This window comes from Nonomuraea typhae (genome assembly GCF_009760925.1).
GTDB classification, from domain to species: Bacteria; Actinomycetota; Actinomycetes; order Streptosporangiales; family Streptosporangiaceae; genus Nonomuraea; species Nonomuraea typhae.
The window spans coordinates 210,162-266,329 of record NZ_VRLV01000016.1 but is presented as its reverse complement, the minus strand read 5'-3'; the positions used below and the strand labels follow the sequence as shown (position 1 = coordinate 266,329).

General features: G+C 70.7%; 54 protein-coding genes (2 of these 54 cut by a window edge). 12 read left to right on the top strand and 42 right to left on the bottom strand.

The window, feature by feature from the left end:
- Together FVE25_RS43450 and FVE25_RS43445 are read right to left on the bottom strand one after the other, a co-directional pair.
- A protein-coding gene (locus FVE25_RS43450) for a hypothetical protein (RefSeq protein WP_157253354.1) crosses the window boundary here: on the bottom strand, positions 1–344 show its 5' end (the start). Its footprint begins 865 nt before the window's first position; 344 of the gene's 1,209 nt are visible here — the first part of the coding sequence; the start codon lies at positions 342–344; the stop codon falls past the left edge of the window.
- A gap of 116 nt (positions 345–460) precedes the next feature.
- Positions 461–895, bottom strand: coding sequence for a hypothetical protein (locus FVE25_RS43445; RefSeq protein WP_157253353.1), 435 nt, complete (start codon positions 893–895; stop codon positions 461–463).
- 140 nt (positions 896–1,035) lie between these two features.
- Between FVE25_RS43445 and FVE25_RS43440 the strand changes: the two genes are divergently transcribed.
- The gene (locus FVE25_RS43440; RefSeq protein ID WP_157253352.1) at positions 1,036–2,196 is read left to right on the top strand and encodes a glycerophosphodiester phosphodiesterase; all 1,161 of its coding nucleotides are present in this window, start codon (positions 1,036–1,038) and stop codon (positions 2,194–2,196) included.
- Between the two features lie 46 nt (positions 2,197–2,242).
- Here the strand turns inward: FVE25_RS43440 and tyrS are convergent, their stop codons facing one another.
- Positions 2,243–3,505: a tyrosine--tRNA ligase gene (tyrS, locus tag FVE25_RS43435; protein WP_157253351.1), complete on the bottom strand. Its 1,263-nt coding sequence runs from the start codon at positions 3,503–3,505 to the stop codon at positions 2,243–2,245.
- A gap of 88 nt (positions 3,506–3,593) precedes the next feature.
- On the opposite strand from tyrS, the gene FVE25_RS43430 reads away from it, so the two are divergent.
- Positions 3,594–3,995, top strand: coding sequence for a PH domain-containing protein (locus FVE25_RS43430; protein WP_157253350.1), 402 nt, complete (start codon positions 3,594–3,596; stop codon positions 3,993–3,995).
- Here FVE25_RS43430 and FVE25_RS43425 read toward each other — a convergent pair.
- The 9 genes from FVE25_RS43425 to argC all read right to left on the bottom strand — a co-directional run bounded on the left by FVE25_RS43425 (position 3,935) and on the right by argC (position 13,025).
- Complete coding sequence (locus FVE25_RS43425) at positions 3,935–4,597, bottom strand: DNA-3-methyladenine glycosylase (RefSeq protein ID WP_157253349.1); 663 nt, start codon at positions 4,595–4,597, stop codon at positions 3,935–3,937. The two genes, FVE25_RS43430 and FVE25_RS43425, sit on opposite strands and share 61 nt — an antisense overlap.
- Positions 4,579–6,036 (bottom strand): argininosuccinate lyase, encoded by a 1,458-nt coding sequence (argH, locus tag FVE25_RS43420; protein ID WP_425489525.1) that lies wholly within the window; start codon positions 6,034–6,036, stop codon positions 4,579–4,581. The genes FVE25_RS43425 and argH overlap by 19 nt, the downstream gene beginning before the upstream one ends.
- A gap of 8 nt (positions 6,037–6,044) precedes the next feature.
- Positions 6,045–7,244 carry an argininosuccinate synthase gene (locus FVE25_RS43415; protein WP_157253348.1) on the bottom strand — a complete coding sequence of 400 codons (1,200 nt, stop codon included), beginning with the start codon at positions 7,242–7,244 and terminating at the stop codon, positions 6,045–6,047.
- 58 nt (positions 7,245–7,302) lie between these two features.
- Entirely contained in the window at positions 7,303–7,809 is a 507-nt protein-coding gene (locus FVE25_RS43410; protein ID WP_157253347.1) for an arginine repressor, read from the bottom strand.
- Position 7,810: 1 nt separating this feature from the next.
- Positions 7,811–8,728, bottom strand: a complete 918-nt coding sequence (gene argF / locus FVE25_RS43405; RefSeq protein WP_157253346.1) for an ornithine carbamoyltransferase — start codon at positions 8,726–8,728, stop codon at positions 7,811–7,813.
- Positions 8,725–9,891, bottom strand: a complete 1,167-nt coding sequence (locus FVE25_RS43400) for an acetylornithine transaminase (protein ID WP_157253345.1) — start codon at positions 9,889–9,891, stop codon at positions 8,725–8,727. The genes argF and FVE25_RS43400 overlap by 4 nt, the downstream gene beginning before the upstream one ends.
- Positions 9,891–10,763, bottom strand: coding sequence for an acetylglutamate kinase (gene argB / locus FVE25_RS43395; protein ID WP_157253344.1), 873 nt, complete (start codon positions 10,761–10,763; stop codon positions 9,891–9,893). The genes FVE25_RS43400 and argB overlap by 1 nt, the downstream gene beginning before the upstream one ends.
- Entirely contained in the window at positions 10,760–11,911 is a 1,152-nt protein-coding gene (gene argJ, locus FVE25_RS43390; protein WP_157253343.1) for a bifunctional glutamate N-acetyltransferase/amino-acid acetyltransferase ArgJ, read from the bottom strand. Before argJ ends, argB begins: the two co-directional genes overlap by 4 nt.
- Before the next feature lie 76 nt (positions 11,912–11,987).
- Positions 11,988–13,025 (bottom strand): N-acetyl-gamma-glutamyl-phosphate reductase, encoded by a 1,038-nt coding sequence (gene argC / locus FVE25_RS43385; RefSeq protein WP_246268371.1) that lies wholly within the window; start codon positions 13,023–13,025, stop codon positions 11,988–11,990.
- A gap of 215 nt (positions 13,026–13,240) precedes the next feature.
- On the opposite strand from argC, the gene FVE25_RS43380 reads away from it, so the two are divergent.
- Positions 13,241–14,902, top strand: coding sequence for a class I adenylate-forming enzyme family protein (locus tag FVE25_RS43380; protein ID WP_157253341.1), 1,662 nt, complete (start codon positions 13,241–13,243; stop codon positions 14,900–14,902).
- Here the strand turns inward: FVE25_RS43380 and FVE25_RS43375 are convergent.
- Positions 14,899–15,996: a hypothetical protein gene (locus FVE25_RS43375; RefSeq protein WP_157253340.1), complete on the bottom strand. Its 1,098-nt coding sequence runs from the start codon at positions 15,994–15,996 to the stop codon at positions 14,899–14,901. The genes FVE25_RS43380 and FVE25_RS43375 overlap by 4 nt on opposite strands.
- A 153-nt stretch (positions 15,997–16,149) precedes the next feature.
- On the opposite strand from FVE25_RS43375, the gene FVE25_RS43370 reads away from it, so the two are divergent.
- Positions 16,150–16,554, top strand: coding sequence for a hypothetical protein (locus FVE25_RS43370; protein WP_157253339.1), 405 nt, complete (start codon positions 16,150–16,152; stop codon positions 16,552–16,554).
- 18 nt (positions 16,555–16,572) lie between these two features.
- Positions 16,573–16,926, top strand: a complete 354-nt coding sequence (locus tag FVE25_RS43365; RefSeq protein ID WP_157253338.1) for a nuclear transport factor 2 family protein — start codon at positions 16,573–16,575, stop codon at positions 16,924–16,926.
- A gap of 48 nt (positions 16,927–16,974) precedes the next feature.
- Here the strand turns inward: FVE25_RS43365 and FVE25_RS43360 are convergent, their stop codons facing one another.
- The gene (locus FVE25_RS43360) at positions 16,975–17,523 is read right to left on the bottom strand and encodes a YciI family protein (RefSeq protein WP_157253337.1); all 549 of its coding nucleotides are present in this window, start codon (positions 17,521–17,523) and stop codon (positions 16,975–16,977) included.
- Positions 17,524–17,592: 69 nt separating this feature from the next.
- On the opposite strand from FVE25_RS43360, the gene FVE25_RS43355 reads away from it, so the two are divergent.
- Positions 17,593–18,879, top strand: a complete 1,287-nt coding sequence (locus tag FVE25_RS43355; RefSeq protein WP_246268361.1) for an MFS transporter — start codon at positions 17,593–17,595, stop codon at positions 18,877–18,879.
- Here FVE25_RS43355 and FVE25_RS43350 read toward each other — a convergent pair.
- A complete protein-coding gene (locus FVE25_RS43350) occupies positions 18,876–19,103 on the bottom strand; it encodes a hypothetical protein (RefSeq protein ID WP_157253336.1) in 228 nt (75 codons plus the stop codon). The two genes, FVE25_RS43355 and FVE25_RS43350, sit on opposite strands and share 4 nt — an antisense overlap.
- A gap of 55 nt (positions 19,104–19,158) precedes the next feature.
- Between FVE25_RS43350 and FVE25_RS43345 the strand changes: the two genes are divergently transcribed.
- Positions 19,159–19,770, top strand: a complete 612-nt coding sequence (locus tag FVE25_RS43345) for a Uma2 family endonuclease (protein WP_343046182.1) — start codon at positions 19,159–19,161, stop codon at positions 19,768–19,770.
- Positions 19,771–19,805: 35 nt separating this feature from the next.
- Here the strand turns inward: FVE25_RS43345 and FVE25_RS43340 are convergent, their stop codons facing one another.
- The 17 genes from FVE25_RS43340 to FVE25_RS43260 all read right to left on the bottom strand — a co-directional run bounded on the left by FVE25_RS43340 (position 19,806) and on the right by FVE25_RS43260 (position 37,174).
- A complete protein-coding gene (locus FVE25_RS43340; RefSeq protein ID WP_157253335.1) occupies positions 19,806–22,355 on the bottom strand; it encodes a phenylalanine--tRNA ligase subunit beta in 2,550 nt (849 codons plus the stop codon).
- Positions 22,355–23,395, bottom strand: a complete 1,041-nt coding sequence (pheS, locus tag FVE25_RS43335; RefSeq protein WP_246268369.1) for a phenylalanine--tRNA ligase subunit alpha — start codon at positions 23,393–23,395, stop codon at positions 22,355–22,357. The genes FVE25_RS43340 and pheS overlap by 1 nt, the downstream gene beginning before the upstream one ends.
- 123 nt (positions 23,396–23,518) lie before the next feature.
- The gene (locus FVE25_RS43330) at positions 23,519–24,601 is read right to left on the bottom strand and encodes a sensor histidine kinase (protein ID WP_157253333.1); all 1,083 of its coding nucleotides are present in this window, start codon (positions 24,599–24,601) and stop codon (positions 23,519–23,521) included.
- A gap of 49 nt (positions 24,602–24,650) precedes the next feature.
- Complete coding sequence (locus tag FVE25_RS43325; protein WP_157253332.1) at positions 24,651–25,445, bottom strand: TrmH family RNA methyltransferase; 795 nt, start codon at positions 25,443–25,445, stop codon at positions 24,651–24,653.
- A gap of 108 nt (positions 25,446–25,553) precedes the next feature.
- Positions 25,554–25,937, bottom strand: a complete 384-nt coding sequence (gene rplT, locus FVE25_RS43320; protein WP_157253331.1) for a 50S ribosomal protein L20 — start codon at positions 25,935–25,937, stop codon at positions 25,554–25,556.
- Positions 25,938–25,961: 24 nt separating this feature from the next.
- Positions 25,962–26,156 carry a 50S ribosomal protein L35 gene (gene rpmI, locus FVE25_RS43315; RefSeq protein ID WP_157253330.1) on the bottom strand — a complete coding sequence of 65 codons (195 nt, stop codon included), beginning with the start codon at positions 26,154–26,156 and terminating at the stop codon, positions 25,962–25,964.
- Positions 26,157–26,280: 124 nt separating this feature from the next.
- Positions 26,281–26,868, bottom strand: a complete 588-nt coding sequence (gene infC / locus FVE25_RS43310) for a translation initiation factor IF-3 (RefSeq protein WP_281367969.1) — start codon at positions 26,866–26,868, stop codon at positions 26,281–26,283.
- A gap of 319 nt (positions 26,869–27,187) precedes the next feature.
- Positions 27,188–28,042: a shikimate dehydrogenase gene (locus FVE25_RS43305; protein WP_157253329.1), complete on the bottom strand. Its 855-nt coding sequence runs from the start codon at positions 28,040–28,042 to the stop codon at positions 27,188–27,190.
- A 42-nt stretch (positions 28,043–28,084) separates the two neighbouring features.
- Positions 28,085–29,239 (bottom strand): endolytic transglycosylase MltG, encoded by a 1,155-nt coding sequence (gene mltG / locus FVE25_RS43300; RefSeq protein WP_157253328.1) that lies wholly within the window; start codon positions 29,237–29,239, stop codon positions 28,085–28,087.
- A gap of 211 nt (positions 29,240–29,450) precedes the next feature.
- The gene (gene mltG / locus FVE25_RS43295; protein ID WP_246268352.1) at positions 29,451–30,689 is read right to left on the bottom strand and encodes an endolytic transglycosylase MltG; all 1,239 of its coding nucleotides are present in this window, start codon (positions 30,687–30,689) and stop codon (positions 29,451–29,453) included.
- A gap of 434 nt (positions 30,690–31,123) precedes the next feature.
- Positions 31,124–31,606, bottom strand: a complete 483-nt coding sequence (gene ruvX / locus FVE25_RS43290; protein ID WP_157253327.1) for a Holliday junction resolvase RuvX — start codon at positions 31,604–31,606, stop codon at positions 31,124–31,126.
- 1 nt (position 31,607) lies between these two features.
- Complete coding sequence (gene alaS / locus FVE25_RS43285; RefSeq protein WP_157253326.1) at positions 31,608–34,280, bottom strand: alanine--tRNA ligase; 2,673 nt, start codon at positions 34,278–34,280, stop codon at positions 31,608–31,610.
- A gap of 19 nt (positions 34,281–34,299) precedes the next feature.
- On the bottom strand, positions 34,300–34,530 hold the full coding sequence (locus FVE25_RS43280) for a hypothetical protein (RefSeq protein WP_157253325.1): 231 nt from the start codon (positions 34,528–34,530) through the stop codon (positions 34,300–34,302).
- Complete coding sequence (locus tag FVE25_RS43275) at positions 34,527–34,913, bottom strand: DUF948 domain-containing protein (RefSeq protein WP_246268350.1); 387 nt, start codon at positions 34,911–34,913, stop codon at positions 34,527–34,529. The genes FVE25_RS43280 and FVE25_RS43275 overlap by 4 nt, the downstream gene beginning before the upstream one ends.
- A 108-nt stretch (positions 34,914–35,021) precedes the next feature.
- A complete protein-coding gene (locus FVE25_RS43270) occupies positions 35,022–35,408 on the bottom strand; it encodes a VOC family protein (RefSeq protein ID WP_246268345.1) in 387 nt (128 codons plus the stop codon).
- 5 nt (positions 35,409–35,413) lie between these two features.
- Positions 35,414–36,655, bottom strand: coding sequence for a replication-associated recombination protein A (locus tag FVE25_RS43265; RefSeq protein WP_246268367.1), 1,242 nt, complete (start codon positions 36,653–36,655; stop codon positions 35,414–35,416).
- Positions 36,656–36,724: 69 nt separating this feature from the next.
- On the bottom strand, positions 36,725–37,174 hold the full coding sequence (locus FVE25_RS43260) for a DUF2231 domain-containing protein (RefSeq protein WP_157253322.1): 450 nt from the start codon (positions 37,172–37,174) through the stop codon (positions 36,725–36,727).
- Positions 37,175–37,319: 145 nt separating this feature from the next.
- On the opposite strand from FVE25_RS43260, the gene FVE25_RS43255 reads away from it, so the two are divergent.
- The 3 genes from FVE25_RS43255 (at position 37,320) to FVE25_RS43245 (ending at position 40,695) form a co-directional block, all read left to right on the top strand.
- On the top strand, positions 37,320–38,219 hold the full coding sequence (locus FVE25_RS43255; protein ID WP_157253321.1) for a peptidylprolyl isomerase: 900 nt from the start codon (positions 37,320–37,322) through the stop codon (positions 38,217–38,219).
- Positions 38,220–38,291: 72 nt separating this feature from the next.
- Positions 38,292–39,488, top strand: a complete 1,197-nt coding sequence (locus FVE25_RS43250; RefSeq protein ID WP_157253320.1) for a cytochrome P450 family protein — start codon at positions 38,292–38,294, stop codon at positions 39,486–39,488.
- Between the two features lie 10 nt (positions 39,489–39,498).
- Positions 39,499–40,695, top strand: a complete 1,197-nt coding sequence (locus tag FVE25_RS43245; protein WP_246268343.1) for a cytochrome P450 family protein — start codon at positions 39,499–39,501, stop codon at positions 40,693–40,695.
- A 17-nt stretch (positions 40,696–40,712) separates the two neighbouring features.
- Here the strand turns inward: FVE25_RS43245 and FVE25_RS43240 are convergent, their stop codons facing one another.
- The 4 genes from FVE25_RS43240 to FVE25_RS43225 form a co-directional block, all read right to left on the bottom strand.
- Positions 40,713–43,472 carry a DEAD/DEAH box helicase family protein gene (locus FVE25_RS43240; protein WP_157253318.1) on the bottom strand — a complete coding sequence of 920 codons (2,760 nt, stop codon included), beginning with the start codon at positions 43,470–43,472 and terminating at the stop codon, positions 40,713–40,715.
- Between the two features lie 63 nt (positions 43,473–43,535).
- Positions 43,536–45,266, bottom strand: coding sequence for an aspartate--tRNA ligase (aspS, locus tag FVE25_RS43235; RefSeq protein WP_157253317.1), 1,731 nt, complete (start codon positions 45,264–45,266; stop codon positions 43,536–43,538).
- A complete protein-coding gene (gene hisS, locus FVE25_RS43230; RefSeq protein ID WP_157253316.1) occupies positions 45,263–46,522 on the bottom strand; it encodes a histidine--tRNA ligase in 1,260 nt (419 codons plus the stop codon). The genes aspS and hisS overlap by 4 nt, the downstream gene beginning before the upstream one ends.
- The gene (locus FVE25_RS43225) at positions 46,522–47,202 is read right to left on the bottom strand and encodes an MBL fold metallo-hydrolase (protein WP_157253315.1); all 681 of its coding nucleotides are present in this window, start codon (positions 47,200–47,202) and stop codon (positions 46,522–46,524) included. The genes hisS and FVE25_RS43225 overlap by 1 nt, the downstream gene beginning before the upstream one ends.
- 139 nt (positions 47,203–47,341) lie before the next feature.
- Between FVE25_RS43225 and FVE25_RS43220 the strand changes: the two genes are divergently transcribed.
- On the top strand, positions 47,342–48,220 hold the full coding sequence (locus FVE25_RS43220) for a peptidylprolyl isomerase (protein WP_246268341.1): 879 nt from the start codon (positions 47,342–47,344) through the stop codon (positions 48,218–48,220).
- 60 nt (positions 48,221–48,280) lie between these two features.
- Entirely contained in the window at positions 48,281–49,510 is a 1,230-nt protein-coding gene (locus tag FVE25_RS43215; protein ID WP_157253313.1) for a DUF349 domain-containing protein, read from the top strand.
- Positions 49,511–49,591: 81 nt separating this feature from the next.
- Here the strand turns inward: FVE25_RS43215 and FVE25_RS43210 are convergent, their stop codons facing one another.
- From FVE25_RS43210 to ruvB, 6 genes are all read right to left on the bottom strand, one after another.
- Positions 49,592–51,784, bottom strand: a complete 2,193-nt coding sequence (locus FVE25_RS43210; RefSeq protein ID WP_157253312.1) for a RelA/SpoT family protein — start codon at positions 51,782–51,784, stop codon at positions 49,592–49,594.
- Positions 51,785–51,911: 127 nt separating this feature from the next.
- Complete coding sequence (locus tag FVE25_RS43205) at positions 51,912–52,421, bottom strand: adenine phosphoribosyltransferase (protein ID WP_157253311.1); 510 nt, start codon at positions 52,419–52,421, stop codon at positions 51,912–51,914.
- Between the two features lie 80 nt (positions 52,422–52,501).
- Positions 52,502–53,482 carry a protein translocase subunit SecF gene (gene secF, locus FVE25_RS43200; protein WP_157253310.1) on the bottom strand — a complete coding sequence of 327 codons (981 nt, stop codon included), beginning with the start codon at positions 53,480–53,482 and terminating at the stop codon, positions 52,502–52,504.
- Between the two features lies 1 nt (position 53,483).
- Positions 53,484–55,301, bottom strand: coding sequence for a protein translocase subunit SecD (gene secD, locus FVE25_RS43195; RefSeq protein WP_246268339.1), 1,818 nt, complete (start codon positions 55,299–55,301; stop codon positions 53,484–53,486).
- Between the two features lie 44 nt (positions 55,302–55,345).
- The gene (yajC, locus tag FVE25_RS43190) at positions 55,346–55,732 is read right to left on the bottom strand and encodes a preprotein translocase subunit YajC (RefSeq protein WP_157253309.1); all 387 of its coding nucleotides are present in this window, start codon (positions 55,730–55,732) and stop codon (positions 55,346–55,348) included.
- Between the two features lie 341 nt (positions 55,733–56,073).
- Positions 56,074–56,168, bottom strand: the end of a protein-coding gene (ruvB, locus tag FVE25_RS43185) for a Holliday junction branch migration DNA helicase RuvB (protein ID WP_246268337.1). It continues 1,078 nt past the right edge of the window; the window shows 95 of its 1,173 coding nt (coding positions 1,079–1,173); its start codon lies beyond the right edge, outside the window; its stop codon occupies positions 56,074–56,076.

Sequence of the window (56,168 nt, the reverse complement as noted above, 5' to 3'; positions counted from 1 at the left end):
TGCATCGCGAGAATGTGGCCGGCGATACGCGGCCCTAGGCCGTTCGCGGCGATGTAGGCGAAGACATCGGTCAGTTCGCGTGGCGTTCTGCTCTCCGACAGCGCGGAGAGCGCCATGGTGGCGGCCTCTTCGTCGATGGGGAAGTTCAGATAGGGCGGGAAGTGCCGGCGATCGGACGAGCCGTCCCCTGATTCCAAAGCGGTCTCGACAAGCACGTGTATCGCCCGCCCCGAGCCCAGGAGTTCCAGCCCAATGGCCAGACCGGTGGTCGACGCATGACGCAGGCGGGAGAGAAGGAATTCCTCGGCAGGCGGGTACTTCAATTGACCAAGAGGGACGGCCACCCAGTCCAGCAGCCTAGGCTCCCGTTTGGCCAGAGCCAGCAGGCGTGCGCCGACTCCGGCCGTCCGGGGAGTGCCCCAGTGCCACGATCGCCCCAATCTGCCCACTCGCCCTCCGCCTATCCATGTCCGCGGCGATCTCGAACAGGACGTCGGTGGTCTCCTCCCCTCCGATGTCTACCAAGAGCTGCGCGCATTGATCCGCGATGGGAAAGTCCATGGATTGGCGCAGCACGGCCACCACATCGGCCACGATCCGCCCCCGCAGCCACGGCAGCCGGACCCTGGGCGTCCCCACCAGACACGAGGCCGCGCAGGTACGGCGGCGGCTCCTCCTCCCGGAGGCGCACCTGGACGTAGAGGTTTTCCAGGTCCAGTGGCTGCGACATGTCAAGAATCTTCAGGTGGCGCAACGCCGCCACGAGGGCCGCGCGCTCCTCCAGCGCCCGCTGCTGCCGCAGGTTGCCCCGCCATTGGAAGAAGCCCGCGATCAGCCCGGCCAGGACCCCGCCGAGCGCGATGAGCGCGGGCGCGTTCGACGTCCAGAACGTCATGCCTGGAGTATCGCGCCACCGCATCACGTCACCAGAAGTTTCCCGATTATTGGCCCATATGGGGATTTCGGTCCTTACCATAATCGCCGCGGTGATCGACCGGTGAGGGTCTCCGGCACTGGCGCCGCAGGGAGTTCCACGTGCGAAAGATCGCAGCGGCCACGCTCGCCCTCCTCACCCCTCTCGCGGGAGCGGGGACGAGCGCAGCCGCCGACCACCGCCCGGACCGCTCGCAGGTGATCGTCATCGGTCACCGCGGCTCGGCCGGGCACCGTCCCGAGCACACCCAGGGCAGCTACGAGCTGGCGGTGGCCATGGGCGCCGACTGGATCGAGCCCGACCTGGTGCCCACCAAGGACCATGCGCTCGTGGTCCGGCACGAGAACGAGATCTCCGGCACCACCGACGTCTCACTGCGGCCGGAGTTCGCCGCGCGCAGGACCACCAAGATCGTGGACGGGCGCAGTGTGAGCGGCTGGTTCACCGAGGACTTCACGCTGGCCGAGCTCAAGACGCTGCGCGCGGTGGAGCGGCTGCCGGCCGTCCGCCAGCGCAACACCGTCTACAACGGCTACTACCAGGTGATGACCTTCCAGGAGGTGCTCGACCTGGCCAAGAAGCTCTCCCAGCAGTACGGCCGGCAGGTCGGGGTCTTCCCCGAGACCAAGCACCCCACGTACTTCCGCTCGATCGGGCTGCCGCTGGAGGAGCCGTTGATCGCGACCGTCCGGCGCAACGGGCTGAACCGGCCGCGGGGTCCCGTGGTCGTGCAGTCGTTCGAGCCGTCGAGCCTGAAGCGGGTGGCCGGGGCGCTGCGCGTGCCGCTGTGGCAGGCGCTGGGGACGACGGGCCAGCCGTACGACCTGAAGGCGGCCGGAGATCCGACGACATATGCGGACATGATGAAGCCCGAGGGGCTGGCGAAGATCGCCCAGTACGCCCAGTGGATCGGACCGGACAAGTCCTCGGCCGTCCCCCTCAACCCGGACGGCAGCACCGGGCAGCCCACCACCCTGGTCGCCGACGCGCACAAGGCGGGGCTGAAGATCGGCGTCTACACCTTCCGCAGCGAGAACCAGTACCTCCCGCTGCAGCTGCGCCGGGGCGCCGTGCCGACCGAGCACGGTGACGCGCTGGCTGAGTACCGGGCCCATCTGGACCTCGGGGTGGACGCCTTCGTGACCGACTACCCGGACACGGCGGCGCTGGCCCGCGGCGAGCGCACCAGGCCCCGCGGGCAGAGCCCGGCCGGCCAGGTGACCCCGCTCAACGCCGACGAGCCGGAAGAGGGCCGCCACTGAAACGCAGCGGCCCGCCCCTCGGAAAAGGGGCGGGCCGCACGGGTGATCAGCCGACCTCGACGCCGCCGATCGACTTCTTGCCGCGCCGCAGCACCATGAACCGCCCTTGCAGCAGGTCGCCGGCGGACGGCACGAACGCCTCATCCGTGATCTTCACGTTGTTGAGGTAGGCGCCGCCCTCCTTGACCGCCCGCCGCGCCGCCGACTTGGACTCCACCAGCCCGCTCTCGGCCATCAGGTCGACGTACGGCAGGCCGACCGCGGCCACCTTGGCGAGCGGCACCTCGGCCAGCGCCGCGCCCAGCGTGGCGGCGTCCAGCTCCTCCAGCGACCCCTGCCCGAACAGCGCCTTGGAGGCCGCCACCACCTTGGCCAGCTCGTCGGCGCCGTGCAGCAGCGTGGTGAACTCCTCGGCCAGCGCCCGCTGCGCCTCGCGCGCGAACGGCCGCTCGGCCACGGCCTTCTCCAGTTCCTCGATCTCCTCGCGGCTCCGGAAGCTGTAGATCTTGAGGAACTTCACGATGTCGCGGTCGTCGGCGTTGAGCCAGAACTGGTAGAAGGCGTACGGCGAGGTCATCTCGGGGTTGAGCCATACCGCGCCGCCGGCGGTCTTGCCGAACTTGGTGCCGTCGGCCTTCGTGATCAGCGGCACCGTCAGCGCGTGCACGTGGGCGCCCTCGACGCGCCGGATGTAGTCCACCCCGGCGGTGATGTTGCCCCACTGGTCGCTGCCGCCGAGCTGCAGCGTGCAGCCGTAGCGGCGGTAGAGCTCGGCGTAGTCGTTGGACTGCAGGAGCTGGTAGCTGAACTCGGTGTAGCTGAGCCCCTCTCCCGCCAGCCGCGTCGCGACGACGTCACGGGCCAGCATGCGGTTGACCGGGAAGTGCTTGCCGACGTCGCGCAGGAAGTCGATGGCCGACAGCTCAGCGGTCCAGTCGAGGTTGCTCACCATGACGCCGCGCGCCTCGTCGGACAGGTCGAGGAAGCGCTCCACCTGGACGCGGATCTTGGCCACCCATTCGGCCACGACCTCGACCGGGTTCAGGGCCCGCTCGGTGCTGCGGCCGCCGGGGTCGCCGATGAGGCCGGTGGCGCCGCCGACCAGGCCGATGGCCCGGTTGCCCGCCTGCTGGAAGCGGGCGAGCGTGAACAGCGGCACGAGGTTGCCGACGTGCAGGGAGGGCGCGGTGGGGTCGAAGCCGCAATAGGCCGTAACCGGACCCTCGGCCAGCGACGCGCGCAGAGCGTCGAGGTCGGTGGACTGCGCGATCAGCCCGCGCCAGGCGAGGTCATCCAGGATGTCGGTCACGATCTCGGCTTTCCCGTGAGTAGGTTGCGTGGCTCTTCAGCCTGCCCGATCCATACGGATGCGCGCCACTTGGATACGCTCGGTCTCCATGTGGAAGGTCCGTCGCGAGCTGGCCGCACTGAAGATCCTAGGGGCTGTGGTGTGTGCGGCACTCACGGTCTATTGGTGGCTGCAGCACGATACGCGCGGCGTGATCCTGGCCGTTCCGGCGACGTTGCTGATCGGCGCGATGGCGCTGCGCGACGTCCTGGTCCCGGTACGGCTGCGCGCCGACGAAAGCGGCATCACGGTCGTCCACGGCTACGCGGGCCGGCGCCACGTGCCGTGGGAGCAGATCCGGGACGTCACGGTCGACGTCCGGACCAGGTTCGGCCGGCGTACCGAGATGCTGGAGATCGACACCGGCGACCACCTGCACATCTTCAGCCCTCACGAGCTGGGCGCGTCCCCCACGGAGGTGGCCGCCGCACTGCGCCGCCGGGGCACGTGAGCCTTGTAGGGCGAGACGGTCGGGTCGCCGTCGATCCAGAACCGCCACGGGGTCTCCTTGGCCACGGAGATCCCGGTGCGCGGCCCCGACCGGACACGGGCCGGATCGGCGGGCTCTCCCTCCAGTACGGCCAGCGTCCCGTTCCCGGAGAAATCCCGGATCGCGTCGAGCCCGTTGTGCTCCCGATGCAGCCCGAGAGCCACCGCCAGCCGGGCGGGCCCACGGGCCAGATCCCGGTCGCTCGCCTTCACGCGCCGTTCCCGGGCCAGGGGCAGCCCTTCGACGATCTCCCCGGCCCGCAGCAGCACCGCCGAGCCGTGTTCCTCCGGCAGGCACACCAGGTTCGCGCAGTAGTGCATCCCGTAGGTGAAGTACACGTACAGGTGCCCCGGCGGCCCGAACATCACCGCGTTCCTGGGCGTCTTGCCCCGGTAGGTGTGGGCCGCCGGGTCCTCGCCCGGCCCGCCGTACGCCTCGACCTCGGTCAGCCGCAGGGAGACGGGACCGTGCACGAGCACGCGCCCGAGCAGCTCGGGCGCGACCACGTGGGAGGGCCGGTCGAAGAAGGCGCGCGGCAGTGGTTTCAGGAGCCCGCCGCCCATGCGGCCTGGCCGTCGACGGTCTCGCGCAGCGCGGTGAGCTGGTCGCGCACCCGGTCGGGCGCGGTGCCGCCGGGCGCCTTGCGGGCGGCCAGGGCGCCGGGCACGTTGAGGACGTCGCGCACGTCCGGGGTCAGGTGCGGCGAGACCTTGAGCAGTTCCTCGTCGCCGACGTCACCGAGCTCGACGTCGTTGACCTGGCAGTACACGACCAGGTGGCCGACGGCCTCGTGCGCCTCGCGGAAGGCGACGCCCCTGCGGACCAGCAGCTCGGCCAGGTCGGTGGCCAGGGCGAAGCCGTCGGAGGCGGTGGCCTGCAGGCGGGCGGTGTTGACCCGCATGGTGGCCACGAGCCCGGCCATCGCGGGCAGGACGAGCAGGAGCGTGTCCACGGAGTCGAAGACCGGCTCCTTGTCCTCCTGCAGGTCGCGGTTGTAGGTGAGCGGCAGCCCCTTCAGCACGGTCAGGAGGGACATCAGGTTGCCGATGAGGCGGCCGGACTTGCCGCGGGCCAGCTCGGCCACGTCGGGGTTCTTCTTCTGCGGCATGATCGACGAGCCGGTGGAGTAGGCGTCGTCCATCTCGATCCAGCGGAACTCCTGCGAGGCCCACAGGACGATCTCCTCGCCCAGCCGCGACAGGTGCACGCCGATCATGGCGGCGTCGAAGAGGAACTCGGCGGCGAAGTCGCGGTCGGCCACGGCGTCCATGGAGTTGGGCGCGGCCGAGGCGAAGCCCAGCTCCTCGGCGACCGCCTCGGGGTCGAGCGGCAGCGACGAGCCGGCCAGCGCGCCGGCGCCGAGCGGGGAGACGGCGGCGCGCTTGTCCCAGTCGATGATCCGGTCGATGTCGCGGGCGAAGGCGTGCACGTGGGCCAGCAGCTGGTGGCCGAAGGAGACCGGCTGGGCGTGCTGCAGGTGCGTCATGCCGGGCGCGGCGGTCTCGGCGTGCGTAGCCGCCTGCGCCATGAGCGCGGTCTCCAGCTCCACGAGGCGGGAGACGATCGTGCGCGCGTGGTCGCGCAGGTACAGGCGCAGGTCGGTGGCGATCTGGTCGTTGCGCGAGCGTCCGGCGCGCAGCTTGCCGCCGAGCGAGCCGAGCCGCTCCAGCAGGCCGCGTTCGAGGGCGGTGTGCACGTCCTCGTCGGCGACGGTGGGCCGGAACTCACCGGCCTTGCACGCGCGCTCCAGGTCGTCGAGCGCGCCGATCATGCGCTCGAGCTCGTCTTCGGTCAGCAGCCCCGCCCGGTGCAGGACCCGCGCGTGCGCCCTGGACGCGGCCAGATCGTACGGCACCAGCCGCCAGTCGAAGTGCACGCTCACCGACAGCCGGGTGAGCGCGTCGGCCGGACCACCTTCGAAGCGCCCGCCCCACAGCCTCATCGGCTTACCATCACTCACCGTCAGCTCCTCAATCTCCACTGCGAAGTCCTCCGCGACCATAGTGCACCTCAGGTGTGCTTGGCGTCCCGAGCGGCCGCGATCTTCGCCGGAAGCGAGAACAGCTGCACGAACCCCTTGGCCAGCGACTGGTCGAACGTGTCACCGGTGTCGTAGGTGGCCAGCGAGAAGTCGTACAGCGACTCCTCGGAACGCCGGCCGGTGACCACGGCCCTGCCGGCGTGCAACGTCATCCGGATGTCGCCGCTGACGTACTTCTGGGCGTCGCCGATCAGCGCGTCGAGCGCGTCCTTGAGCGGCGAGAACCAGAGCCCGTCGTAGACCAGCTCGCTCCACCGCTGGTCCACCCCGCGCTTGAAGCGCGCCAGGTCCCGCTCGACGGTGACGTTCTCCAGCTCCATGTGCGCGGCGATGAGCGCGACGGCCCCCGGCGCCTCGTACACCTCGCGCGACTTGATGCCGACCAGCCGGTCCTCGACCATGTCGATGCGGCCCACGCCCTGCGCTCCTGCGCGCGCGTTCATCTCGGCGATGATCTGGTACGGCGTCAGCGCCCGCCCGTCCAGCTTGACCGGCACGCCGCCCGCGAAGGTGATGACCACCTCGTCGGCCGCGCGCGGCTGGGCCGGGTCGGCGGTGTAGGAGTAGACCTCTTCGGTGGGACCGTTCCAGATGTCCTCCAGGAAGCCGGTCTCGACGGCGCGGCCCCACAGGTTCTGGTCGATGGAGAACGGGTTCTTCTTGGTGGTCTCGATCGGCAGGTTCTTCGCCTCGGCGTAGTCGATGGCCTTGTCGCGGGTCCAGGCGAAGTCCCTGGCGGGCGCGACGACCTTGAGGTCGGGGGCCAGCGCGGCCAGCCCGGCCTCGAAGCGGACCTGGTCGTTGCCCTTGCCGGTGCAGCCGTGGGAGACGACGGTCCCGTTGACCTGCTTCGCCGTACTGACCAGGTGCTTGACGATGAGCGGCCGCGACAGCGAGGAGACCAGCGGGTAGCGGTCCATGTAGAGCGCGTTGGCGCGCAGCGCGGGGACGCAGAAGTCGGCGGCGAACTCCTCCTTGGCGTCCACGACGACGGACTCGACGGCGCCGCACTCGATCGCGCGCTTCTGGATGGTGTCCATGTCCTCGCCGCCCTGGCCGAGGTCGACCGCGACGGCGATCACCTCGGCGTTCATCTTCTCGGCGAGGTACGGGATGGCGACGGAGGTGTCGAGGCCCCCGGAGTAGGCGAGGACGACTCTCTCGGTCATGGGTGACTCCAAAGATCGGAAAACTGAGGTGGTACGGCGCAGCCCGCGGGTGAGCGGGCTAGCTTCGTCGGTCGGCCACCTTCAGCAGTGCCCCGGCCACGCCGGCGCCGCCCTGCGGGTCGCGGGAGATGACGAGGACGGTGTCGTCGCCGGCCACGCAGCCGAGGATCGACTCCCAGTCGGCGTGGTCGATGGCCGAGGCGAGGAACTGCGCCGCGCCCGGCGGGGTCTTCACGATGACCAGGTTGGCGCTGGCCTCGGCCGAGACGAGCAGTTCCTCGGCGATGCGGTGCAGACGGGCCGCCGGGGTCTCGCCGGTGCCGAGGCGGGCCAGCGGGATGCGCCCGCCGCCCTCGCCTGGCAGCGCGTACACCAGCGAGCCGTCCTCGGCACGCAGCTTGAGCGCGCCGAGTTCGTCGAGGTCCCGGGAGAGCGTGGCCTGGGTGACCTCGACGCCGCTTTCCGCCAGCAGCTTGGCCAGCTCCGGCTGGGAGCGCACGGCCTGCCGCTGGAGCAGCTCGGTGATCTTCGCCTGGCGCGCGGCCTTGGTCATCGGAATGGTCATGTCAGGTGTTCACCAACCAGTGGAGCAGAGCCTTCTGGGCGTGCAGCCGGTTCTCCGCCTGGTCCCAGACGGCGCTCTGCGGTCCGTCGAGCACCTCGGCGGTGATCTCGTACTCACGATAAGCGGGCAAACAGTGCAGAATGACCGCGTCGTCGGCCGCGTTCGCGACGAGCTCGGCGTTGACCTGGTAGGGCAGGAGGGCGGCGACCCGCTCGTCCTTGCCGTCCTGGCCCATGGAGACCCAGGTGTCGGTGGCGACCACGTGCGCGCCCTTCGCGGCCGCGTCCGGATCGCTCAGCGACACCACCGAGCCGCCGGTCGTGGCGGCGATCGCCGCCGCGCGGTCCAGAATGACCGCGTCGGGCTGGAATCCGGCCGGGGCGCCGATCCGCACGTGCATCCCGGCGGTCGCGCCGCCCAGCAGGTAGGAGTGGGCCATGTTGTTGGCGCCGTCGCCCAGGTAGGTGAGCGTCAGGCCCTTCAGCGCCCCGAAACGCTCCTGGACGGTCTGCAGGTCGGCGAGGATCTGGCACGGGTGGAACGCGTCGGTCAGCGCGTTGACGACCGGCACCGCGGTGCCCTCGGCCATGGCCTCGATGCGTTCCTGCCCGGCGGTGCGCCAGACGATGGCGGCGCACTGGCGCTCCAGGACCCGGGCGGTGTCCTCGATGAGCTCGCCGCGGCCCATCTGGGAACTGCCGCCGTCGATGACCAGCGGCAGGCCGCCGAGTTCGCCGATGCCGACGGCGAAGGAGATCCGGGTCCGGGTGGAGGGCTTGTCGAAGAGCACCGCGACGGTCTTCGGCCCCTCGAAGGGGCGGTAGCCGAAGCGGTCCTTCTTCATGGCCGCGGCCAGCTCCAGCACCTCAGCCTGCTCCGCGGGCGACAAATCATCATCTCTCAGGAAATGTCGCGTCATTTCGCGGCCTTCGTGAGGATGTCGGGGAATGCCGCTACGAAGGTCTGGACCTCGTCGTCGGTGACGACCAGCGGGGGCGCCAGCCGTACCGCGTCCGGCTGCAGGGCGTTGACCAGGAAGCCCGCCTCGGCGGCGGCCTGCTGCACGGCGGCGGAGGCGTCTGCCGCCAGGACGGCGGCCAGCCACAGGCCGCGCCCGCGCACCCCCTTCAGCAGCGGGTGCTCGATCGCCTCGAGCCCGGTGCGGAGCTGGACGGCGACCTTCTGCACGTGCTCGAGGTCCACGTTGTCCAGCACGGCCAGGGCGGCCGCGCAGGAGACCGGGTTGCCGCCGAAGGTCGAGCCGTGGTCGCCCTTGGCGAACAGGCGCCCGGCGTCGCCGAAGCCGATGCAGGCGCCGATGGGCAGGCCGCCGCCCAGGCCCTTGGCCAGCGTGAGGATGTCGGGCACGACGCCGTCGGCCTGGTGGGCGAACCAGTGGCCGGTGCGGCCGATCGCCGACTGGATCTCGTCGGCGACCATGAGGGCACCGGTGGAGTCGCAGATCTCGCGCACGGCCGCGAAGTAGCCGTCCGGGGGCGGCACGACGCCGGCCTCGCCCTGGGTGGGCTCCAGGAAGACCGCGCTGCACTCGCCGGTGACCGCCTCGCGCAACGCCTCGGCGTCGCCGTACGGGACGAACTTGACCTTGACGGGGAACGGGCCGAACTGTTCGCGGATGGCCGGTTTGCCGGTCAGGGACAGGGCGCCGATGGTACGGCCGTGGAAGCCGTTCTCGGCGGCGACGAAGTAGTTGCGGCCTTCCTGCCTGCCGTATTTCACGGCGAGCTTGTAGGCGGCCTCGTTGGCCTCGGCGCCGGAGTTGGCGAGGAAGATCTTGGCGGGTTCCTTGAGCAGGGCGAGGAGCTTCTCCGCGAGCAGCACCTCGGGCTCGTGCAGGAACAGGTTGGAGGTGTGGGCGATGGTGGCGACCTGCCGGGAGACCGCCTCGACCAGCGCCGGGTGGGCGTGGCCGAGGGAGCTGACCGCGATGCCGCCGATGAAGTCGAGGTACTCCTTGCCGTCGACGTCCCACACCTTGGTGCCCGCGCCGCGGGCCAGGGCGACGGGGGGCACGCCATAGTTCGGCATGAACGACTTTTCGAACCTCTCGAAAAGCGACATCAGGGCATCACCATCGTTCCGATTCCTTCGTCGGTGAAGATCTCGAGCAGCAGGGAGTGGGGGACGCGGCCGTCGAGGACGTGGGCGTGGGTCACGCCGCCCTGGACGGCGCTCAGGCAGGCCCCCATCTTGGGCACCATGCCGCTGGACAGGGTGGGCATCAGGGCTTCGAGCTCGGCGGCCTTGAGCTTGTCGATGACCTCGGTGGACTCGGGCCAGTTGGCGTACAGTCCTTCGACGTCGGTCAGGACGATGAGCTTCTCCGCCTTCAGGGCCACCGCCAGCGCGGCGGCGGCGGTGTCGGCGTTGACGTTGAAGATCTCGCCGTCCGTGCCGCGGGCGACGCTGGAGACGACCGGGATGCGGCCGTCCGCCAGGAGCGCGTTGAGGGCGCCGGGGTCGACGTGGACGATGTCGCCGACCTGGCCGATGTCCACCTTCACGCCGTCGACCACGGCGTGCGCGCGCTCGGCGGTGAACAGGTTGGCGTCCTCGCCGGACATGCCGACCGCGAGCGGGCCGTGCCGGTTGACCAGGCCGACGATCTCGCGGTTGACCTGGCCGACCAGGACCATCCTGACGACGTCCATGGCCTCGGGCGAGGTGACGCGGAGCCCGGCGGTGAAAACCGACTCGATGCCGTGCAGGTCCAGCGCCTTGCTGATCTGCGGGCCGCCGCCGTGCACGACGACGGGCTTGAGCCCGGCATAACGCAGGAAGACGACGTCCTCCGCGAATCCCGCTTTGAGTGACTCTTCGGTCATGGCGTTGCCACCGTACTTGATGACGACCGTGGCGCCCTGGAAGCGGGCCAGCCACGGCAGCGCCTCGATCAGCGCCGCCGCCTTGGTGTGCGCGTTGTCCGCCCTCATGAGGAATAGGCCGAGTTCTCGTGCACGTAGTCGGCGGTCAGGTCGGTGGTGTGGATCGTGGCCGATTGGCTGCCGGCCGACAGGTCGACGGTGATGGTGACGTCGCGCGGACGCATGTCCACCTTGGCGCGATCGTCGCCGACGGAGCCGCCCCGGCAGATCCACACGCCGTTGATGGCGACGTTGAGGCGCTCGGGCTCGAAGACGGCGTCGGTGGTGCCGACCGCGGCCAGCACCCGGCCCCAGTTGGGGTCCTCTCCGTGGATGGCGCACTTGAGCAGGTTCGAGCGCGACACCGCCCGGCCGACGGTCACCGCGTCCCGCTCGGAGGCGGCGCCGACGACTTCGATGGCGATGGCCTTCGAGGCGCCCTCGGCGTCCACGAGAAGCTGCCGGGCCAGGTCCGCGCAGACCTCGGTGACCTTCGCCGCGAACTCCGCCAGATCCGGCTTCACCCCGGTGGCGCCCGAGGCCAGCAGCAGCACGGTGTCGTTGGTGGACATGCAGCCGTCGCCGTCCAGGCGGTCGAACGTCTTGGCCGTGGCCCGCCGCAGCACGGCGTCGAGGTCCTCGCTGGAGACGTCGGCGTCCGTGGTCAGCACGACCAGCATCGTGGCCAGGGCCGGGGCGAGCATGCCCGCGCCCTTGGCCATGCCGCCGACCATGTAGCCCTCGCCTCGCTTGAAGGAGATCTTGGAGACCGTGTCGGTGGTCCTGATCGCGTCGGCCGCGGCCAGGCCGCCGTCGCGGGAGAGCTGCTCGGCGGCCGTCTCGACCCCGCCGAGCAGCGCTTCCATGGGCAGCCGCTCGCCGATCAGGCCGGTCGAGCAGACCGCGATCTCCCCCGCGGAGTCCTGGAGCGCCTCGGCCGTCTTCTCGGCGGTGGCGTGGGTGTCCTGGAAGCCCTCGGGCCCGGTGCAGGCGTTGGCGCCGCCGGAGTTCAGCACGACCGCGCGCACCCGGCCGCCACGCAGGACCTGCTGCGACCAGAGCACGGGGGCGGCCTTCACGCGGTTGGCGGTGAAGACGCCCGCGGCGGCGCGCGAGGGTCCCTCGTTGACGACCAGCGCAAGGTCGCGGTGGCCGCTGGCCTTGATGCCCGCGGCAACACCGGCAGCCTTGAAGCCCAATGGGGCGGTGACGCTCATGCATCCTCCTTCGCCGGACGCATGAGCGTCACAAAAGTACTGTGTTCATTGGTGCCTTCGCTGCGCTCAGTCACGGTCATGGAGCAACTCCTGTCAGGGGAAGGCCGAGCTCTTCCGGCAGGCCGAGGGCGAGGTTCACGCTCTGGATCGCGCCCCCGGCGGTGCCCTTGGTGAGGTTGTCGATGGCGATGACGGCGATCACGCGCCCGGCGCGCTCGTCGAGCGTCACCTGCAGGGCGGCGGTGTTGGCGCCGTAGGTCATCGCGGTGGAAGGCCAGACGCCCTCCGGCAGCAGGGTGAGGAACGGCTCGGTGGCCACCGCCTCGTGGTAGGCCGCGCGCAGCGCCTGCCCGGTCAGTCCGGGTACGGCGGGAGCCGTACAGGTGGCCAGGATGCCGCGGCTCATCGGGGCCAGTGTCGGGGTGAAGGAGACCCGGACCGGCGTGCCCGCCACGGCGGCCAGGCTCTGCTCCATCTCGGGCGTGTGCCGGTGCACCCCGCCCACCCCGTAGGCGCTGACCGCGCCCATGACCTCGCTGCCCAGCAGGTTCGGCTTGAGCGACTTGCCGGCGCCGCTGGTGCCGGAGGCGGCGACGACGACCACCTCGGGCTCGGCCAGCCCGGCGGCGAAGGCGGGGAAGAGGGCCAGGGCGACGGCGGTGGGGTAGCAGCCGGGGACGGCGATGCGCGTGGCGTCCTTGAGCAGCTCGCGCTGGCCGGGAAGTTCCGGCAGGCCGTACGGCCAGCTTCCGGCGTGGGCGCCGCCGTAGAACTCCTGCCAGGCGGCGGGGTCGGTCAGGCGGTGGTCGGCGCCGCAGTCGACGACGATGGTGCCGGGGCCGAGCCCGGCGGCGACGGCGGCCGAATGGCCATGCGGCAGGGCCAGGAAGACGACGTCGTGCCCGGCGAGGGTCGCGGCGCTGGTCTCCTCGATGACCCGGCCGGCGAGCTGGGGCAGGTGCGGCTGGTGGGCGCCGAGCGCGGTGCCCGCGCTGGCCGCCGCGGTGAGTGCGCCGATCTGCAGCTTCGGGTGGCCGAGCAGGAGGCGGAGCAGCTCTCCCCCGGCGTAGCCGCTGGCTCCGGCGATCGCCGCCTTCATCCCAACCTCCTGCATGTTCATGCATTCAAGCTCATGTTCTTGCTGAGAAAGATGATGCACTCCGGAGGATGAATATGCAAGCCAGGACACCCTTTCCGTCCACATGATGAGATCGGACAAATCGCCCATCGACTGTATAACCACTCACAGAACAAGGCTCTGGCGTCATCTACGTACCGGTCGGTACTGTGACTTATCCGGATCGCCAAACTTCTGCGGGAGTTCTGCGCATGACCATCACTCACGCCCAGGTCCAAGCCCAGCTCACCGGCCCCGGTCAGCTTTTCGAGACCGAGGAGATCGGGGACACGGGGATCCGCACGTGGAAGCACGCGCCCGGGCACTTCCGGGCGTTGCTGGAGATGAGCCGCTTCCACGGCGACAAGGAGTTCCTCGTCTACGACGACGAGCACATCACCTACGAGGAGCACTTCCGGCGGGCGGCCACCCTGGCCAACCGGCTCGTCGAGGAGTACGGCGTGGCCAAGGGCGACCGGGTGGCCATCGCCATGCGCAACTACCCCGAATGGGTGATCTCGTTCTCCGCCGCGCTGGCCGCGGGGGCGATAGCCGTACCCCTCAACGCGTGGTGGACGCAGCAGGAACTCGCCTACGGCGTCAGCGACTCCGGCGCCAAGGTCCTCATCGCCGACGGCGAGCGCGCGCCCAGCCTGACGGCGGCCGGCGTCCCGCTCATCGTCACCCGGGGCGAGGTTCCCGAGGGGGCCAGGGCCTTCGCCGAGGTCATGGGCGAGGTCCGCGCGGACGTCACGCTCCCGGCCGTCGAGCTCGCCCCCGAGGACCCGGCCACGATCTTCTACACCTCCGGCACCACCGGCCACCCCAAGGGCGCGCTCGGCAGCCACCGCAACCTCGGCCAGTCCCCCATGACCGTCGCCTACGGCCTGCTGCGCGCGCTCGCCATCGCCGGCAAGGACATCGGCGCCGCCGCCGGCGTGCGCCGCGTGACGCTGCTGACCGTCCCCCTCTTCCACGTCACCGGCTGCTTCTCCGCGCTGACCACCACCATGTTCACCGGTGGCGGCCTGGTGCTCATGTACAAGTGGGACCCCGGCCGGGCGATGGAGCTCATCGAGCGCGAGAAGGTCACCACGCTGATCGGCGTGCCCACCAACGCCTGGCAGCTGATGTCCCATCCCGACTTCGCCAAGCGCGACCTGTCCTCGCTCACCACCCTCGGGTACGGCGGCGCCCCCGCACCGCCCAAGCTGCTGGAGCGCATCAACCGGAACATGCCCGAGCGCGCCGCCTCCAACGGCTACGGCATGACCGAGACCACCGCCCTGGCCATCGGCAACGGCGGCCCCGACTACCAGGCCAGGCCCGACAGCATCGGGCTGCCCTCAGCCGTCGTGGACGTCAAGGTCGTCGACCCGCTCGGCGAGGAGGTGCCCGCCGGCGAGGTGGGCGAGCTGTGCGTGCGCGGCCCCAACGTCATCCTGGGCTACTGGAACCAGCCGCAGGCCACCGCCGAGACCTTCGTGAACGGCTGGCTGCACACCGGCGACCTGGCCAGAGTCGACGACGAGGGCTTCGTCTACATCGTCGACCGGGCCAAGGACATGGTCATCCGGGGCGGCGAGAACGTCTACTGCGCCGAGGTGGAGTCGGCGCTGTTCGAGCACCCGGCCGTGGACGACGCCGCGGTGATCGGGGTACCGCACGACGAACTGGGCGAGGAGGTCGGCGCCGTGCTGCGCCTCAAGCCGGGCACGGCCCCCGCTCCGGAGGAGATCCGGGCGTTCCTGGCCGAGCGCATCGCCAAGTTCAAGATTCCGGACCACTACTGGTTCCGCGAGGACGAGCTGCCCCGCAACCCCGGCGGCAAGATCCTCAAGACCCACCTGCGCCGCGAGGTGCTGGGCGCCTAACCGCCGAGGTGCGCGGCGACCGCACGGGTCCGCGGCACGACCGTGGGCAGGCGCGGGCCCGCGAAATGGCCCGGCTTGTGGGTGCGCAGCAGCGCCTGGCCGCTGCGCTCCCACCGAAAGCCCGAGCGGCCCAGCAGCCTGGCGAACACCGCGCTCGCCTTGGCGTGGTCACGCTCGGCCAGGCGGACGAGCGGCACCGGTGAGACCGCCTCGCCCTTCAGGTAGGCCGTCACCAGGTCCCGGCCCTCACGCCGGATCACCAGATCGGGCCGCTCGAAGATCTCCGCCAGCCGCCCGAAGCCGGCGTAGTAGCCCAGGCCCTCGGCCTCGTCGAAGATCAGTGCGACCGTCTCCGCCGCGCTCACGTGCGCCGGGATCTCGGGCTCCACCGGGTCGCCCCCGAGGTGTTCCGCCTGGTAGGCGAGGTAGGCGCCGAGCTCGTCGGCCACCTCGTCGCCCTGCAGCACCACCAGGTCGGCGCCGAAGTAGGCGATGAAACACCGCCGCTGCTCGGCCTGCGCGTGCCGGGCGGCGGCCAGCAGGCCGGGATTGCGGAACGCGGCGGCCGGATTCTCCAGCGCCACGTGCGCGGCCGTGGCGATCAGCGTCTCCCGGACCTCGGCCGGGTGGACCGCCGGAGTCGCGCTGATCAGCCAGTCGTGCCCCAGCGGGATCAGCCTGCCGACCACGAACATGCCCGGCTCCAGCGGCGCGAACGCCTCCTCGCCCAGGTTCGACAGCGTGCGATAGGCCAGCTCGTCCACGTGGTTGAACAGCCGCACCGCGGGCCCGTCGAAGCCGGTCACCTCGAAGACGCCCTCGACGACCTCCCGCCAGCTCAACAGCAGCGCCCGATCGGTCTCGTCCAGGCCGGGCCGCTCCTGCAGGAACCGCTCCACGACCGTCTCGCCGCCGCTCAGCCGGTGCTGGTGGACGAAGTAGTCGACCGGCAGGAACGCGTTCGCCTCGTCCTGCGGCTGCCCGCCGGCGTAGAAGCGGTCGAGCACGGCGCTCAGTTCCCGGCGGAACCCGCCGGACGTCGCATAGTGCACGAGTTCCGGCTTGAGCTCCCGGGCACGGGCCAGCAAGTCCATCACTCACTCCTCGTGGTCGCCTGAATGCAAACAGACAGTAACGAGGGTCGCGCCGCGCCCGAGGCGCTTTCCCCTTACCTGTCACGTAATCGCGCACCCTATGCCGGGGATGACACGGTTCTCGTGTCAGGACAACCCGTAAGGAGCTGCGAGATGACCACCATTCCCGTCACCGCCGGCCGGGCCAGGTTCCTGCGCACCGTGCTCGCCGCGGACGCCCTCGTCACCGGCGCCAACGGCCTGGCCTACCTGGCCGCCGCGCCCCTGATCGGCGAGCTCCTGGGCCCCGACGCGGGCCTGCTGCGCGGCCTCGGGGCCTTCTTGCTCGTGTACGGCGCGGCCGTCGCGTTGCTGGCGGCCCGGCGCGAGGTCAGCCCGGCCGGCACCCGGATCGTCATCGCGCTCAACGTCGCCTGGACGCTGGGCAGCATCGCCGCCGTCGTGCTCGGACTGCTGGAGTTCACCACGATCGGCGCCGTCTGGGCCATCGCGCAGGCGCTGGCCGTCGGGGTGTTCGCCGAACTGCAGATCGTGGGCCTGCGCAAGGCCCGTCACTGAATGCCGAGGAGAGTCATCATGGAAAACCTGGTCGAGCGTTACCTGGCCGCCTGGAACGAGACCGACGCCGCGGCCCGCGCCAAGGCCGTCGCCGAGGTGTTCACCGAGGACGCCACCTACACCGACCCGCTGGCCGCCGTCGCCGGGCACGAGGGCCTGAGCGCGGTGATCGCCGGAGCGCAGGAGATGTTCCCCGGCCTGGTGTTCACGCCGGGCGAGGTGTTCGACGCCCACCACAACCTCGCCCGCTTCACCTGGCACCTCGGGCCCGCCGGAGGCGAGGCGATCGCGGTCGGGTTCGACGTGGCGGAACTGGCCGAGGACGGCCGGATCCAGCGGGTCCTGGGCTTCCTGGACAAGGTGCCCGGCTGACCTGCTCGCGTGGGGCGGCCTCCGGTCATCGCCGGAGGCCGCCCCCTTTCATCGCCTGCCGCCGAACTCCCAGTCGTGGACCTCGATGGAGGCGTACCGCTCCCGGGTCAGGACCGCTTGGGCCGCCTCCGGGTCCGGGGCCCTGATGAGCACCGCCGTACCCAGCCAGGTCCCGCCGTCGTCGGACAGCAGCGGCCCATAGGCGATCAGCTCCTCCCGGCCGGGCGCGGGGACGAGGTCGGCCGCCTCCCCCTCGCCCAGGCCCAGGACCAGGTACCGGTTGCCGCCCTCCCTGCCGCCGGGGAAGTCCCACATGGTCCGGCCCAGGACGTTGCGCCATCGCCGTACCAGCACGTCCCGGTAGACACCGGCCTGGTAGTTGGGCTCGTCGAAGGCGAACGCCCGGGCGGCGGCCGCGTCGGGCAGGTCGGCGATGTGCACGCTGCCGGAGGCCGTCTCGGTGCCGCGCTCGAACGTCGGGCCGCGGGCGATCAGCTCCTTGGCGAACCCGTCCATGTACGACCAGTGCGCCTCCAGCAGCTCGTCGCGCAGCGCCGCGGAGGACGGGCGGTCACGGTGATAGCAGAAGAACTCCATGGAGGAGTTCGTACCATGCCCGGAAAATGGTTTGAGCTCCCCTCCGGATAGCCCGGACAATGGGCACTCGTGTTGTCCGTCATCAAACGCATCGCCCCGGATCTCGGCCCGTTGCGCGACTCCCGCGACTACCGGCTGCTCATGGCCTCCGGTGTGATCACCATGTTCGGCACGTTCATCACCATGGTGGCGCTGCCGTACCAGATGATGGAACTGACCGGCAGCTACCTCGCCGTCGGTTTGATGAGCCTGGCCGAGTTCGTGCCCATGGTCGTGTGCGGGCTCTGGGGTGGTGCCATCGCCGACGCGCTCGACCGGCGCAAGATCGTGCTCTACAGCGAGATCGGCCTGCTGGTCACCTCCGGCCTGCTGACCGTCAACGCGCTGCTGCCCGAGCCCCAGGTGTGGGTCCTGTACGTGGTCGGCGCCCTGGCCATGGGCCTCACCTGCCTGCAGCGGCCCAGCCTGGAGGCGCTGATCCCGCAGGTCGTCCGGCACGACCAGCTCCCCGCCGCCGCGGTGCTGACCAGCCTGCGCTGGAACCTCGGCGCCATCGTCGCGCCCGCCCTCGGCGGCTGGCTGGTCGCCGCCCACGGCACCGGCTGGGCCTACGGGCTCGACACGGCCTCCTTCGCGCTGTCGCTGGTGATGTTGTGGCGCATCCGCGCCATCCCGCCGCACGAGGAGGCCCAGCCGGCCTCGCTGCGTTCCCTGCTCGAAGGCGTGCGCTACGCCTGGAGCCGCAAGGACCTCGTGGGCACGTACCTGGTCGACATCGCCGCCATGCTCTTCGCCATGTCCACGGCGCTCTACCCGTTCCTGGCCAAGCAGCTGGGCGCGCCGGAGGCCGTGGGCATGCTGTACTCCGCCAGCGCCGTCGGCGCCCTGATCGCCTCGCTCACCGGCCGCTGGACCAACCGGGTGCACCGCCACGGCATGGGTGTCATCGTCGCCGCCCTCCTGTGGGGCGCCGCCATGGCCCTGGCCGCGCTGATCCCCAACATGTACGCCCTGTTCTTCTTCCTGGCGCTGGCCGGGGCGGCCGACATGATCAGCGGCATCTTCCGGCTCACGATGTGGAACCAGACCATCCCCAACGAACTACGCGGCCGCCTGGCCGGCATCGAACTGCTGTCCTACGCCAGCGGCCCGATGCTGGGCAACGCCCGGGCCGGCGCGATGGGCGCACTGGGCGGCGCCCGCTTCGCCCTGGGCGCCGGCGGCCTGCTGTGCGTGGGCGCGGTGGCCGCCCTGGCCGCGGCCCTGCCCACCTTCCGCCGCTACGACGCCAGAACCAGCCCAGAGGCGCTGGCCGAGAAGGAACGCCGCGAACAGGCCGCCGAAGCCACGGCCTAGTGGCTCTCGCGCCACCCGTCGTACTCCTCGACCAGCGCTTCCACCTTGCCGGCCAGCGCGTCCGGCGACTCCTCCACCACGACCACCCACTGCGCGTCCTCGGCGTCGTCCTCACCGGCCAGTGTCTCCCGCACCACCCTCGGCACCTCCCCCAGCCACTCCCCGAGCGTCTCGGCCACCTCCTCAGCCGCCTCACGCTCGGCGAACACCAGCAGCTGTCGCACCGGTTCCCTCCTGAAATTCCCGGGAAGAACGTCATAGGTTAGCTACCGTAGGACCATGACAGCCGAAGCGGTGAGCACGGACATGCCTGAAAAGCCACCATTGCTTCCCGACTGGGTCTTCCCGCCTCCAGGGGGCTTCGTCGCGGAGGATCTCGATCGCATTCCGGATTTGCCTGCGCACACTGAGTTGCTTGATGGAAGCTTGGTATTCGTGAGTCCTCAGGCTTCCTTTCACATGCGGGCAATCTCTCTGATCGAGGAGAACCTCCGTCGACAGGCTCCGAAGGACGTCCGCGTGCGTCGCGAAATGAGCGTCGTCCTTGGCTCCAGCCAGCGCCCGGAGCCCGACCTCTGCGTCATCAACACCGAAGCCGACCAGGATGATCAGCAGACGTTCTTCTGGGCGCGCGATGTCCATCTGATCATCGAGGTGGTCTCTCCGGAGTCCGAGGTCCGCGACCGGCGACGCAAGCCGCAGCTCTATGCCGAGGCCGGTATCACACACTTCTGGCTCGTGGAGCGTGCGAACAAGCGGCCAGCCGTGCACGTGTACGAACTCGACGAAGCGACCGGCGCCTATGCCGTCACCGGCATCCACCACGACCGGCTCAAGCTGAGCGTCCCCTTCGCCATCGACATCGACCTCACCGAGATCGACCGGCTCTGAAGGGACGGGCGCGACACCCGCCCCTTCGACAGCGATCAGGCGCCGCGCAACTGCGCCCCCACCCGCTCGGCGGCCAGTGCCACCGCCGCGTCACGGGCGGCCGTCGTCTCCTCCACCGTCAGCGTCCGCTCCGGTGCCCGGAAGCGCAGCGCGTAGGCCAGCGACTTGTTCCCCTCGCCCACCTGCGCCCCCGTGTACACGTCGAACAGCCGGATCGACTCCAGCAGCTCCCCCGCCCCATCGCGCAACGCGGCGGCCACCGACGCCTCGGGGGTGCCGGCGGTGACGATCAGCGCCACGTCCTGGGTGGCGACCGGGTAGGCGGAGACCGGCGGCGCCTCCACCGGGCCCTGCGGCTCCAGGCGGGTCAGCTCGAGTTCCATCGCGCTGGTGCGCGGCGGCAGGCCGTACGCCTCTATGACGCGCGGGTGCAGCTCACCGGCGTGGCCGACGAGCGTGTCACCGGCGTACAGGGCGGCGCAGCGGCCGGGGTGCCACGGCTCGTGCCGGTCGGCGCGGGCCGTCAGCTCCACCCCGGCCTCGGCGGCGGCCAGGCGGGCGGCCTGGATCGCGTCGGCCCAGGTGGCCTGGCGCCCCTTGCCCCACCATCCGGAGCGGTCGAACTCACCGGCCAGCACGACGGCCAGCCGTTCCGGCTGCGCGGGGAGCGCGTCCTCCAGCGTGGCGAGCTCGTCGGCCGTGGGCGCGCGCTCGACGCCGAACACGGGCGCGACGGCCGCGGCGCCGGGCTTCGGGCGGAAGACCAGGCCGGACTCGAACAACGCCACATCCGGGAAGCCCCGGCCCACGTTGCGGACCAGCGTCTTCAGCAGGCCGGGCAGCAGCGTGGTGCGCATGTACGGCTCGTCGTCGGAGATCGGGTTGGTCAGCCGGATGGTCACGCGCCGGGCGTCGTCCGCGGGCAGCTGCAGGTTGTCCAGGTCGCTCGCGCCGAGGAACGGGTAGCTGAGGACCTCGGCGTACCCCTCGGCGGCGAGCCTGCGGCCGACGCGCCTGCGCAGCCGCTGGCGCTCGGTCAGACCGGCGCCCGCCGGAGCCTTGGGCAGCACCGACGGCAGGTTCGCATACCCCTCCAGCCGGATGACCTCCTCGGCCAGGTCGGCCGGGTCGGTCAGGTCGGTGCGCCACGACGGCGGCGTCACGGTGATCATGTCGGCGCCGGTGACCGCCAGCTTGGCCGCGATCTCGCCGCCGGTCACCACCGCCGTGGGCGCGACGCCGCCCCGGCGGATCGCCGGGTCGTCGCCGTCGGCGACCACGCAGCCGATCTGCTCCAGGCGCCGGACCACGGTCTCCTTCGGGTACGGCACGCCGGCCACCCGACCGGGGTAGGCGGCCGGGATCGCGATGCGGGCCGGGTCCACCTCGACCTCGGCGTGGGTCAGGCCCGGCTGGATGCTCGCCCCGCCCAGCTCGGCCAGCATCGTCACCGCCCGCCAGGAGGCGACCAGGGGCAGCTCGCGGTCGACGCCGCGCTCGAAGCGCTTGGACGACTCCGACACCAGGTTGTGGGCCCGGCTCTCGCGCGAGATGCCGGGCGCGGAGAAGTGCGCGGCCTCGATGACGATGTCGGTGCTCGTCCCGGAGATCTCGGTGGCCAGGCCGCCCATGGTGCCGGCCATGGAGATCGGGCCGGACTGGTCGGTGATGAGGATGTCCTCGGGGTGCAGCTCGCGCACCACGTGGTCGAGGGTCTCCAGGCGCTCGCCCGGCTCGGCGCGGCGCACGACGATCTCGCCGGTCAGCTTGGCCCGGTCGAAGGCGTGCAGCGGCTGGCCCATCTCCAGCATCACGTAGTTGGTGATGTCGACGGCCAGCGACACCGGCCGCATGCCGGCCCGCGTCAGCCGTACCCGCATCCAGAGGGGACTCTGGGCGGCCGGGTCGAAGTCGCGCACCTCGCGCAGCACGAAGCGGTCGCAGGCGGTGGCGTCGGCGATCCACGCCGGCCACGCCTCCTCGGTGGCGGCGGGCGGCTGCAGGCCGGCGGGGTCGCGGAAGGGCACGTCGAAGGCGATGGCCGCCTCGCGGGCGATGCCGCGCATGGACAGCGCGTAGCTGACGTCGGGGTCGATCTCCAGCTCGATCACGTCGTCGCGCAGCCCGAGCAGCTCGACCACGTCGGTGCCGATCGGGGTCTGCGGCGGCAGCACCATGATGCCGTCGTGGTCGTCGCCCAGGCCGAGCTCGCGCTCGGAGCAGATCATGCCCTCGGACAGGCGGCCGTAGGTCTTGCGGGCGCCGACCTCGAACCCGCCGGGCAGCACGCCGCCCGGGAGCACGACCGGGACGCGGTCGCCGGCGACGAAGTTGACGGCGCCGCAGACGATCTCGCGCGGCGTCGCCTCGCCGACCTCGACCTTGCAGTGGCGGATCGGCTTCTTGAAGCCGGTGAGCTCCTCGATCTCCAGGACCTCGCCGACGACGACGTTCTTGACGTCGTGGCCGTGGGAGACGATCCGCTCGAGCTTGAGCCCGGCGGCCGTCAGCCGCTCGGCGACCTCGTGGGCGGTGACCGGCGGCAGATCGACGTACTCCCGCAGCCAGGAAAGCGGGGCCTTCATCAGATCTCCATTCCGAACGGGAGCGTGAAACGGACGTCACCCTCGACCATGTCGCGCATGTCCTCGACGTTGTGGCGGAACATCAGCGTGCGCTCGATGCCCATGCCGAACGCGAAGCCGCTGTAGCGGGCCGGGTCGACGCCGCCGGCCACCAGCACGCGCGGGTTGACCATGCCGCAGCCGCCCCACTCGATCCAGCCTTCGCTCTTGCACGTGCGGCAGGGCGGATTGCCGGGCAGCGCGCTGGTGCCGCGGCAGACGAAGCACTTGAGGTCCATCTCCGCCGACGGCTCGGTGAAGGGGAAGTAGTGCGGCCGGAAGCGCGTGGAGATGCCCTCGCCGAACATGACCTCGGCGAAGCGGTCCAGCGTGCCCTTCAGGTGCGCCATCGTCAGCCCTTCGTCCACCGCCAGGCCCTCCACCTGGTGGAAGACGGGCGTGTGGGTGGCGTCGAGCTCGTCGGTGCGGAACGTCTTGCCCGGCGAGACGACGTAACACGGCACGCCGCGCTGCAGCAGCGCGCGGATCTGCACCGGCGAGGTCTGCGTGCGCAGCACCATGCCCGACTCGGCCGACTCCACGAAGAAGGTGTCGTGGTCGGAGCGGGCCGGGTGGTCCTTGGAGATGTTGAGCGCGTCGAAGTTGAACCACTCGCCTTCGAGCTCGGGCCCCTCGGCGACCTCGTAGCCCATGGCGACGAAGGTGTCGGCGATGCGCTCCTGCATCAGCGTCAGCGGGTGGCGGCCGCCCTGCGGGCGGCGCTCCCACGGGAGGGTGACGTCGACGGTCTCCTCGACGAGGACGCGGGCGTCGCGCTCGGCCTCCAGCTCGGCCTGGCGTACGGCCAGCGCCTCGTTGACCGCCTTGCGGACGGCGCCGATGCGCTTGCCGGCCTCGGCGCGGGCGGCCGGGGGCAGGGCGCCGATCTCGCGGTTGGCCAGCGCGATGGGCGAACGGTCGCCGGCGTGGGCCAGGCGGACCTGCTTGAGTGCGTCGAGACTGTCAGCCGCCTTGATCGCCGCTACGGCGTCGGCCTCCATGCGCGACAGCTCATCGGCATGCAGGGGCGTGACCTCGACGGGGTCGTAGTCAGACAAGAGAGAGCTCCGTATCCAGGGCTTGAGCGTCACTGAGTCTAGTGCTGGCCCACCGGAGCCGATGACCTACGCGAAGTCAGGCGTGCCGGTGGGCAACATAAATCGAAACTCCGCTCCGCCTTCGGGAGCACGCTGCACGGCGATCGTCCCGCCGTGTGCCTCGACCAGACCCTTGACGATGAACAGGCCCAGCCCGGTGCCGCCGCGCCGGCGGCTGTTGCCGCGCCAGAACTGCCGGAAGACGCGCGGAGCCAGCTCGGGCTCGATGCCCTCACCCTGGTCGCGCACAGACACGGCTACTCCATAGTCGACAGCCTGGACGTCAATGCTCACGGTTCCGCGCCCGTGCCGCAAAGCGTTTTCCACCAGGTTACCGAGAATCTGGTCGATCTTGTCCTGGTCCAGCCACATCTCGGGCAGCCGGCCGGAGACGGTGAGCCGGAAGCGGTCCTCGGGCTCCCCCGCGGCGACGCGCCCGGCGATGATCCGGCGGGCCCGCGCGGGCAGGTCCACGACCTGCCGGTGGACCTCCATGCGCCCCGACTCGATGCGGGAGACGTCGAGCAGCTCGGTGATGAGCCGGGTGACCCGGTCGGCGTCGGTGTTGATGGTGTCGAGCATGACGCGCTTCTGCTCGTCGGTGAAGCGCGTCCACTTGGCCAGCAGCGTCGCGGTGAACCCCTTGACGCTGGTCAGCGGCGAGCGCAGCTCGTGGGCGACGGTCGAGACCAGGTCGGCGCGGCTGCGCTCCAGCCGGGCGCGGGCGCCGCCGTCGCGCAGCACGATCGTGACCCGCTCGACGTCGCCGCAGCGCTCGGGCTCGCGCACCAGCCGGGCGGTGACGTAGAGCTCCTGGCCGCCGGGCAGGTGCAGGGGACGCTCCGGGACGCGCGTGCGGGTGCGCAGCCCGCCCTCCGGGTCGAGCGCCTTCCACCACTCGCGGCCGTCGTGGTCGCGGAAGGGGAAGACGTCGTTCATGTCCCGCCCGACCGCGCGCTCCACCGGCACCCCGGTCAGCCGGGCGGCGGCGCTGTTGAGCGCGAGCACGCGGCCGAAACGGTCGGTCACGATGAGCCCGTCAGGAAGATCGTCGATGGCGATCGTGCACACGGAGGCCACCACCCGACCTTCGCTGTCTTCGCCGTGCACGACCCCGCCTCCTCGACTACAAGGCCGACAATAGCGGGTTTCCGCGCCCCTAGGGCACCCGCTGAGCGCGTGCGGACGCGTAGAGACACACTGCTGCCGCGGTGGCCAGGTTCAGGCTCTCCGCCTGCCCGTAAATGGGCACCCGGACGACCTCGTCGGCCAGCGCCCGCACCTCTTCCGGCAATCCCCACGCCTCGTTGCCGAAGATCCACGCGGTCGGCCCGGACAGGTCCACGTCGTCCAGCGTGCGCTCCCCGGCCCCGTCGGCCGCCAGCACCCGCAGCCCCCGCCCCTTCAGCTCGCGTACGGCTGCCGCCACCGGGCTGCCGATCACCACCGGCAGGTGGAACAGGCTGCCCGCGCTGGCCCGCACGCACTTGCCGTTGTAGGGGTCCACCGAAGCGTCGGTGAACACCACGGAACCGGCCCCCGCGGCGTCGGCCGCCCGCATCACGGTCCCGGCGTTGCCCGGATCGCGCACGTGCGCCAGCACCGCCACCAGGCGCGCGTCCCCCTCCAGCGCCTCCTCCAGCGGGACGTGCACGAACCGGCAGACGGCCAGCAGGCCCTGCGGGGTGACCGTCTGCGACAGCTCGGCCATCACCTCGCCGCTGGCCCGGTGCACCGGCAGGCCCCGCTCGAGCGCCTCGGCGACGAGCTCGGGGTGGCGTTGCCCGGCCTCGGCGGTGGCGAACAGCTCCAGCGCCACGCCGTCGAGCCTGAGCGCCTCGCGCACCGCCTGCGGGCCCTCCGCCAGGAACTTGCGGTCCTGCTCACGGAAGGAGCGCTTGGCCAGCCGCCTGGCCGCCTTGACCCGTGGCGACTTGACGTTGGTCAGCTCCATGCCGGTCCCCCTGTGCTCTGCCGTACCCATGCAAAAAGCCCGCGCGAAAGGCGCGCGAAAGGCCATGCAAAAAGGGCCCACCTGAGGTGGGCCCCTTCAATCGAGACCTCAGCCCGCGGCCGGGGCGTTCACGTTCGCCGGCAGCGCCTTCTTGGCGGCCTCGACGAGCGTGGCGAAGGTCTGGCTGTCGTTCACCGCGAGGTCGGCGAGGATCTTGCGGTCGACCTCGATGCTGGCCAGCCGCAGCCCCTGGATCAGGCGGTTGTAGGTGATGCCGTTCTGACGGGCGGCGGCGTTGATCCGCTGGATCCACAGACGGCGGAACGCACCCTTACGGTCCTTGCGGTCCCGGTAGGCGTACGTCATCGAGTGGAGCATCTGCTCCTTGGCCTTGCGGTAGAGCCGCGACCGCTGACCACGGTAGCCGGCAGCCCGCTCGAGGACGACCTTGCGCTTCTTCTTGGCGTTGAGCGCCCGCTTCACGCGTGCCATGTTGTATCTCCCCGGGGGTTTGCGCTACTTAGCGAGCAGCTTCTTGATCTTCTTCACGTCGTTGTCGGAGACGACGACCTCGTTCTTGAGACGGCGCGTCAGCGTGGACGACTTCCACTCGTTGTAGTGCGCGCGGGCAGCACGACGGCGCTTGACCTTGCCGGTGCCGGTGAGCCGGAACCGCTTCTTCGCACCGCTGTGCGTCTTCATCTTCGGCATCTCGCCGTCTCTCCCTCAATTCGTCCGTGCCGGTAGCCGGGTCGGTGCGGACCGACCCGGTCGCGGCGTCTTCGTCTGGCGGTGGCTGTTCGGGGTGTCGAGTAAGGCTAACCCGAACCGCGGGTCACGCTTCCTGTGCGGAAGGCTCCTCCTGCTCGGAAGGCTCCTCGCTGCCACGCTGTGCCTTGGCCGCCGCCTTCTCGGCCTTGGCCTCGGCCTTCTTCTTGTGCGGACCGATCACCATGATCATGTTTCGGCCGTCCTGCTTGGGCTGGGACTCGACGAAGCCGAGCTCCGTCACGTCCTCGGCCAGCTTCTGCAGGAGCCGGAAGCCCAGCTCGGGCCGCGACTGCTCGCGTCCGCGGAACATGATCGTGACTTTGACCTTGTCTCCCGCCTTGAGGAACCGCACCACGTGACCCTTCTTGGTCTCGTAGTCGTGCGGGTCGATCTTCGGCCGGAGCTTGATCTCCTTGATGATCGTGTGCGCCTGATTCTTGCGCGCCTCGCGCGCCTTCATCGCGGACTCGTACTTGAATTTGCCGTAGTCCATGAGCTTGCACACGGGCGGTCGAGCCGTGGCCGCGACCTCGACGAGGTCGAGGTCGGCCTCCTGGGCGAGCTTCAGGGCGTCGTGGATGGAGACGATGCCTACCTGCTCGCCGTTCGGGCCCACGAGGCGAACCTCGGGAACTCGGATACGCTCGTTGATGCGGGGCTCAGTGCTGATGGGGCCTCCTAGGTTCGCGATCCCTACGTGCTCGTCGTGCCGGGGAGCTCCGCATGGCTGACATGCGAAAAGCCCCGCACGTCGCGCATGCGGGGCCACTGAGCTCGTCGGCTTCGTGGCCGTAAGCTCCCCGGAGTAGTCCGGCGTGATCCTGGACCCGGCCGCCTCTCGGCAACTCGGGTGGGAGGGAGACCTCCGCTTGCGCGTCCAGCAAGGCATGCCGGACCGATCAGGGAGTTACGTTACCACAACACTGCGGGTTCCTCGAATCATCCCGGGCCGATCCGTGATGCGCGTGTCGCTATCGGTGACCGATCCGCCGCAGGATCTCCACCTCGCCGGCGGCGCGCATGGCCTCCACGGGGACGTCCGCGTGGCCGGTCATCAGCTCCACCTGGCGCACCGCCTGATGCAGCAACATCGCGAACCCGCCCACCACGCGCCCGCCCGCCGCCCGCACGCTCCGGGCCGCCGCCGTGGGCCACGGCGCGTAGACCACGTCGAACAGCGCCGGAACCCCGGCCAGCGTCGCGGCATGGACGTCGGCGGCCGACCCGGGCAGGGTCGAGACCACCAGGTCCACCCCGAGCAGCGGCTCCAGCTTGTCCAGCGTCTCCACCCGCAGCCCCACCCCGAGGCGTCCGGCCACCGCGGCCGTCTCCGCCGCCCGGCCCGGCTCGCGTACGGCCAGCGTCACGTGGTCCAGGCCCAGGTTCCGCAGCGCCGCCAGGGCCGAGGCCGCCGTCGCGCCGCCGCCCAGCACCAGGGCCGAGCCCGGCGTGGGGACGCCCGCCTCGGCCAGGGCCCGCTCGATGCCGTGGACGTCGGTGTTCTCCCCGTGCGCGGCGCCGTCGCGGAAGACGACCGTGTTGGCCCCGCCCACCTCGACCGCCAGGTCGGAGACGCTGTCCAGCAAGGGCAGGACGGCCCGCTTGAGCGGCATCGTCAGCGACAGGCCGGCCCACGCCCGGTCGCCGGCGCCGTCCGGCCCGCGCACCGGGCGGATCGTCCCCTCCAGCAGCCCGGGCAGCGCGGCCTCGTCGCACTCGAACGCCTCGTACGTCCATCCGGTCAGGCCCATCGCCTGGTAGGCCGCCCTGTGCAGGTACGGCGAGAGCGAATGGGCGATCGGCGACCCGAGAACCGCGGCACGCATGAAACCCTCCTTGTCCGCCACAGGACCCTACCGCCGCCCGGGTCAGCCGCCGTTGGCCTTGTACTCCTGAAGGAGCTTCTGGCGTTCGGCCTCCGTGGTGGCGAACTTGGTGACCCGGCTGTTGTTCGGGTCGGTGGCGACGAAGAACAGCCACGTGCCCTCGGTCGGGTTGAGCGCCGCCTCGATCGCGTGGTCGCCCGGGCTGGAGATGGCGCCGGGCGGCAGGCCGAGGTGCTTGTAGGTGTTGTACGGCGACGGCGTCTTCGCCTCCTCGAAGGTGGCGGCGGTGCCGTACTTGCCCAGCGCGTACATGACCGTGCTGTCCATCTGCAGCTTCATCTCCGGATTGCGGTTCAGGCGGTTGTAGATGACACGGGAGATCTTGCCCATGTCCTCCTGGCGTCCGGCCTCGGCCTGGATGATGCTGGCGATGATCACGATCTCGCCCGGGGTACGGCCGAGCGCCTTGGCTCCCGATTCCAGGCCGGTGCGGTCGGCGGTCTCCTTGAAGCGGTCGACCATCTTGGTGAAGACGTCACCGGCCGTCGCCTTGGGCGGGAACTGGTACGTCGCCGGGAAGGCGTAGCCCTCGAGGTTGCCCTTGGCGTAGGCGGGCAGGCCGAGGTCCTTGGTCTTCTTGGCCGCGGCGGTCAGGTCCTTGACCGGGATCTTGGTCTCCTTGGCCAGCGTCGCGATCGTGTCGGACAGGCGCAGGCCCTCCTTCAGCGTCACCTGGTTGAACTGCCGGTTGCCCGAGTCGAGTTCGGTGACGGCGTCGGCGGCGCGCATCTGCTTGCGCAGCGTGTAGTGGCCGGGGACCAGCGAGGCGCTCTTGCCGGAGTTGGTGATGGCGTTGACGAAGGCGCGCGAGTCCTTGATGATGCCCAGGCGCACCAGCTCCTCGGCGACGTCCGTGGCAGTCTGCCCGGATTTGATCTCCAGGGCGACTTCGCCGCTGCCGGGGCCCGGGAAGTCCTCGGGCACGAGGCGGTCACTGAGCCAGAGATAGCCGTAGTAGCCACCACCGCCCACGATGCCGAGCAGGACGATGATCGCGAGCAGCGGCGCCAGGAATCCGCCGCGGTTACGGCGGCGGCGACGGCGGCGACCGCGACGGCCGTTGCCCCTCTGGCGGCGCGAACGGCCGTTGTCGTCGTCCGAGCCGAGAAGGAAGTCCATGTCGTCGAGTTCGTTCATAGCTGCGCTGGCCAATCTCCCGGTATGACCGGCCTGACGTCAAGACCGGCGGAGGTTACCGAGCGAAACAGGGGAGACCACCGGCCATACGCAGATGACCAGCGGCGATTACTCTGGGTGACCATGCTAGGGGACGCCGGCAGTGCGCGTGCCCCTTCTGCTGGGCGGCGCAGGGGCAGCCCCTGCGGGGTGGGGGGTGTCCCGACGAGCATCAGTTGGTCCCGAGGTATTCGTTCAGCTCTTCCCGGTATCTCACGAACTCGCTCTCTTTATCGGTGAATTTCGTGATTCTATGCGTCGGATTGGTGGTGACAAACCAGTACCAATCACCCTTGGCAGGGTTCAAAGCCGCCATCAGCGCCTTCTCCCCGGGATTGGCGATCGGCCCCGGCGGCAGCCCCGCGCGCAGGTAGGTGTTGTACGGCGAGCGCACCCGCGTGTCCTTCACCGACACCTTCAACGTCCGGCGGCTCTGGGCGTAGGTCACCGTGCTGTCCATCTGCAACGGCATCCCCTGCTCCATCCGGTTGTAGATCACCCTGGCGATCTTCGGATAGTCGGCGTCCCTGCCGCCCTCGGCCTCCACGATGCTGGCCACCGTCACCACCTCCAGCGGCGTGAGGTTCACCTCCGGCGCCCTCTCGGCCAGTCTGACGTCCTTGGCCGCCGCCGTGAACCTGGCCACCATCGCCGCCAGCACGTCGGCGACCGTGGAGCCCGGCTCGATCTCGTAGGTTGCCGGGAACAGGAACCCCTCCACCCCCCTGGCGTACTCCGGCAACCCCAGCAGTTCGGTGTCGATCGAGCGCAGTTCCTCCAGCGACAGCCCGCCCAGCCTGGCCAGGCGCAGGAACACCTCCTCCGCCCGCATCCCCTCCGGCACCGACACCCTCGTGACCACGCGCGTCTCCGGCCGCAGCAACATGTCCACGGCCGCGCCGGCGGCCATCCCCTTGCGCATCCGGAAGTGCCCGGGACGCAGGTGCTCGGCCACCGCCTTCTGCTCGGTGGCGTTGATGAACGACCGCACGCTCGCCACCACGCCCGCCGAGGTCAGCGTCGCCCCGACCTCTCCCGCGCTGGCGCCGGGCAGAATGCGCACGGTGACCGCGCCGCTGCCCTGCCCCTCGAAGTCCTCAGGCATCAGGTACGGCCTGGCCACCAGGTAGCCGCCGGCGCCCGCCGCCACCATCGACACCGCGACCCCGGCCACCAGCAGGCCCTTGGCCCGCCAGGAAGTGCCGGGATGAACCGGCAGCGGAGCCGTCTCCTCGCCGCCGTCCGGCCCGTCCGATTCCCAGGGACTCCTCAGGCCGGCGCCCAGCGGCTCCCACCCGACCTCGCCGCCGAAGACCTCGTCACCGGAGGCGGCACCCTGCTGAGGCGAACCGCCGTCCCCATCGGAGCGCGGCGCCCTGCCAGGCCAGGGGGCTCCCCCTTGGGGCGGCACCGCTCCCGCGAGGCCACCGGCTCGGCCCGCAGCGGGCCACCCGTCCACGGCCAGACCCTGGGACGAGGCCCCCTGTTCAGGGACGAACGGCCCCGCACCCTGCCCGGAACCGGGCAAGGCCACACCGCCCTCCCGCTCGGGAGCAACCGGGCCACGGCCCTCTCCCTCGGGAGCAACCGGAACACCGCCCTCTCCCATAGGAGCAACAGGAACACCACCCTTCGGAGCTGGAGGAACCTGGACACCGCCCTCCAGCACGGGAGGAACCTGGACACCGCCCTCCAGCACAGGAGGAACCGGGGTGACCTCCCCCCGCTCAGGCGAGAACAGGCCCGCCTCGCCTTCCTGATCGTCCTCCCGGGCGGAGGCGGAGCCGGACGGCTCGTCGCCGGCCCGGGGCTCCGGACCGGCTCCTGCCGGGTGTGCGGGCCCGGTCACCGGGCAGGCCCGTCGTCCGCCGCTTGCGGCGGATCGACGGGTCTGCCCGGCGGTTCGCCGGTGGCGCGCTCACGGTCGAGCGCGTCCTGCAACAGCACGACGGCGGCCGCCTGGTCGACGACCCCGCGCTGCTTCTTGGCCTTGACGCCGCTGGCCCGCAGCCCCTGCTGGGCGGCGACCGTGGTCAGCCGCTCGTCGAAGAGCCGGACCGGCGTGGGCGCCAGCCGTACGGCGAGCTCCCGCGCGAAGGCCCGGGCCAGTTCGGCGGCCTGCCCCTCGCGGCCAGACAGCGACGTGGGCAGCCCCACGATCACCTCGATCGCCTCGTGCTCGGCGGCGATCGCCGCGATCCTGGTGAGATCGCCCTTGCCGCGTTTGACGGTTTCAACCGGCGTGGCCAGCAGACCGGATGGGTCGCTGCGGGCCACGCCGATGCGTACGGACCCGACGTCGACGCCGAGTCTGGTGCCGAACCTCATCTCAGGTGAGCTGCTCACCGATGGAGCGCTCGACGGCCTGCAGCGCCTCGTCGATCGCCGCCACGTCGGTGCCGCCGCCCTGCGCGACGTCGTCCTTGCCGCCACCGCCACCCCCAAGTGCCTTGGCGGCGACGCCGACCAGTCGCCCGGCCTTGAGACCACGCTCGCGTCCCGCCTCGTTGACTGCGGCAACCACGACCGGCCGCTCGGAGGGAGCTCCGGCGATCACGACGATCGCCGGGCGGTCGGCCGGGAACCTGCCACGCACATCAAGCGCGAGCTTACGCAGATCGTCGGGGCCGGTTCCATCAGGCGCGCGGTGCGCCACGAAGGAGACTCCTTGCAGGTCACGGGCCTGCGTGGCGAGTTCGCCGGCGATCTGGAGCACCTGCGCCGAGCGCAGCTTCTCCAGGTCCTTCTCGGCCGCGCGCAGCCGGGAGACGATGCCCTCGACGCGCTCGGGCAGCTCTTCGCGGCGGGCCTTGAGCTGCTCGGTGAGCTGGGCCACGAGCAGGCTCTCCTTGGCCAGGAAGCGGAAGGCGTCGATGCCGACCAGCGCCTCGACGCGGCGCACGCCCGCGCCGACGGACTGCTCGCCGAGCACCTTGACCAGGCCGAGCTGGCCGGAGCTGTGGACGTGGGTGCCGCCGCACAGCTCGCGGGAGTAGTCGCCGATCTCGACGACGCGCACCTCGTCGCCGTACTTCTCGCCGAACATCGCCAGCGCGCCCATCGCCCGCGCCTCGGCCTGCGTGGTGTAGAAGGCGTTGACCTTGAGGTCGTTGATGAGGACGGCGTTGACCTCGTCCTCGACGTCGCGCAGCACGCTGGCCGGCACGGCGCCGGCGGCGGTGAAGTCGAAGCGGAAGCGGCCCGGGGAGTTCTCGGAGCCGGCCTGCGCCGCGGTCTCGCCGAGCGCGTTCTTGAAGCCGCGGTGCACCAGGTGGGTGGCGCTGTGGCTGCGGGAGATCGCGCGGCGGCGCTCGACGTCGATCTCGGCCTGTGCCTCGTCGCCGACCCTGATCTCGCCCTCGCGGACCCGGCCGCGGTGCACGACGAGGCCGCCGAGCGGCGACTGCACGTCGAGGATCTCGACCTCGCCGCCCGCCGTGCGGATGACGCCCTGGTCGGCGAGCTGGCCGCCGCCCTCGGCGTAGAAGGGGGTACGGCCCAGCACGACCTCGACCGTGGTGCCCTTGCCCGCGACCGGGACGGTGCCGCCGTCGACCAGGATGCCGATGATGGTGGAGTCGGCCTCGGTGGCGTCGTAGCCGAGGAAGTCGACCTTGCCCGCCTTCTCCAGCAGGGTGCCGAAGATGGAGATGTCGGCGTTGCCGGTCTTCTTGGCCTTGGCGTCGGCCTTGGCGCGCTCCCGCTGCTCCTTCATCAGGCGGCGGAAGCCGTCCTCGTCGACCTTGAGCCCCTGCTCGGCCGCCATCTCCAGGGTGAGGTCGATGGGGAAGCCGTAGGTGTCGTGGAGCTGGAATGCCTGGTCGCCGGAGAGCGTGCTGCCGGACTTGCGCTTGGTCTCCTCGACCGCGACGTCGAAGATGGCGGTGCCGGTGCGCAGCGTGCCGAGGAAGGATGCCTCCTCGGCGTCGATGACCGCGTGGATCTGCGGCGCGTCCACCTTGAGCTCGGGGTAGGTCTCGCCCATCGCGTCGATGGTGACCGCGGTGAGCTCGTGCATGTAGCGCTCTTCGCCGGAGCCCAGCAGGCGCAGGTTGCGGATGGAGCGGCGCAGGATGCGGCGCAGGACGTAGCCGCGGCCCTCGTTGCTCGGCGCGACGCCGTCGGCGACCAGCATGGTGCCGGTGCGGACGTGGTCGGCGATGACGCGCAGGCTCACGTCGGCGCGCGCGTCGCGGCCGTAGCGGGTCTTGGTGAGATCGGCGGCCTTGTCGAGGATCTTGTAGGTGGTGTCGATCTCGTAGAGGTTGTCGACGCCCTGCAGGATCGTGGCCATGCGCTCCAGGCCCATGCCGGTGTCGATGTTCTTGGCCGGCAGCTCGCCCGCGACGTCGAAGTCGGTCTTCGTGCGCACCGCGCTGAGCTGGTACTGCATGAAGACGTTGTTCCAGACCTCGAGGTAACGGTCCTCGTCGGCGACCGGGCCGCCGTCCCTGCCGTACTCACGGCCGCGGTCGTAGTAGATCTCCGAGCAGGGGCCGCCGGGACCGGGCACGCCCATGTGCCAGTAGTTGTCCTCCAGGCCGCGGCGCTGGATGCGCTCCATCGGCACGCCGACCTTGTTGTGCCAGATGTCGATCGCCTCGTCGTCGTCGAGGAAGACCGTGACCCAGAGCTTCTCCTCGGGGAAGCCGAAGCCCCCGTCGGACTCGGCGCCGGTCAGCAGCTCCCAGGCGAAGGGGATCGCCTGCTCCTTGAAGTAGTCGCCGAAGGAGAAGTTGCCGAGCATCTGGAAGAAGGTCGCGTGCCGCGTGGTCTTGCCGACCTCTTCGATGTCGGGCGTGCGCACACATTTCTGCACGCTGGCCAGCCGGGCCGCCGGAGGCTTGCGCTGCCCCAGGAAGTACGGCTTGAACGGGACCATGCCCGCAGGTACCAGCAGCAACGTGGGGTCTTCGGCGATCAGGCTGGCCGAGGGCACTACTTTGTGCCCACGCTCCTCGAAGAAGCGCAGGAAGCGGCGAGCGATTTCTGCCGACTCCATATCAGCCATCCTTTGCTGTTCAGTGGTGGTTGTCAGGGTCGCTGAGCCCGAAGCGGGCCCGCAACACGGTTTCGCGCTCGGCGGCCTCGCCGAGCGCGTCCGAGGTAAAGTCTCTCACCTGCTCAAGGAGCCTTGTCGCATGGTTTGCGGTACGGCGAGCGACATGGTTGGGATGCAGGGCCTGCAGCCGGCGCATCACCCAGACGGCGGTCAGCGCCCCGAGCGACAGGTAGAACAGGCGGCGGATCATTTCTCCCGCCCCACCTGACGGCGCGGGCGGCGAGCCTGGATCGCCCTGCGCACGCCGTGGCTGAGCGCCGAGATCTTGATCAGCGGCCCGGTGAAGACGGTCTCCGTGATCGCGCTGAGCTTGGCGGCGTGGGAGCTGACCTGCTTGACGTCCTTGGTGATCGCCTCGACCGCGACGAGCTGCCGGTTGGTCTCGTTGACCGTGAGCGTGACGTCTTCGAGCAACGGCACCACCCGCTCGTTCAGGTCGGAGACCATCTTGGTGGTCTCGGTGAGCAGGCGGGCGAGCTTGACGAGCACCATGGCCAGCACGCAGACCAGGACTATCCAGCCCGTGGCGGCGATCAGCCCGGCAACCTCTCCAGCGGTAAGCACTCCGCTCATCTCCCTCTTACGCTGGGCCGGAACGCCAAGACCCTATCGCGTCCGCCGGACAGCCGAGGGCATCACGCCCGCGCCCGCCGTCGTTCCGGCCTTCGGAACGGCCGGGGGTCAGCCCGCCGAGCGGACCAGTTCGACCTCGAAGCCCGCCGAGTTCTCCAGGTAGGCGGCGTGGTGCTGAGCCCCGCCCGCGTAGGGGTGACGGTCGGCGAACATCAGCGTCCAGCCGTGCTCCCCGGCCTCCTTGGCCAGCACGTCGGGGTCCTCGACGTGGAAGGCCAGGTGGTTGAGCCCGGCGCGCATGCGGTCATGGCGGCCGGCGACCCGGGCGGGCGACTCCTCGACCACGATGTAGGTGCCCCCGAGCAGCCACGACCGCCCGCCCTCCCAGCTCTGGAACTCGGTGTAGCCCAGCCGGGCGAACAGCCAGGCGAAGCCCGGCAGGGCCTCCTCCAGCGAGTCGACCCACAACTCCACGTGGTGCAGGGTGCCGTGCACGCGGCTCACTCCCCTCGCAGGAAGGCGCGGATCTTGGCCCAGCGCTCGGCGACGGGCCCCTCCGCGCCGTGTTTGGTGGGCTCGTAGTAGCGCCGCGAACGCACCTGCTCGGGCGCGTAGTCCTGGCGGACCAGGCCGTGGTCGAAGTCGTGCGGGTACTTGTAGCCGTCGCCGTGGCCGAGCTTGGCCGCGCCCGGGTAGTGGGCGTCGCGCAGATGGCCGGGCACCTGGCCGATGAGGCCCTTGCGCACGTCTGCCGCGGCGGCGCCGATGGCCTTGACCACGGCGTTGGACTTGGGCGCCAGCGCGCAGTGGATGACCGCGTGGGCGAGGTTGATCTGCCCCTCGGGCAGGCCGATGAGCTGGACGGCCTGGGCGACGGCCACCGCGGTCTGCAGGCAGGTGGGGTCGGCCAGGCCGACGTCCTCGGAGGCGAAGATGACGATGCGGCGGGCGATGAAGCGCGGGTCCTCCCCCGCCTCGATCATGCGGGCGAGGTAGTGGAGGGCGGCGTCGGCGTCGGAGCCGCGCATCGACTTGATGAAGGCGCTGATGACGTCGTAGTGCTGGTCGCCCTGGCGGTCGTAGCGCACGGCCGCCTTGTCCACCGCCTTCTCCACGACCTCGACGGTGATGTCGTCGGCCAGCAGCGCCGCGGCCTCCAGGTAGGTCAGGGAGCGCCGGGCGTCGCCGCCCGCCAGCCGTACCAGATGGTCGAGGGCCTCGGGGGCCAGGCTCGCGCGCCCGCCCAGGCCGCGCTCCTCGGCGACGGCGCGCTCCAGGACGGCGCGGATGTCGTCGTCGGACAGCGACTCGAGCGTCAGCAGCAGCGAGCGGGACAGCAGCGGGGAGATGACCGAGAAGTACGGGTTTTCGGTCGTGGCGCCGATGAAGGTGACCCAGCGGTTCTCCACCGCGGGCAGCAGCGCGTCCTGCTGGGCCTTGTTGAAGCGGTGGACCTCGTCGACGAAGAGCACGGTCTGGCGGCCGCTCATGCCGAGTTCGCGCCGGGCGTTGTCGATGGCGGCGCGCACGTCCTTGACGCCGGCCGAGACGGCGGAGATCTCCACGAAGCGGCGCTGGGTGACGTTGGAGACGACGTAGGCCAGCGTGGTCTTGCCCGTGCCCGGCGGCCCCCACAGGAACAGCGACATCGGCGCTTCGCTCTCGACCAGCCTGCGCAGCGGCGTGCCCGGGCCGAGCAGGTGCCGCTGGCCGATGACCTCGTCGAGCGTGCGCGGGCGCATGCGCACCGCCAGGGGCTGCGGCGTCGCCTCCTCCGCCGCCGAATCGAACAGGCTATCCACAAATCGAGACTACAGGCTCCACACCGCTCTCGCTCCCGAGTCGCCCGCGCGGAAGACGTAGTACGCCGAGACCATGGCGGCCGCCACCGTCAGCCCGGACAGGACCATGGCCACCGTCTTGTTGCGGGCGGCGAAGACCAGCAGCAAGGAGAGCACGCCGAGCGCGACGGTGGAGATCAGCAGGGGTACGGCGAAGCTCTGGTGGGTGGTCAGGCGCTCGCCCAGCACGCCGTCGACGTCGGCGAAGCGGACCTGCTTCAGCCGCAGCCCGCTGCGCCAGGCGGCGAAGACGGCGGCCGGCGCGGCCACCGACAGCCCTGCCACCGCCCAGGCCAGGTGCGGGCGCCAGCGGGCCACCAGCGCGTAGACCACGGACACGGCCACGAGCAGCGGTGTCAGCACGACGGTGAAATGGATGATCAGGGGGTGGGCGGGCAGCCCGAGGATCTGGTCGAACATGGCAGCACTCCGTTCTCAATTCAACTACGTTTGCCGCAACCATCTGGTTCCCGTCACTTCTGTCACTTACGTACACCACATTCAGTGGCCGGTAGCATTCGCGGAGTTGTTTGGTCATGTGTCGGCAAAAGTGGAGGACATACCCGTGAGCGGCGACGACCGCCAGAACGAACTGGCGCGAGAGCACAAGGAGCGGCAGGCGCGTCGCGCGGCTGAGGAGAACGCCAAGGGCCGGCGCAACACCTTCATCGGCGCCGGCGTGGCCGTGGTCCTCGTGGCGGGCGGCATCGTGGCCGCGACCACCCTCTTCGGCGGCAAGGCCGAGAACGTCTCGGCGGCCTCCACGCCGTCCCCGTCGGCCTCGGCGAGCACCTCGTCGGAGCCGGAGCCGTCCTTCACCCCGAGGACGGGGCCGATCAGCTGCTCCTACACCAAGGACACCCAGGACGTCCCGAAGAAGTTCGTCGGCTTCCCGCCGAAGAAGCCGTCGGCCGCCACCATGAAGATCAAGACGATGACCGTGCGCACCAACCACGGCGACATCGTGATCGAGGTGGACCCGAAGATGACGCCGTGCACGATCAACTCGATGGCGTTCCTGGCCAAGAAGAACTTCTTCGACAACACCAAGTGCCACCGCCTGGTGACGCCGGAGAACTCCGGCGTGGGCCTGCTGCAGTGCGGCGACCCGAAGGCGCTCGCCGACGGCAAGAACCCCACCGACGGCCAGGGCACCGCGGGCTACGTCTTCGGCGACGAGGCCGCCGGCGCCATGCCGTACACCAGGGGCGTGGTCTTCCTGACCCAGCCCACCGACTCGCAGGGCCAGAACTCCAGCCAGTTCGCCATCTCGACGACGAACGAGAACGCCCAGCTCGACCCGGCCTACTCGGTGCTCGGCATGGTCACCAGCGGCATGGAGGTCATCGACAAGGTCGCCGCGGGCGGCTTCATCGTCAACCAGGACGACGTGACCGGCGACGGCGGCTCCACCGCGCCCAAGAACCCGATCATCATCAAGGACGTCGTGCTGTCCGCCAAGTGATTCACATCACATAGCGGCGAGCGGCCGCTCCCCCGGGGCCAGAGTGGATCTGGACCCTAAGGAGTGGCCGCCATGCCGGAAGACCCGCCTTTCGAGTTCTTCGCCTCCCCCGCCTTCCGGGCCGATCCGTATCCGGTGTACGCGGCCCTGCGCGCCAGGGGGCCCGTGCATCGCGTCGGCTTCCCGCCGGGTCACAGCGGATACCTGGTGGTCGACTACGAGCACGGGCGGGCGGCGCTGGCCGACCCGCGCCTGTCCAAGGACCTGCGCTCGGGGCCGCCGGGGTTCCTGGAGTCGGTCACGCAGAGCAACCAGGTCCTGGCCGAGAACATGCTCATGTCCGATCCTCCGGACCACACCCGGTTGCGCAAGGTCGCCCAGGGGGCGTTCACCCAGCGCCGCGTCGAGCGCCTGCGGCCCAGGATCGAGCAGATCACCGCCGAACTCCTCGACCGCATCCAGGACGAGGGCCACGCCGAGCTGATCTCCGCGTTCGCCTTCCCGCTGCCCATCATCGTCATCTGCGAGCTGATGGGCGTGCCGGGCGAGGACCGCGAGGACTTCCGCGCGTGGTCGGGCACGCTGGTCGAACCGGCCCACACGCCCGAGCAGCACGAAAGGCGCCGGGCGGCCAACGACGCGCTGCGCGGCTACTTCGAGGCCCTGGTCGCCGAACGCCGGGCCGCGCCCGCCGACGATCTGGTCAGCGCGCTCCTCGCCAGCCCCGAACTCGGCGGTGCCGAGCTGGTCTCCACGCTCGCGCTGCTGCTCATCGCCGGGCACGAGACCACCGCCAACCTCATCGCCAACGGCACGCTCGCCCTGCTGCGCGCGCCGGAGCAGTTCGCGCTGCTCAGGGCGCACCCCGAGCTGGTGCAGAACGCGGTGGAGGAGTTCCTGCGCCTCGACGCCCCGGTCGAGCGCGCCACGTTCCGCATGGCGCTCGAGGACCTGGAGATCGCCGGCGTGCACATCCCCAAGACCTCCTTCGTGCACGTCGCGATCGCCGCCGCCGGCCGCGACCCGGCGGCCAACGACGCCCCCGACGGGCTCGACGTGGCCCGCCCCGAACCCCGGCACGTCGCCTTCGGCCACGGCATCCACTTCTGCCTGGGCGCCCCGCTGGCCAGGCTGGAAGGTCAGATCGCCTTCACCGCGCTGCTGGAACGCCTGCCCGGCCTGCGGCTCGACTGCCGCGAGGACGAGCTGACCTGGCGCTTCAGCGGCTCGGTTCTGCGTTCGCTCTCGGCGCTGCCCGTGGCGTTCTAGGGTGAACCCCGTGCCGGAGAAACTGCCATTCGAGTTCCTGTTCACCCCCGAGTTCAGCCGGGACCCGTACGCCGCCTACGACAAGCTTCGCGAATCGGGTCCCGTGCACCCGATCGACTTCCCGCCGGGGATGAACGCGTTCCTGGTCGTCGACCACGAGCTGGGCCGCGCCGCGCTGAACGACCCCAGGCTGTCGAAGGACATCTCGGCCTTCGGCGAGTACTTCCGCCGGTTCGCCGAGGACGACGACATCCTCTTCCAGTCGAACATGCTCCAGGTCGACCCGCCCGACCACACCCGCCTGCGCCGCGTGGTCGCCAAGGACTTCACCCCGCGCCGCGTGGAAGCCCTGCGCCCGCGCGTCCAGGAGATCACCGACGAGCTCATCGACGCCATGGAGATGAACGGCAGGGCCGAGCTCATCGACGAGTTCGCCTTCCCGCTGCCCATCATCGTCATCTGCGAGCTGCTCGGCGTCCCCGCCGAGGCCCGCGAGCAGTTCCGCGAATGGTCGGGGCTGCTGGTCACCCCCGCCTTCGACGCCGAGGGGACGGCACGGCGCCGGGCGGCGGCGCGCAACATCAACGCCTACTTCGCCGACCTCATCGCCGAGCGCCGCGCCCAGCCGCGCGACGACCTCGTCACCGCGCTGGCCGGCAGCGACGAGCTGGACGAGCGCGAACTGCTGTCCACGCTCACCCTGCTGCTCATCGCCGGGCACGAGACCACCGTCAACCTCATCGGCAACGGCGTGCTCGCCCTGCTGCGCAACCCCGACCAGCTCGCGCTGCTGCGCGGGGAGCCGGAACTGCTGCCCTCGGCCGTGGAGGAGTTCCTGCGCTTCGACGGCCCGGTCGAGCGCTCCACGCCGCGCTTCGCCGCCGAGGACGTGGAACTCGGCGGGCTCGCGATCCCGCGCGGCGCGATGGTCCACATCTCGCTGGGCGCCGCCGCGCACGACCCGGCCGTCACCTCCATCCCGCACGAACTGGACATCACCCGCCAGGACAACCGCCACCTCGCCTTCGGCCACGGCGTCCACTTCTGCCTGGGCGCGCCGCTGGCCCGCCTGGAGGGGCGGATCGCCATCGGCACGCTGCTGGCCCGCCTGCCGGGCCTGGAGCTGGGCTGCGCCGACGAGGAGCTCACGTGGCGGCTGACGGGCTCGGTGGTGCGGGGCCTGACGCGACTGCCCGTCCGTTTCTGAGGCGTTCGCGGTACGGCTCAGCGCCAGGTGAGGCGGAGGGCGGTGGCCACGTCCAGCGGTGAGCCGCCCGCCTGCGCCGCCAGCAGCCCGGCGCCCTCGGGCGAGCGCGCGTAGACCGGGGCGCCGAGGCTGACCCAGCGGTTCCACGCCCTGGCGAAGGTCTCGGCGTCCTTCCTGCGCTCGCCCAGGGCCTCGGGGACGGCGTGGTGGACGACCGGGTTCGGCTCCGGCCTGCCCGCCATGAGCAGCCTGCCCTCCCGGCGCCCGGGCGTGACCAGATAGCGGGGCACCAGGTAGCGCGGCGCGACGGGCGGGGCCAGCACCTCGTCCAGCGCCAGCGTGAACAGCCGGGAGGCATCCTCGGGCACCCCGGCCAGCTCGATCCAGTAGGCGCCGGTGCCGTCCGGCTCCACGCGCACGGCCGGCGCCCCCTCGGGCAGCTTCCCCGCCGCGTGCAGCCCGTCGGCCACCGCGCAGGCGATGGCGGCCAGGTCGAAGCGCCCGGCCGCCTCGCGCAGCGCCGCCTCGCCCGCGGTGCCGCGACGGCGCCGCCGTACCAGGAGGAAGGCGAGCGCGGCGGCGGGCAGCCCGCCCAGGGCCCCCAGGGGCAGCGCCTCGAGCGTGCCCGAGGCGGCCAGCCACGCGCCCGTGCCGGCGGCCCATCCGGCCAGGCCCGCCAGCCGATGGGGCCGCCCGGCCAGCCGGGGCCTGGGGCTGATCCCGTGCTCGGCAGGTACGGCCGGCGGCGGCGCGGCCCAGTCCGCGTGCGCGGCGGCGGGCCCAGTGGCGGCCTCCACGCGCAGCGTGTGCACCGGGCGATCCTCGTACGGCGTGCCGACCCGCCACAGCGCGCGCACCCGGGCCCGGTCGGCGGCCCGCTCCAGCATGGCCACGTTGAAGCGGTCGAAGCCGGACACCGGCGGCGGGGCGTACGGCGACAGCTCCGGATGGACGTGGGCGACGCCGGCGGCGATGGTCCCCGAGTCGGTCAGCCCGAAGTAGCCGTCGTGCTTGCGCACGAACCGCTCCCAGTCGGCGTTGCCCTTGGGGTGCTCGGCGCTGACGCAGACCACCGACCAGGTGTTGGCCACCTTCTCCGGCCAGGACGGATCGGCCCGCAGCGCCCGGCCGCGCAACTGGACGACGGCTCCGGGCGTGGTGGCCTCGGTGAGGTCCACGACCGTGTTGACGCCCTTGGCGTCCCAGCCCTCGCCCAGCATCGCCCGGGTGCCGACCAGGATCGAGCAGCCGCCGGACTCCAGGAACCGGGTGGCGAGCGCGACCCAGGCGCGGCTGGTCCAGGCGCCGGTCAGCTCCACCACGCCGCCGGCTCCCGGCGCAATCGGGTCCAGGCGGGCGCTGCCCGCGCAGAACGCGGCGAAGGCGGCGGCCGTGACCGCCGGGGCGGCGACGGTGCGGCCGGTGACGAGCATGGGGTTCAGGCGCGCGGTGCGCGGGTCGGCGGCCAGCGTCTCCAGCACCAGCCGGGCCGAGCCGGCCTGCGCGTGCAGCACGCCGGACAGGCGGGCCGGCAGCGTGGCGGTGGCGCGCTCGTGGTCGCACAGCACGAGGGCGCGCAGCCGCTCCCCCAGCGCGTCGTGCTCGGCGGCGAGGATCTCGGCCACGGCCGCGGTCTTGGCCTCGCTGCGCGCCACCACCCGGTCCACCGGGGTACGGCCGGCCCGCACGCCCCGAGCGGTCAGCTGGTAGCCGATCGAGGGCAGCGCCCGGCGGATCGCCTCGACGGCGGCGGCGTCGGCGGGCTCGCCGCTGCGGCGCAGGCAGCGGCGTACGTAGTCGTCCAGCAGGCACACCCAGTCGCCGGCGGCGGGCCGGTGGCGGTGCTCCTCCCTGACCCTGGCCCCCTCGGGCAGCGGCAGCAGCCCGGCGTGGTGCAGCCGCAGGGCGGCGGCGGCCAGGGCGGGCTCCTGCCGTTCGAGCCGCTGCCAGGTCATCGTGTCGCCGCCCCGCTCGACCAGGCGCTTGTCCAGCCACTCCAGGAAGCCCACGGTGGCGAAGCCGGGGTCGAGCAGGTCGGTGGTGAGCTCGGTGAAGCGTTCGGCCTCGGCGGCCAGCCACGCCTGCTCGTGCGCGGTAGGGCAGGTCAGCCAGGCCAGCTCGGCGTAGGGGGCCAGATGGCCCTCGCGGACCACGGCGGGGATCGACGGGCCGCGCACCACCGGCCCGAACAGCTCGCCGACCAGGCCGGCCTGCGCGGGCGTGAGCCGGTCCGGCGGGGTGGCGGTCAGGCCGATCACGTACGCGTCGGGCAACTGGCGCAGGACCTCGGCCAGCAGCTCGCCCCAGGTGTCGAGCAGGTGGTGGCACTCGTCCAGCAGCAGCGTCACCTCGCCCAGCGCCGCCAGCCTGGCCACCAGCTCACGGCCCTGCGGGCGCAGCCGGTCCAGGTGGGATGGCCGCTCGCCGCCCTCCTCGTCGATCTCGGCGTCGGGGTCGAAGCTGGCCAGCGCCTGGTAGGTCAGGACCGTGACGTCGGCCTCCAGGGCGCGCGAGGTGCCGGCGCGGGCGGCCGCGCCGTACCCGTGCCATTCGGCCAGCCACTGGCCCTGAATGGCGGTGTTGGGGCCGAAGACCACGATCGGGGCGCCCAGCCTGCGGGCCGCCTCCAGCCCCGTGAGCGTCTTGCCCGCGCCCGGCGGAAGCACCACCCAGGCACGGCGCCGCCCGGCCGCGAACGCCGCCGCCAGCTCGGCCAGGGCCCGCTGCTGGTGGCGGCGCAGCGGCTTGGGCACGGCAAGGCCGGCGAACCTCAGCACGGGGGGCCTTCCACACGAAGCCGGACGCCCGCCTCCCTCACCGGGGGGCGGGCATCCGGAGGGTCACTCCTTGGGCTTGGCGTCGACGCCGGCTTCCTTGCGCTGCTCGGCCGTGATGGGCGTCGGCGCACTGGTCAGCGGGTCGAAGCCGGAGGCCGTCTTCGGGAAGGCGATCACGTCGCGGATCGACTCGCCGCCGGCCAGCAGCATGCAGATGCGGTCCCAGCCGTAGGCGATGCCGCCGTGCGGGGGCGGGCCGTACTGGAAGGCGTCCAGCAGGAAGCCGAACTTGCTCTCGGCCTCCTCCTTGGAGATGCCGAGCACGTCGAAGACGCGCTGCTGCATCTCGGCCCGGTGGATACGGATCGAGCCGCCGCCGATCTCCATGCCGTTGCAGACCATGTCGTAGGCGTAGGCCAGGGCCTCGCCGGGCTGGTCCTGGAAGTCGGCGGCGTACTCCGGCTTGGGACCGGTGAAGGGGTGGTGGACCGCGGTCCAGCCGCCCTCGCCGTCCTCCTCGAACATCGGGGCGTCGACGACCCACAGGAACGACCACAGCGACTCGTCGATGAGGCCGCAGCGGCGGCCGATCTCCAGCCGGGCGGCGCCGAGCAGGTCGCGGGAGGCGCTCCTGGCCCCGGCGGCGAAGAAGATCGCGTCACCGGGCGCCGCCTCGACGAAGGCGGCGAGCCCGCCGAGCTCCTGCGCCGAGAGGTTCTTCGCCACCGGGCCGCCCAGCGTGCCGTCCTCCTGGACCAGCACGTAGGCCAGGCCCTTGGCGCCGCGGGACTTGGCCCAGTCCTGCCAGCCGTCCAGCTCCTTGCGCGTCTGCGCGGCGCCGCCCGGCATGACGACCGCGCCGACGTACTCGGCCTGGAAGACGCGGAAGGCGGTGTCCTTGAAGTACTCGGTGACCTCGACCAGCTCCTGGCCGAAGCGCAGGTCCGGCTTGTCGGAGCCGTAGCGGGCCATCGCGTCGGCGTAGGTCATCCGGGGCAGCGGCACGGGGATCTCGTAGCCGAGGATCTCCTTCCACACCCGGCCGATCAGCCTCTCGCCGACCGCGATGACGTCCTCCTGGTCGACGAAGGACATCTCGATGTCGATCTGGGTGAACTCCGGCTGCCGGTCGGCGCGCAGGTCCTCGTCGCGATAGCACTTGGCCAGCTGGTAGTACCGCTCCAGGCCGGCCACCTGCAGCAGTTGCTTGAACAGCTGCGGCGACTGCGGCAGCGCGTACCAGCTGCCCGGCTGCAGCCGCACCGGCACCAGGAAGTCACGGGCGCCCTCGGGCGTCGAGCGGGTCAGCGTGGGCGTCTCGACGTACACGAAGCCGAGCTCGTCCATGACCTGGTTGGCCAGGAAGGTGGCCTTGGAGCGCACCCGCATGGCGTGCGCCACCGAAGCGCGGCGGATGTCGAGGTAGCGGTGCTTCAGCCGCGCCTCCTCCGACACCCCGGTGCTGCCCTCGATCGGGAACGGCAGCGGCGCCGCCTCGCTGAGCACCTCGACCTCGGCGGCGACGACCTCGATCTCGCCGGTGGGCAGATCGGGGTTGGCGTTGCCCTCGGGCCGCACGCGCACCTCGCCGACCACCTTCACGCAGTACTCCGCGCGCAGGTCGTGGGCGTGGTCCTCCTCGCGGAAGACCACCTGGGCCGAGCCGGAGGCGTCACGCAGGTCGATGAAGACCACGCCGCCATGGTCTCGGCGGCGGGCCACCCATCCTGCGAGCGTCACCTGCTGCCCGGCATGCTCCTTGCGGAGCTCCCCGGCCTTATGCGTGCGGATCACTGCACTTTCCCCTTCAGAACGTCCACGACCCGGGCCAGAGGCACCTCGGTCTGCTCAGCGGTGGTCAGGTCTTTCAGTTGTACGGCTTGCGCCGCCAGGTCACGCTCGCCCAGGATCAGCGCGAAGCGGGCGCCGGAACGGTCGGCGCCCTTCATCGCGCCCTTGAGCCCCTTGCCGCCGAAGGACATGTCGGCGCTGATGCCCGCCCGGCGTACCTCGTCCACCAGGAGGAACATCCGGCGCCTGGCGTCGTCACCCAGCGCGACACCGTACACCTGAACGCGGCTCGCGGCAGCGTCCTCCAGCAGCCCTTCGGCCTCCATGGCCAGGAACGTGCGGTCGACGCCCAGCGCCCAGCCGACGCTGGGCAGCGCGGGGCCGCCGAGCATCTCGCTGAGCCCGTCGTAGCGCCCGCCGCCGCCGACCGCCGACTGCGAGCCGAGGCCGCCGTGGACGAACTCGAAGGTGGTGCGCGTGTAGTAGTCGAGGCCGCGCACCAGCCTGGGGTCGTCGGTGAAGGCCACGCCGGTCGCGCTCAGCAGCGCCCTGACGTCCTCGTGGTAGGCCTTGCACGCCGCGCACAGGTGGTCCACGACCAGCGGCGCGCCCTCGAGCTGGGCCTGGACCTCGGGCCGCTTGTCGTCCAGCACGCGCAACGGGTTGATCTCGATGCGTTGCCGGGTGGTCTCGTCCAGGTCCAGGCCGCGCAGGAACTCCTGCAGCGCGGCCCGGTAGACCGGGCGGCACACCTTGTCCCCGAGCGTGTTGAGCAGCAGCGTGACGTTCCGCAGGCCGAGCCCGGCGAAGCCGCGCGCGGCCAGCACGATCAGCTCGGCGTCCAGCGCCGGGTCCTCGGCCCCCAGCGCCTCGGCGCCGACCTGCCAGAAGTGGCGGTAGCGGCCCTTCTGCGCACGCTCGTAGCGGTACTGGCTGCCGGAGTACCACAGCTTCACCGGCAGCTGGCCGTTGTGCAGGCCGTGCTGCAGGACGGCGCGCACGACCGAGGCGGTGCCCTCGGGGCGCAGGGTCAGCGACCTGCCCGCCTTGTCGGGGAAGGTGTACATCTCCTTCGAGACGATGTCGGTGGACTCGCCCACGCCCCTGGCGAACAACTCGGTGTCCTCGAAGGTGGGCGTCTCGATGTAGCCGTAGCCCGCCTGCCGTACCGGCGCGACCAGGGTCTCGCGCACGGCGAGGATCCGCTCCGACTTGGGCGGCAGCCAGTCAAAGGTGCCCTTGGGTGCTTGGAAGCTCATTAGATCCCTCGTGTGGGACCGGCGTGCGGCGCTGCTTCCTTCAGATAAGGGTTCGTAGCGCGCTCGCGGCCGATCGTGGTCTGTGGTCCGTGGCCCGGCAGGACGATCGTCTCATCCGGCAGCGGCAGGCACTTGGCGGCCAGGCTGCGCAGGAGGGTCGGATAGTCGCCGCCCGGAAGGTCGGAGCGGCCGATGGAGCCGGCGAACAACAGGTCACCGGAGAACATGATCTCGTCCTCGGGCAGCCGGAAGCTCACCGACCCCCTGGTATGGCCGGGCGTGTGGTCGACCACGAGCTCCAGGCCGGCGAGCTTCAGCACGGCGCCGTCGGCGAGCTCCCTGACGTCGTCGGGCTCGCTCAGCGTGATGCCGCCGAACAACTGGGCCGAGGTGCCGGACCAGCCGGCGGCCGGATCGCTCAGCAGATGGCGGTCCTCCGGGTGGATCCAGGCGGGAATGTCACGCGCGCCGCACACCGGGGCGACCGACCAGACGTGGTCGAGGTGCCCGTGGGTCAGAAGCACCGCCGCCGGCTTGAGCCGGTGCTCGCGCAGCAGCTCCTCCACGCCGTCGGCGGCCTCCTGACCAGGGTCGACGATCACGCACTCCTCGCCTGCTGCGGGCGCGACGACGTAACAATTAGTCTGGAACGCCCCTGCGGGGAACCCTGCGATGAGCATCTGCCTCAGCTGATCTTGTTGAAAAAGCCAATGGGAATGTAACCGAAGGGTACCGGTGCGGGTCGCCGGGCTGCGAACCATTACCCATTGGCCGATACGATTCGCCCACCTCAGTTGATTGACTATGGGAGGCAAAGCGGTGGCCACGGGGAAGGACCGGCAGAAGCAGCTGGCGCGCGAACACCACGAGCGGCAGTTGCAGCGCCGCATCGAGCGCGAGCAGCGAGCCAAGCGCACCGCCATCATCGGCTCCAGCATAGGCGTCGTCGTCGTGGTCGGCGGCATCGTGGCCGCCGTGGCGCTGTTCAACGGGAACTCCGGCACGGACGCGGCGAGCACGCCCACGCCGTCGGCGCCGGAGACCGGCATGCCCAGCACCTCGCCGAGCCAGGTCGCGGCGGCCGCGCCGTACGACCCGAAGACCGGCAAGTGCGGGTATGTGGCCGACAAGAACGGCACGGTGAAGGATGTCGGCATGCCTCCTGCCAAGGCGAGCGACAAGCCGGCGACCAAGACGCTGACCTTCACCACGAACCTGGGCGAGATCCAGGTGGAGCTCAACAACGCCAAGGCGCCGTGCACGGTCAACTCGCTGGAGTTCCTGGCGAAGAAGAACTACTACGACGGCAGCAAGTGTCACCGCCTTGGCAACGACAAGTTCCCGATGCTGCAGTGCGGCGACCCGACGGCCAAGGCCGACGGCAAGGGCCAGACCGACGGCATGGGCGGCCCCGGGTACGTGATGGCCGAGGAGAACCTTCAGGGCGCCGCGTACAAGCGCGGGGTGATGGCGATGGCCAAGACCAGCGCGCCCGGTTCGACCGGAAGCCAGTTCTTCCTGGTGTACGGCGACATCGGACTCACCCCGGATTACACGCCAGTCGGTACGATCACCAAGGGGCTCGACATTCTCGACAAGGTGAACAAGGCGGGCGTTATCACTCCGGGCCCGGACGGAACGGGAGCACCCAAGGAAACCCTCCAACTCAAAGACGTGACAATCTCTGGCAAGAGCTGACGTAATACAACTAGGGACGGGACGTCCCGAAGGGTCTGATGGAAAGTGCGGGAGGACACGGTGAGCACCGACCCGTGGGGCCGGGTAGACGACGACGGCACCGTCTACGTGCGTACGGCTGAGGGAGAGCGGGCCGTCGGCTCCTGGCAGGCCGGTGAACCCGAGGAAGCGCTGGCCTACTTCCATCGCAAGTACGACGAGCTGGCCGGGCAGGTGCAACTGCTGGAGCAGCGGGTCAAGGGCACCGATCTGGCGCCCGCCCAGGCCGAGGCCGGCATCGTCAAGCTGCGCGAAGCCGTCGCCGACGCCCACGCCATCGGCGACCTGGCCGCGCTGACGGCCCGCCTCGACGGGCTGTCGGAGCTGGTCGCACACCGCCGTGAGGAGGTGAAGGCCGCCCGCGAGCAGGCGCGCGTCGAGGCCAAGGCGGTCAAGGAACGCATCGTCGCCGAGGCCGAGCGCATCGCCGAGGAGACCACCCACTGGAAGTCCGGCGGCGAGCGGCTGCGCCAGCTCGTCGACGAGTGGAAGGCGGCCGACCGCATCGACCGCGCCACCGAGGCGGGGCTGTGGAAGCGGCTGTCGGCCGCCCGCACCGCCTTCGCCAAGCGGCGCAAGGCGTACTTCGCCGGGCTCGACGAGCAGCGTGAGGGCGTGCGCGCGGCCAAGGAGGCCATCGTCGCCGAGGCCGAGGAACTGGCCGACTCCACCGACTGGGGTCCCACCGCCTCGATCTACCGCGAGCTCATGCAGCGCTGGAAGGCGGCCGGCCGGGCCTCCCGCGAGGCCGAGGACGAGCTGTGGGCCCGCTTCAAGGGCGCGCAGGACCAGTTCTTCCAGGCGCGCTCGGCAGTCTTCGCCGAGCGCGACGCCTCGCTGGCGGCCAACGCCGAGGCCAAGGAGGAACTGCTCATCGAGGCCGAGAAGATCCTGCCGGTCACCGACGTGCGTGCCGCCCGCGCCGGGCTGCGCTCGCTGCTGGAGCGCTGGGAGGCCGTCGGACCGGTGCCGCGCGAGCAGCGCGACCGGCTCGAAGGCGGCCTGCGCAAGATCGACGAGGCGGTCCGCAAGGCCGAGGACGCGGAGTGGAAGCGCTCCAACCCCGAGGCCCGCGCCCGCGCCCAGAGCACCGTCGACCAGCTCCGCACCTCGATCGAGCAGCTCGAGAAGCGCCTGGCCAAGGCCCAGGCAGCGGGGCGGGCCAAGGACATCAAGGAGGCCGAGGAGGGGCTGGCCGCCCGCCGTTCCTGGCTGGAGGAGGCCGAGCGCACGCTCGCCGAATTCAGCTGAGGCCGTGCCGAGAAGGGCGCCGGCCGGAACTCCCGGCCCGGCGCCTTTCGCGACGCCCGGTTCGGGGGTGCCCGGTGGCCCTCAGCCGCCCGCGCCGCTGACCCGGTAGACGTCGAAGACGCCCTGGATGCTGCGCACCGCCTTCAGCACGTGCCCCAGGTGCTTGGGATCGCCCATCTCGAAGGTGAACTTGCTGATCGCCACCCGGTCCCGCGAGGTGGTGACGGACGCCGACAGGATGTTGACGTGCTGGTCCGACAGCGTCCGGGTGACGTCGGAGAGCAGGCGCGGCCGGTCGAGGGCCTCCACCTGGATGGCCACCAGGAAGACCGAGTCCTCGCTGGGCGACCAGCTGACCTCCACCAGCCGGTCGGGCTGCTCCTTGAGCTGCTGCACGTTGCTGCAGTCGGCCCGGTGCACCGAGACGCCGTGCCCGCGGGTGACGAAGCCGACGATCTCGTCGCCGGGCACCGGTGTGCAGCACTTCGACAGCCGCACCCACACGTCGGCGTCGCCGGCCACGACCACCCCGGCCCCGCCGCCGCCCCGCGGACGGCCCTTGAGGCGGGTGGGCAGCGAGGTCTCGGCGATGTCCTCCTCGGCGCTCTCCACGCCCCCGATGGAGGCCACGAGCTTCTGCACGACCGCCTGGGCGGCGATGTGCCCCTCCCCCACGGCCGCGTACAGGGCGGAGACGTCCGGATAGCGCAGATCGCGGGAGAGCGCCAGCAGCGCCTCGCCGGACATCAGGCGCTGCAGCGGCAGCCCCTGCTTGCGCATGGCCCGCCCGATGGCCTCCTTGCCCGCCTCGATCGCGGTCTCCCGGCGCTCCTTGGAGAACCACTGCCGGATCTTGTTGCGGGCCCGGCCCGACTTGACGAACTTCAGCCAGTCGCGTGACGGGCCGGCGTCCGGCGACTTCGAGGTGAAGATCTCGACCGTGTCGCCGTTGCCCAGCCGCGACTCCAGCGGCACCAGGCGGCCGTTGACGCGGGCGCCGATGCAGCGGTGGCCCACCTCGGTGTGGACGGCGTAGGCGAAGTCGACCGGGGTGCCGCCCTCCGGCAGCGCCACGACCTGGCCGCGCGGGGTGAAGACGTAGACCTCGGAGACCGACAGGTCGAAGCGCAGCGACTCCAGGAACTCACCCGGGTCGGAGGTCTCCTTCTGCCAGTCGAGAAGCTGGCGCAGCCAGGCCATGTCGCTGCCCGGCTTGACCTTGCCCGCGGGCGTGGCGGCGCCGACCTCCTCTTTGTACTTCCAGTGGGCGGCCACGCCGTACTCGGCCCGGTGGTGCATCGCGTGGGTGCGGATCTGCAGCTCGACCGGCTTGCCCTCGGGACCGATCACCGTGGTGTGCAGCGACTGGTACATGTTGAACTTGGGCATCGCGATGTAGTCCTTGAACCGGCCCGGCACCGGGTTCCATCGCGCGTGGATCGTTCCGAGGGCCGCATAGCAGTCGCGCACGCTGTCGACCAGGACTCGGATGCCCACCAGGTCGTAGATGTCGTCGAAGGCGACGTCTCTGGCGATCATCTTCTGGTAGACCGAGTAGTAGTGCTTGGGCCGGCCCTTGACCACCGCGCGGATCTTCGCCTCGCGCAGGTCGCCCGAGACCTTCTCGATGACCTCCTGCAGGAACAGGTCGCGCCGCGGCGCCCGCTCCGACACCATGCGCGCGATCTCGTCGTAGCGCTTGGGGTAGAGCATCGCGAAGGCGAGGTCCTCCAGCTCCCACTTGATCGTGTTCATGCCCAGCCGGTGCGCCAGCGGTGCGAAGATCTCCAGCGTCTCGCGGGACTTCTGCTGCCGCTTGTGCTCGGGCAGATAGCGCATCGTGCGCATGTTGTGCAGCCGGTCGGCCAGCTTGATGACCAGCACCCGGATGTCGCGCGACATCGCCACGACCATCTTGCGCACGGTCTCGGCCTGCGCGGCGTCACCGAACTTGACCTTGTCCAGCTTGGTGACGCCGTCGACCAGCGAGCCGATCGTGTCGCCGAAGTCGCCGCGCAGCTCCTCCAGCCCGTAGGCGGTGTCCTCGACCGTGTCGTGCAGCAGCGCGGCGCACAGCGTCTCGTCGTCGGTGCCCAGCTCGGCCAGGATCGTGGCCACGGCCAGCGGGTGGGTGATGTACGGGTCGCCGCTCTTCCGCTTCTGGTCGCGGTGGTGGTAGGCCGCCACATCGTAGGCACGCTCGATCAGGCGCAGGTCGGCCTTGGGATGGGTAGCCCTGACCGTCCGGAACAACGGCTCCAGCACCGGGTTCATGGCCCCACCCCCAAAGCGCCGCCGACGCGTCGAAGAAGATTCCGTTACGTCGGGCACGACCACATCACGGGGCACACAGACTCCTTACGTGTGAGTCCAGATCCCCCAGTGTATCCAGGTGGCGAACTCAGACGGTCAGCAGGGCGTGCACGTCCACTCCCGGCAGCCGCTCACGCCCCTTGAGAAAGGCGAGTTCCATCAGTACGGCGACGCCCACGACCTCGGCGCCCGCACGTCGTACCAGCTCCACCGTGGCCGCCGCGGTGCCGCCCGTGGCCAGCACGTCGTCCACGATCAGCACCCGGTCACCCGGCGCGAAGGCGTCCCGGTGCACCTCGATGGTGGCCGAGCCGTACTCCAGATCGTAGGACTCTTCGAGGGTTTCGGCGGGCAGTTTGCCCTTCTTTCTGACCGGCACGAATCCGGCGCGGCTCCGGTAGGCCACCGGCGCGGCCAGGATGAAGCCCCGCGCCTCGATCCCGACGATCTTGTCGACCTCGGCCAGCCCGGCCAGTTCGTCCACCACGACCGCGAACGCCGTCGCGTCGCCGAGCAACGGCGTGATGTCCTTGAACAGGATGCCCGGCTTGGGGTAGTCGGGCACGTCCCTGATGAGGGTCAGGGTCCGCTCGTCCATAGAAGGCTCCTTGTGTCATCCCATGAGACGGCGAAGCCCCCGCCCCGTCGACCGGGGCGGAGGCTTCGCCGGACCAGTCCTCAGCCCTTGGCTGCGGCCGTCTTCTTCGCCTTGCCGCCGCCGGTGGCGGCCAGCCTGCGCGCGATCGCCTGGTACTTCGGCTCGCGCTCCTTCAGCGTCACCAGCAGCGGCGTCGCCACGCACAACGAGGAGTACGTGCCGACCACCATGCCGACGAACAGCGCCAGCGCCAGGTCCTTCAGCGTGCCCGCGCCGAGCAGGGTGGTGCCGATGAACAAGATCGCCGCGACCGGGAGGATGGCCACCAGCGAGGTGTTCAGGGACCGGATCAGCGTATGGTTCAGCGCGTCGTTGGCCGCCTGGGTGTAGGTCTTCTTCGCCGTGGTGCCCAGCTTGGCCGTGACCTCCTTGATCATGTCGAAGACGACGACCGCGTCGTACAGCGAATAACCGAGGATCGTCAGGAAGCCGAGCACGGTCGCCGGGGTGACCTCGAAGCCCGACCAGGCGTAGACGCCCGCGGTGATCACCAGGTCGTGGAAGAGCGCCACGATGGCGGCCAGGGCCATCTTCGGCTCGAAGGCCATGCTGAGATAAAGGATGATCGCCAGCATGAACACGCCGAGGCCGATCAGGGCCTGGTTGGACACCTCGCCGCCCCAGGAGGCGCCGATGGACTGGATGTCGACCTGCGAGGCCGGGACCTTGTAGTCGGCGACGACGGCGTTCTGCACCTTGGTCACCGTGGCCTCGGGCAGCGTCTCGGTGGTGACCCGCCACCGGTCGCCGGCCGTCTGCACGATCGCCTGGTGCACGCCCTCGTCGAGGAAGGTCGCGCGGACTTCCGCCACATCGGCCGCGGGGGCCTTGAAGGAGAAGACCGAACCGCCCCTGAACTCCACACCGAGGTTCAGGCCGTTGACCACGATCCCCAGGATCGAGATGGCCAGCAGCAGGCCCGACAGGGAGTACCAGAGCTTCTGCTTGCCGACGAAGTCGACATCGATCTCGCCCCGGTAGAGGCGACGCCCGAGTCCCATGTCATGCCTCCTGCGGGGTCTTGAGGTGCGCCGGCTCGGCCGACATGCGCTCGGCGTCGAGACCGGACAGCGGGTGCCCCTTGGCGAAGAACTTCAACCTCGCCAGCAGGGCGATGAGCGGCTTCGTGAACAGGAACACCACGACGATGTCGATCAGCGTGGTCAGGCCCATCGCGAAGGCGAACCCGGCCACACCGCCCACGGCCAGGAAGTACAGCACGACCGCGGCGATGAACATCACGGCGTCGGCGATCAGGATCGTGCGCCGGGCACGGACCCAGGCCACCTCGACGGCCGCGCGAAGCGTCCGCCGACCTTCCTTCATCTCATCACGGATGCGTTCGAAATACACGATGAAGGAGTCGGCGGTGATGCCGATCGAGACCACCAGGCCGATGATGTGCGGCAGCGACAGCGCGAACCCGCCGTTGGCGCCGAGGACCACCACCGACTCGTAGGTGAGGATCGTGGCCACCACGAGGCTCAGCACCGCGACGATGCCGAGGCCGCGGTAGTACAGCAGGCAGTAGACGACCACGAGGGCCAGGCCGATGGCGCCGGCGATCAGGCCGCCCATGAGCTGGTCGGTGCCGAGCGTCGAGGAGATCGTCTCCACCGAGCTGCGGTTGAACTTCAGCGGCAGCGCGCCGTACTTGAGCTGGTCGGCCAGGTCGGTCGCGGTCTTCTGGGTGAAGCCGCCGGTGATCTCGGCGCGGCCGCCGGGGATCGGGCCCTGGATGACCGGCGCGGTGATGACCAGGCCGTCCAGGACGACCGCCACCTGGTTGCGCGGGGCCTGCGAGCCGAAGGCGACGGAGGTCAGCTTGCTCCACTCGGTGGCGCCGGCGCTCTTGAAGTCGAGCTGGACGACCCACTCGTTGCTGCCCTGGCGCACACCCGCGCTCGCGGTGGAGATGTCGGTGCCGACGACCTTGGCCACGTCCAGGATGTACTTGGCGGAGCCGTCGTCGGAGCAGGCCGCGAACTGCTTCTTGGGGTCGTCCTGGACGCCCTGGCCGCGGTTCTTGGGGTCGGTGCAGTTGAGCGCCTGGTAGCTCTTGAGCACGGCCGGGTCGACGCCGGAGGTGTCGATCTGCGGCTGCTCGGGCTGCGCCGGCTGCGACGGCTGGGCGGACGGCGCCGGGGTGGTCTTGCCGTCCTCCTTCTTGTCGTCCTTCTTCTCGGACGGCTTGCCGGAGGGCTTGGCGGTGTCGGCCGGGGTGGGCGCCGGGGTGGTGGGGGAGGTCAGCGCCGACGACAGCGCCTTGCCGGTCGGCGAGGCGGTGGGCGTCTGCTGGGGGGCGTTCGCACTCGGCTTGGCGCTCGGCTCCTTGGACGGCTTCGCGGTGCCGCTCGGCGTCGCACCGGGCGTCGCGCTGGAGGAGCCGGAGGGGCTGGTGCTCGGCTTGGGCGCCTCGGTGGTGAGCTGCTCAGGGGCGGCGGCCTCGACCGCGAGCACCTGACGGAAGCGCAGCTCCGCCGTGGTGCCGACCAGCTTGATGACCTCCTCCTGGCCCTTGCCGGGAACGGAGATGATGATGTTGTTGCCGGACTTGGCAACCTCCGCATCGGAGATGCCGGTGCCGTTCACCCGGTCGCGGATGATGCTGACGGCACGGTCGAGCGACTCCTGGGAGGGAGCCGCGCCGCTGAGCGTGACGGGTGACAGGGTCACCGTCGTTCCGCCGGCGAGGTCGAGACCCAGCTTCGGCGTGAACGCCTGCTGCAGGAGCATCGTCCCGCCCAGGGCGAGGATGAGCGCCAGGAGCAGCAGGAGCGTGCGCCCCGGTCTGCTGTGGCGGCTGGTCGGTCGGGCCACGGGTCGTCAGTTCTTTCGGATTAGGGGTATATGTCGCAGCCTAGTCAGGACTGCTTGGTGCTCGAGTCGCCGTTCTTCGTTTCGTCCTTGACCTCGTCCGCCGCGTCGGCGACGGGCTCGTCGGCCGTGTCGGCCTCCGGCTCGTCCTCGGCCGGTGCGTCGCCGGGGGTCAGGACACGGCCGATGGCCGCCTTGACCCACCGGGTCTCGATGCCGGGCGCCACCTCAAGGACCACATCCTCATTCTCGACCGCCACCACGGTCGCGAACAGACCCGTGGTGGTCATCACCCGCGTACCGGGAGTGAGCGAGTTCTGCATCTTGACGGCTTCCTGCTGCCGCTTGCGCTGCGGGCGGATGAGCAGGAAGTAGAACACCACCACCAGAAGTACCAGCGGCAGGATGCTTCCGAGGGATCCCAGGTTGTCCATTAGGGGCGACCTTCCATTGTCGTACAAGAAGTTGACACCGGCCTCGCGCCGGAAATTCCGTGCGTTGATCGGGGCCGCGCCGCTCAGCCCGTCAGCCTACACAGCCAGCCAAGCCACGGAGTGTAGGCGGTTGTTGCGAAACGCGGCAACGAGGCAGCGATTCGGCGCGCGGGGAAGTTCCCAATTTGCAATGGTTGCAACCGTTCTGTGACCGCTGTCCCGGACACGGCGTGTGACCGCTGTGCGGGCGACGGCACGTGGCCCCGTCGACTCACCCCCGTCGACTCACCCCGTCGACTCGCCCCGGCTCGACCGCCCCGCCGATCGTCAGGCCTGCCGCATCACAGAGGCCCTCCCAGGTCGTCCGGCCCGAACAGGACGGCGCCGAAGGCGTCCGGCGGCGGGGTCAGCCCGAGGTGGGCCCAGGCGGCCGCGG

Coding starts and splice junctions, on each gene's coding strand:
- FVE25_RS43445 (WP_157253353.1), bottom strand. CDS start 895: ATGACGTTCTGGACGTCGAACGCGCCCGCGCTCATCGCGCTCGGCGGG.
- FVE25_RS43430 (WP_157253350.1), top strand. CDS start 3,594: ATGTGGAAGGTCCGTCGCGAGCTGGCCGCACTGAAGATCCTAGGGGCT.
- FVE25_RS43425 (WP_157253349.1), bottom strand. CDS start 4,597: ATGGGCGGCGGGCTCCTGAAACCACTGCCGCGCGCCTTCTTCGACCGG.
- argH (WP_425489525.1), bottom strand. CDS start 6,036: ATGGTCGCGGAGGACTTCGCAGTGGAGATTGAGGAGCTGACGGTGAGT.
- FVE25_RS43415 (WP_157253348.1), bottom strand. CDS start 7,244: ATGACCGAGAGAGTCGTCCTCGCCTACTCCGGGGGCCTCGACACCTCC.
- FVE25_RS43410 (WP_157253347.1), bottom strand. CDS start 7,809: ATGACCATTCCGATGACCAAGGCCGCGCGCCAGGCGAAGATCACCGAG.
- argF (WP_157253346.1), bottom strand. CDS start 8,728: ATGACGCGACATTTCCTGAGAGATGATGATTTGTCGCCCGCGGAGCAG.
- FVE25_RS43400 (WP_157253345.1), bottom strand. CDS start 9,891: ATGTCGCTTTTCGAGAGGTTCGAAAAGTCGTTCATGCCGAACTATGGC.
- argB (WP_157253344.1), bottom strand. CDS start 10,763: ATGAGGGCGGACAACGCGCACACCAAGGCGGCGGCGCTGATCGAGGCG.
- argJ (WP_157253343.1), bottom strand. CDS start 11,911: ATGAGCGTCACCGCCCCATTGGGCTTCAAGGCTGCCGGTGTTGCCGCG.
- argC (WP_246268371.1), bottom strand. CDS start 13,025: ATGCAGGAGGTTGGGATGAAGGCGGCGATCGCCGGAGCCAGCGGCTAC.
- FVE25_RS43380 (WP_157253341.1), top strand. CDS start 13,241: ATGACCATCACTCACGCCCAGGTCCAAGCCCAGCTCACCGGCCCCGGT.
- FVE25_RS43375 (WP_157253340.1), bottom strand. CDS start 15,996: ATGGACTTGCTGGCCCGTGCCCGGGAGCTCAAGCCGGAACTCGTGCAC.
- FVE25_RS43370 (WP_157253339.1), top strand. CDS start 16,150: ATGACCACCATTCCCGTCACCGCCGGCCGGGCCAGGTTCCTGCGCACC.
- FVE25_RS43365 (WP_157253338.1), top strand. CDS start 16,573: ATGGAAAACCTGGTCGAGCGTTACCTGGCCGCCTGGAACGAGACCGAC.
- FVE25_RS43360 (WP_157253337.1), bottom strand. CDS start 17,523: ATGGAGTTCTTCTGCTATCACCGTGACCGCCCGTCCTCCGCGGCGCTG.
- FVE25_RS43345 (WP_343046182.1), top strand. CDS start 19,159: ATGACAGCCGAAGCGGTGAGCACGGACATGCCTGAAAAGCCACCATTG.
- FVE25_RS43340 (WP_157253335.1), bottom strand. CDS start 22,355: ATGAAGGCCCCGCTTTCCTGGCTGCGGGAGTACGTCGATCTGCCGCCG.
- pheS (WP_246268369.1), bottom strand. CDS start 23,395: ATGGAGGCCGACGCCGTAGCGGCGATCAAGGCGGCTGACAGTCTCGAC.
- FVE25_RS43325 (WP_157253332.1), bottom strand. CDS start 25,445: ATGGAGCTGACCAACGTCAAGTCGCCACGGGTCAAGGCGGCCAGGCGG.
- rplT (WP_157253331.1), bottom strand. CDS start 25,937: ATGGCACGCGTGAAGCGGGCGCTCAACGCCAAGAAGAAGCGCAAGGTC.
- rpmI (WP_157253330.1), bottom strand. CDS start 26,156: ATGCCGAAGATGAAGACGCACAGCGGTGCGAAGAAGCGGTTCCGGCTC.
- FVE25_RS43305 (WP_157253329.1), bottom strand. CDS start 28,042: ATGCGTGCCGCGGTTCTCGGGTCGCCGATCGCCCATTCGCTCTCGCCG.
- mltG (WP_157253328.1), bottom strand. CDS start 29,239: ATGAACGAACTCGACGACATGGACTTCCTTCTCGGCTCGGACGACGAC.
- ruvX (WP_157253327.1), bottom strand. CDS start 31,606: ATGAGGTTCGGCACCAGACTCGGCGTCGACGTCGGGTCCGTACGCATC.
- alaS (WP_157253326.1), bottom strand. CDS start 34,280: ATGGAGTCGGCAGAAATCGCTCGCCGCTTCCTGCGCTTCTTCGAGGAG.
- FVE25_RS43280 (WP_157253325.1), bottom strand. CDS start 34,530: ATGATCCGCCGCCTGTTCTACCTGTCGCTCGGGGCGCTGACCGCCGTC.
- FVE25_RS43275 (WP_246268350.1), bottom strand. CDS start 34,913: ATGAGCGGAGTGCTTACCGCTGGAGAGGTTGCCGGGCTGATCGCCGCC.
- FVE25_RS43265 (WP_246268367.1), bottom strand. CDS start 36,655: ATGCGCCCGCGCACGCTCGACGAGGTCATCGGCCAGCGGCACCTGCTC.
- FVE25_RS43260 (WP_157253322.1), bottom strand. CDS start 37,174: ATGTTCGACCAGATCCTCGGGCTGCCCGCCCACCCCCTGATCATCCAT.
- FVE25_RS43250 (WP_157253320.1), top strand. CDS start 38,292: ATGCCGGAAGACCCGCCTTTCGAGTTCTTCGCCTCCCCCGCCTTCCGG.
- hisS (WP_157253316.1), bottom strand. CDS start 46,522: ATGAGCTTCCAAGCACCCAAGGGCACCTTTGACTGGCTGCCGCCCAAG.
- FVE25_RS43225 (WP_157253315.1), bottom strand. CDS start 47,202: ATGCTCATCGCAGGGTTCCCCGCAGGGGCGTTCCAGACTAATTGTTAC.
- FVE25_RS43210 (WP_157253312.1), bottom strand. CDS start 51,784: ATGAACCCGGTGCTGGAGCCGTTGTTCCGGACGGTCAGGGCTACCCAT.
- FVE25_RS43205 (WP_157253311.1), bottom strand. CDS start 52,421: ATGGACGAGCGGACCCTGACCCTCATCAGGGACGTGCCCGACTACCCC.
- secF (WP_157253310.1), bottom strand. CDS start 53,482: ATGGGACTCGGGCGTCGCCTCTACCGGGGCGAGATCGATGTCGACTTC.
- yajC (WP_157253309.1), bottom strand. CDS start 55,732: ATGGACAACCTGGGATCCCTCGGAAGCATCCTGCCGCTGGTACTTCTG.